The organism is Streptomyces sp. T028 (assembly GCF_048159505.1).
Taxonomy (GTDB): Bacteria; Actinomycetota; Actinomycetes; order Streptomycetales; family Streptomycetaceae; genus Streptomyces.
This window is the reverse complement of record NZ_JBLRVZ010000007.1, coordinates 1-56,557: the sequence shown is the minus strand read 5'-3', so window position 1 is coordinate 56,557 and position 56,557 is coordinate 1. Positions and strand designations below refer to the sequence as shown.

Sequence of the window (56,557 nt, the reverse complement as noted above, 5' to 3'; positions counted from 1 at the left end):
GGCGAGGGCCCTGCCGCGCTGCTGGCAGGCCGTCACCTCCGTGCGCCACTGCGACACCCAGCCGCCGAAGCGGGCCAGCGCCGCGGGTACGTCCTCGCGCCGCCGGTCGTCCTCGCGCGGGGCGTCGTACTCCGTCACGATCCGCTCGGACTCCTCGTGCACGCGGCCGACGACCGCCGCGCGTTCCTTCAGGAACCGGGCCATCAGGTCGTCCAGCGCCATCCGTGCCCCGCGTTCCAGCTGCCGGGCGTAGTGCTCGGTGCCTATGCCGGCCCTGCCGTCCCGCCACCCCCGGCGGGTGGCCCGCCAGCGGGTGCGTGCGGTGAGGCGGGCGCGGCCGTAGTCCGCCGGGACGGACTTCACCTCGCTCATTCCATCCCCCTCTTCGGATTCCCCGGACCACCCACGGGGATTCGCGCGCAGCCTAGGGGATAAACCAAGGCGAGCGGGAGAGATTTACGACACCGGATATACGGCATCCGGAAATCAGCCGGAGATCGACCGGCGAACGACCGGGGCACCGGCTTTGTTACCGGAGGGTTGCTGGAAAACTTCCGAAAACCGGGGCCGTTCCGGTACGACTCGGAATAGGCTCCGTTCCGCTCGGGCGGGAGTGTGTCCGGAGACGGGGAAAAGATCTTCGAATGCGGGCACGGAGTGGGCGGGAAGTGGGCGCGGAGTTTTTGGCATAAGGCTGTAGGCATATGCCGAAGCGGGGATGAGGCGGGGGACTCATATGGCTGAGGAGATCGCGGTGCGCGTCGCCGACGGGTACTTCCCGGTGGAGACGCTCGGCCCTGGCCGACGGCTGGCGCTGTGGTTCCAGGGCTGCGCGCTGGCCTGCCCGGGATGCATGTCCCGGCACACCTGGGATCCGGCGGGCGGCCGGGCAGCCACCGTCGGTGAGCTGCTGGAACTGTGGGAGGCGGCCCTGGAGCGGGGGGCCGAGGGGCTGACCGTGAGCGGCGGCGAGCCGCTCGCCCAGCCCGCCGCGCTGGCCGCGCTGCTGCGGGGCGCCGGCCGACTGCGCGAGCACGCGGGCGGCACCGCCGACCTGCTCGTCTACACAGGTCACGAGCCCGGTGAGGCGCCGGGGGAGGTGTGGGAGGCGCTGGCGGGCGCGGACGCGGTCGTGACGGGCCGGTTCCGGGTCGCCGAGCCGACCGACCTGGTCTGGCGCGGCTCCGCCAACCAGCGGCTCGTCCCGCGCACCCCCCTCGGCATCCGCCGCTACGGCCCCCATCTGGCCCGCGGCTATCCGCCGGGGCCACGGGTCAGCCTGCGGGCGGACGGCGCCGGGACCGGCACGCGCGTGTACGGCGTCCCGGCGCGCGGCGAGCTGCGCCGGCTGGAGCGGGGCCTGGCCGCGAGCGGGCTGCGGCTGACCGACCCGAGCTGGCGGCCATGAGCGCGCGCCTCGCGGGGACACCTGCGCCGTCGTGCGCCTCGCGCGCCCTCTTGAATGCCTCGCGCACCGCTCTGTGCGTCGCATGCGCCCCCGTCAGCGCCCCCCGAACCGGGGCGTCCACCCTCTTATGGCTTCGCTCAGGTTTCCGTTTCCGTTTTCTCCGCCGAATCCGCCGACTCCGCCGACTCCGCCGACTCCGCCACTTCTGCCGGCCCTGCCGTCTCCGCCGCCTTCACCCCGAACAGCCGGGCCACGTCCGGGTAGCGCGTCACGATGTGCACGGACCAGTCGGGGTCGGCGGTGAGGGCGTCCTCGATGGCCCAGCGCAGCCATTCCGCGCTGATCCTCCGCTCCAGACCGCCCCGGCCGGCGCCCAGCAGCGGGAAGCAGATCGAGCGCAGCGCGGGCCCGCCGTCCGCCCGTTCGCCGTCCGCCCGCTCCTGACGTGCGCGGGCGAAGCAGGCGGCGACGGCGGTGGCGATGTGCTGAGGGTCGACGCGGTAGGCGAGCCCGTCCGGCACGGCCACGGCCGCGTGGTAGACGCGCCGCACCCCGCGCTCGGCGAGGGCGCCCGCACCGGTCGGCACCACCGTGCCCGGCCGCAGCGGCAGCACCCCGGGCCGGGCCCGCACCCAGGCGGCGAGTTCGTCCGCGAGGACGTCGGCGACCGGCCCGTCCGCCGCGCAGCCCACGGCGGCCGAGCGGCGCAGCGCCCCGGAGACGGTGGGCCGGAACGACTTCGACATCTCCAGGTGGACGTTCTCGGAGGACACCAGGATGTCGATGTCCCGCAGCAGTTCGATGGGCGAGAGATGCACGGTGACCGGTCTGCTCCCGGCCCGTCCGGGCAGCCCGGTGCGCGGTACGACGACGGGACGGGAGACGGCAGGGGCGGTCCCGGCACCCGGCGGGGCCGCCCGCGGCGGGCGCCCGGCGGGCTCACGGGCCTCGGCGAGCACGGCTCCGGCGAGCTGCTCGACGACCTGTCTCTCCTGGCTGTGCCGGAACCGCTCGCTGGTCACCCCGTAGACGAGGGCCGCCGCCCGGCGCCGGTCCGCGGCCGGGTCGCCGCGGCGGCCGGGCAGCAGACCGAAGGTGCACTGGGCGGCGCGGCCTATCAGGTCGTCGGTGCCGAGCCGCTCGGCCGCCGCGCGCAGAAGACGCTCCGCGCCGTCGGCCAGGTCCTCCTCGCCCCGGGCGTACCCGGCGTGCAGGGTGGCCGCGCGCAGTGCCTCGGGCACCAGCGCCTGGAGCGCGGGCAGTCCCCCGCGGCGCAGTTGCCGCAGCTCCCGCACCAGGTCGGCACGGTCGGGCAGACCATCAGGGTTCATGGCGGTCAACATATCCGCGCCGCCACCGCGACCGCCCCGCCTTCCGGTACTCCGTTCCGGATCGGTGCACCCGCCCGGTACCGTCGATGGATTTCCCCGTTTCCAGGTGCTCGGCACCAAGATCCCGCTACTCTTCCGGCCCTGGTGTCTTCCTGTGGCGGCGCGCCGGTCCCCGCTTCCCGGCGGAGGTCCCGTAATTCGGTGCGCGGCGCGGCGGAGCCGTATCTCGTGTCCATCCGGATTCCTTTTCCGGCACACCATTCCGTACAAGCTTCCGCACACGTTTCCGCACACGGTTCCACAGAACTTTCCGCACTCCTTCACACACCCTTCCGTACGCCGCCTCCGGCCGCCGCCGGGTCCTTTCCGCGCGCAGGTGAATTCCATGACGTTTCCTGTCGGTGACGACGACCTGGTCCCGCCCACGCTCCACGAGTCCCCGGACGGCGGCGGCATACCCGCGCCCGACCCCCGGGGCGACCCGATCGAGCTGCCGCCCTGCCTGACGGGCCGGTTCCAGCCCCGGGAGCGACTGCCGCGGCGCGGGGAGCGGACCGTGCACCGGGCCGCCGAGGAGGGGCGCTCGGCGGAGCTGCGGGCGGCCGTGTTCCGGGTGCGCCGCCAGGACGGCGGCGGCGACACGGGCGGCGGCGAACGGATCGTCAAGTGGTACCACCCGGACGCCGCGCCCGACGCCGAGGTGACCGCGCGGCTGTCTCGGGGGCCGCTGCACGAGGGGCTGTCGTACGTCCTGGAGGCGGGCGCCGACCAGGGGGCGCCGTTCCATGTCCTGCCCTCGCACGGCAACACCGATCTCGCCACCCATCTGCGCGACCACCCCGGCCCGCTGCCCGCGGCCGACATCGAGCGGATCGTGGCGCGGCTGCACGGGGCGCTGACCGCCCTGCACACGGCGGGCGTGGTGCACCGGGACGTCAAGCCGTCCAACCTGGTCGTCGGCGACTGGGACGACCCGGCCGGCAGCCTGGTCCTGATCGACTACGGCATCTCTACCGCCGGGCCCTTCCCGCGCGAGGTGCGCCGCGGCTGGGCCGGCACCCCCGGCTACGCGTCGCCGCAGGCGCAGCTCATGGCGGCGATCGTGCGGCCGGCCGACGACTGGTGGTCCCTCGGGATCGTCGTCGCCGAGGCCGCGCTCGGCCGGCATCCCATCCCGCACCATGAGACGGCCTCGGTCATGGACGCCGTCCACCGCGGTGACATCGACCTCGGCGACATCCGTGACAAGCGGGTCCAGCTGCTCTGCGAGGGGCTGTTGACCTGGGACAACGACCAGCGCTGGGGTACGGACCAGGTCGGGCGGTGGCTGCGCCACGAGTCCCCGAAGGTGGTCCGCGAGGGGCCCAGGCCCCGGCCGGGTGGCCGGCCGGCCGCCGACCCCGAGACGCCCCGCTTCGAGCACGCGGGCCGGTCGTTCGGCACGACGGCCGAGCTGGGCGAGGTGTTCGACGCGGACTGGCCCGCCATGAACCGCCGGCTGTCCCGGGGCAAGGGGCGGGAGCAACTGGCCGACTGGCTCGCCCACTTCCGCCCGAGCGAGGACACCGGCCGGGCCGAGAGTCTCGACACACTGCTGGACCGGCTCCGAGGGGCGCGGCGCGGGCCGGACGCGGCGACCCTGATCGACCTGATCGGCTGGATGGCGCCCCATCAGGAGCCCGCCTACCGCGGCATCCCCCTCGGCATGGGCGACCTCCCGGCCTTCGCCCGGCGCGCCGCCGAGGGCGACCGGAGTTGCGTGGCCGTCATGACCGAGCTGTACACACGGGACCAGTACCTGCTGAGACGGCTGGCCCTGCGCCGCGGCGGCGAGGAGCTGAGGCATGTCGCCCGGCGCTGGCAGGCCCATCACCGCCAGTGGACGCAGGCCACCGCCCGGCTGTCGGAGATACCCGAACTGCGCGACCAGCGGGACGATCTGCGCGCCGCGACCGCCACCGGCCCGGTCCTCACCGCCGAGTTGCTGCAGCTGGCCGCCGACCCCGCCCCCGTGACCCGACGGCTCCGCGCCGAGCTGCGGGAGGCACTGCGCGCCCTGCCCTCGCGGGTGTCCTGGTTCACCCGGCTGGCCGAGGAGGCCGACGAACCCGTACCCCTGCTGCTGGCCCTGCGGCTGCGGCCACTGGCCGAGGCGCAGGCCCGTCAGGCCCGGCGGGCCGCGGAGGAGCGCCGGCAGCTGGTGGCCATCGGGCGGCGCGCGGAGCAGACCCGGCTTGTGCGGCGGCGGCTGGAGCTGCCGGTGGTGCTGGGCCGGGCCGCGGGCGGGGCGCTGCTGCTGTTCTTCCCGCACGCCTTCCTGGTGGGCCTGGCCGACGTCTACGGCTGGGCACCGCAGTCCACCGTGCTGATCGCCTGGCTGCTGAGCGTGCCCTCGCTGGCGGCGCTGCTCGTCATCGAGTGCTGGACCGCCTGGTACGTCGGCCCCTGGTACCACCCCCGGTTCTCGGTGATGGGCCTGATGACCCGCCGGGCGCTGCCGCTGACCAGCCGGATCGGACGACGGGGCTGGAAGCGGTACCTGTGGGCGGGCGTGGGCGCGGCCGCTCTGCTGGGCACGGTCGCGGGGACGTTCCTCCTCGCGGTGTGGATCTGGCCGGCCGGAACCGTGCTGGCGCTGCTGGTCTCGGCGGTCCTGCGGGCCCGGGCCTGGCACCGCTACCAGGCGGACGCCCGCGCCGACAGCCCCCTCACGCCGACGGCCGATCCGCGCGCCGGAGTGCCGGGAGCACGCAGGCCCGCCGAACCGACCTCCCCCTCCCTGTCCCCGTCGCCTGGTTCCCGTACTGGAGGAATGGCGTGAGCAGTGCGTTCGCCGGTACCGATCTGTTCACCGTCGTGCCGGACGTCTCGGCGTCCGGTGTCGACCCCATGGCGGCCCAGCCCGACCTCGGCCTGCAGATGCCGGACACGGGCAGCGTCCCCGACCTCAACCTGCACATGCCGGACACGGGCGTCGGCGACCTCACCCGGGCCGCGACCGACCACGTCAACGCCGTCGACCATGCCGTCGACCATGCCTTCGACCACGCGGTCGACGAGGCCGCCCAGCAGCTGCACGACATGATCGTGCCCGCGCTGATCGGCCTCGCCGACCTCAGCGGGGCGCTGATCGTCACCCGCCTGGCGCTGCGCGGCACGATGGCGCTGGCCGCGTTCAACAACAAGGTCGCCGTGGAGCAGGAGGCGATGGCGAGGCGGCAGATGTCGCTGGAGGACGGCAGCGAGTGCTGGCGGCGTGCGGCGGAGGCGGCGGCCGGGATCAACGCCCGGATCACCGTGCTGGGCCTGGACCCCGCCGGACCGGGCGACCCGCCGCTGCCCGCGCCCGTGCAGCCCGTCGGCGTCCCGCTCGACGAGCTGTGGAGACGGCTGGCCGAGACCGAGCGGGCGCTGCGCCGGGTGGAGGCCCAGCGCGCGGCCCGCGCCACCGCCCGGCTGCCCTTCCAGCATCGCGAGGACCCGGAACGCGCCGACTGGTACGACCGGCTGCGCGCACAGCGCCGCCGCGCCCTCAAGGCGTACGCGGAGGGCGGCGAACTCCCGGCGCGGACGGCGCCCGAACCCCGTACGGGCGAGACAGCGGCCAAGGCCCGTACGGACGAGAGCTTGACCAAGGCCCGTACGGACGGGACAGCGGCGGAGCCCCGTACGAACGAACCGGCGGCCGAGCCCCGTTCCGGCACGGTCCCCGCGCTCACCGCGGAGGACGTCCTGCGCGAGGGCGCCGAGCTGCTCGCCCGGCTGCCGCTGGCGTTCACCTCCGAGAGCCGGGAGCTGATCGACGACTGCCTGCTGGAGGCCCTCCGGGCGATCGGCCGACGCCCCACCGCCGTACGCCGCTATCTCGACGAGGCCGGGCTCATCGCCCGCAAGGAGTCCGAGCGGGCCGAGCGCGCCGAGACCGCCCGCCGCGACGCCGCGCTGCGGCTGCAGGTGCTGCGGGCCCCCGCGCCCGAGGGCGTCGACCCGCTGCCGGATGCGCCCGCCGCGATCGACGTCCTGGAACGGGTGCTGCGCGGCGGCGTCCCGGCGTCGAAGGAGGACGAGCGGACCGTCCAGCAGGCCCTCGCGGCCCGCTCCGCCGCCCTGCACCGGGCGTACCTGGTGGCGGCGCTGCGCCGGGCGAGCGAGCAGTGGGGGGACGGTACGGTGCACGCCCGCGCCGACGCCGAGCACTGGGACTTCGCACCGGCGGCCTGGGGCGGCCACTACTGGCTGCGGGTCCGCCTCACCGCCACCGGCCACGCCCGCGTCCTCACCATGCGCAGACCGCTCACCGCCCGCGAGGCCGCCGACCCCCACACCGTCACACGATGGCAGGCCCTGGACGCCGAACGCTGCGCCGAGAGCGCCGCCTACGTCGACGAGCTCGGCCTGCTCAGCGAACAGGAGGGCGTCCGGGCGGAGTTCACCTGGACCGAGAGCCAGGTCCTCACCGGCGAACCGGCGCCGGGCCTCACGGACGCGTTCCGGGACGGTGCCGCCGTCCGGCCCAGGACCGTCCGCCGCCCCACGCGGCAGCAGCCCCGGCAGCGCCGCCGCGACGACCACCGCTGACCCCGCCCTTCCCGCACCTGTGGAGGCCCCTTGACCAGCACCACCGGCACGACCGGCGCCACCGGCACCACCCCCCTGGAGTCGTCGCGCGTGACCCGGACGGTCCATCCGCCGTTCGCCGCCGAACTCGTCCACACGCTCAGCGTCCACTCCCAGTACGTCCTGCACGGCAACATCCGAGACGACTACGTGGTCGCCGACGACCTCACCGACGGCCGGCGCGTCTACCGGGCGATGTCCCTGGAGGACATGCTGTGGGAGCCGCTGCAGCGGGCGGGCTACAAGAGCCTGCTGCGCTACGACCCGGTGGCGGGCTTCCGGATCGTGCACAGCACGGCGGAGACGGAGACGGCCACGCTGCTGGAGCGCAACACCCGCCGCTTCCCGGGCCGTCCGGACGACTCCGGCACCGACGACGTGGCGCGGGTCCTGGAGTCCTTCGCGCGCGGCTGGGTCGGCGAGCGCCCCGGCCCGCCGCAGAAGGACCCCCGCTACGAGGACTACCAGCAGCCGCTGCACGCCGCCCTGATCGTCGACTACGCCTCTCGGATCCCCACCCAGGTCAACCAGCTCAGCGACGAGGAGCGCACGTTCTTCCTGCGCTGTCTGAAGATCGCCGAGGAGGCGCGGCCCTTCGTCCGCGCGAAGTCGGGCCGTGCCCTGTTCAACCCGGTCATCTGGCTGGCGGACGGCGAACGGGACCTCCCGGCCTGGCTGGTGACCAGTGGCGTACGGGTGCGCAGCATCGGTGTGCCGACGCCCGACCTCGGCCAGCGCCGCCGTATGGCCGCCCTGCTCGCCCAGCAGGCCGGCGTCCCCGGCACCGCCACCAAGCTGGACGTGGGCCCGCTCGTGGACCGGGACACCCGCGAGGAGCCGACCGAGGAGGACGTCGACCGGTTCGCGCGGGCGGCCAGCGGGCTCTCCCTGCGCGCGATGCGGGAGAGCATGCGGCTGGCCCGCGCCTCGAAGATCGGCTTCGGCCGGATGGAACAGGCCGTACGGATCTACGAGCTGGGCGTCAGCCGCAACCCGTGGACCGGCGGCGCGGTCGCCGACAGCATCCGGGACGGCGAGGCGTACATCGGCGGCCGGGTGCAGGGCCAGGAGAAGGCGGTGACGCAGACCCTGGACGTGCTGAAGCGCGCCGCGCTCGGCCTGTCCGGCGCCCAGGCGTCCTCACCGGCCGTGCACCGGCCCCGGGGTGTGCTGTTCTTCGCCGGACCGACCGGCACCGGCAAGACGGAGCTGGCGAAGGCGGTCGCCACCACCCTGTTCGGCTCGGAGGACGCCTGTCTGCGCTTCGACATGAGCGAGTTCTCCGCCCCCCACTCGGCGGACCGCCTGGTGGGCGCCCCGCCCGGGTACGTCGGCTACGAGGCGGGCGGCGAGCTGACCCGCGCGGTGCGCGAGGACCCGTTCCGCGTCGTCCTCTTCGACGAGATCGACAAGGCCGACAAGGGCGTCCTCGACAAGTTCCTCCAGGTGCTGGAGGACGGCCGGCTGACGGACGGCCAGGGCGTGACGACGTACTTCAGCGAATGCGTCCTGATCTTCACGTCCAACCTGGGCGTGCACGGCCCCTCGGGCGAGGACGGCCGCCCGCTCGTCTCCTCCTCCGGCCAGGAGCGCATCCCGGAGACCCCGGAGGAACGCGCGGAGTTCGAGCAGCGGATCCTCGGCAACGTACGCCACCACTTCGAGCACACCCTGAAGCGGCCGGAGCTGCTGAACCGGCTCGGCGGCAACATCGTCGTCTTCCAGTACATCGAGGCGGCCGTCGCGCGGCGCATCTTCACCGGACAGCTGCGCAACATCGCCGACCACATGGAACGCCAGAGCGGTCTGCGGTTGCGGATCCTGCCGGAGGCCGAGGAGGAACTGGCGGACCTGTGCACCGAGGACCTGTACAACGGCGGCCGGGGCATCGGCATGAAGCTGGAGACCCATCTCATCAACCCGCTCGCCCGCGAGGTGTTCGACCTCGGCACCCTGGAGCCCGGCTCGGTGGTCACCGTCTCGCGGGTCGTACGCCGTCCGGACGGCGGGGTCGACCTGACGGTGGAGGCGTCGGCCGACGAGCACGTCTCCCTGCGGAAGGCGGCGGTCTGGTGACGGAGGGGCCGCGCCGCCATGTGGACAAGAGCCTGGCGCAGGACGACGACTGCCTGCCGGACTTCGACGAGGGGGATGGGGAGGAAGACCCGCGGGAACCGCCCCCTTGGCAGGACCCGTCACACCTGCCCCATTCATCCCACCCGCCCCATCCGTCCCACCAGTCCCACCAGTCCCACCCGTCCCAGGATCCGGAACCGCCCCGCTCCCACCCCTGCTGGTCCTGCGCCGCTGCCGTGCCGGCCGGCTCCCCCTCCTGCCCGGAGTGCCAGGAGTCGACCCGGCATCTACGGCTGATCGGCCCCGGTTCGTCGATCGACCTACGGCACGGAGAGGGCCCCCCGCTACGGCTCGGCCGGCATCCCGTGTGGGCGACCGCCGTCGCGGTGGCCCTCTCCGGCGACAAGGGGAAGGGCGTCTCGCGCCGCCACGCGGAGCTCCAGCTGATGCCCGACGGCACGATGTGGCTGACGGAGTGCGCCCACGGCACGACGAACGGCACGTACGTCGACGACGAGCGGATCGCCCCGGGCGCCCGCGTCCCCGTGACCGACGGGAACGTCATCGGGCTCGGCCGCAACTGCGCCTTCACGGTGCTGCTGGTCGAGCCCGACGCGTGACCGCCGCTCAGCGGGTCGGCCACTCGGCCGCTCAGCCGCTCAGCCACTCGGCCGGTGAGCCGGTCAGCCGGTCGGCGGCACGATCGCGGCGCGGAGCGGAGCGAGCAGGTGGTTCGCCGCGGCGGCCCCGTCGAAGGTGCCCAGGTCATGGCTGACCAATGGCTCGGGCGCGAGCGGGCCGACCCCGCAGCGGTCCCCGAACAGCACCAGCGCCTCCCGCGGCCGGTGCCGCCGGGACTGCCACACCAGCCCCTGCGCCTTCTCCGCCTGCCGCCGCAGCTCCTGCGCCCAGTAGCGGGTGCGCGGGTAGTCGTCCGGCTCCGAGTCCAGCAGCCAGCTGTCCTGGCAGACGGCCGCCAGATCCTCCTCCACCCGCAGCGATACGAGGGTCAGCTCGACGGTGGTGACGACCTCGGCCAGCGTGTAGCGGGCGGCCTGCGCCCACGGCACCAGCCTGGCGCCGAGGACCGGGTCGAAGTCCATGGACCGCAGCAGCACCTCGGCCAGCGCGGTGGCCGGCTCCCGGGTGGCGTAGAGATACGGGTACTCGTCCTCGGCGGTGCTGTCGAAGCGGCTGCCGCCGAACAGGGTGTGCGCCGCGGCCTCCTTGAAGCCGGTCGCCGGGTAGTCGCTGCGATGGCAGCGCCACAGCCGGGTGCCGGCCGGGAGCACGGTGGTCCGGGGTGTCATCGTGACCGAGGGAGGGATCTGCCGGGTCATCGGCCGCCCTCCTCGACGAGGGCCAGCGCGGCGTCGGCCAGCCGGTCGTCCGGTACCCGCCCGAGCAGCGCGGCGGGCGCGCCGCCCAGCCAGGAGTTGCCGCCCAGCCACCAGTCGGCGGCCCCCCAGGGGTCGCGGTCGGCGAGCAGGATGCGGTTGATCCGTACGACGATCTCCCGTGGCCGCCCGGTGTCCGGATCGAACTGGAACTCGGGACTGCGCCGCCCCGCGTCCGGATCGGCGAGCACGATGACGTCGGCGGGCGGGGCGCCCGCCGGGGCGGCTTCCCGCGAGGGCGCCGCGAGCAGCCTGCGCCGGGCGGCGGCGATGACGTCGGCGACGGACGGAACCTCAGGTTCCGGAGGGGGCGGGGGTGTCGGGGGTTCCGCAGGCGGTGCCGCGTACAGCGCCTCCAGCGCCGCGAGGAGTGTGTCCTCCTCCGGCACGGTGACGGTCCCGGCGGCGCTGCGGCCGTAGACGTGCAGGAGCCGGGCGAGTTCACCGGCGTCGTCGGGGACGGGCCACAGCGAGCGGATGATCCCCATCACGGCCATGGCGGCGCGCTCGGCGTCCGCGCCTGCCTCGCGGAGCCGTTCCAGCATGGCCAGGAAGTGCTGGTACTGCTCGTCGTCCAGCCACTGTCCGAGCTCCTCGCGATGGCGCACGAGCAGGGCCAGCAGCTCATTGGTGTCCAACGTGTTCCCTCCGGGTCGGGCCGTGGTGACCGGTGCGGGATTGCCTTGGTGGATGAACGGGGCCCAGGCGGCCACGGGCAACGCCGCCCGGCCCCTGATCCGGGCGGCCAGTGGCCCGGGAAGTCCCGGAACCGGTGCACGGGCGGGATCGAGCGCCCACTGCTGGGTGAGCCGCAGCGCCAGCGCCGGGTCCCGTCCCTGGGCGAGGTGGTGATGGACGACGTACATCAGGACGGCCGAACTCGCGTCGTCCAGGCCCCACTTGGAGCCGATCACATCGGCGGCGCCCCGGGCGGTGAACGCGGTGGTGAGGGTGAGTGCCTCGTCGTGGTCGCGGGAACTGAGGTCGGTCTCGCAGGCGCTGAGCACCACCAGCGGCCCGGCCCCGGCCCGCCCGTCCGCCGAGGGCGCCCCGAGCAGCTGCCGTACGGTGAGCGCCCCCGGATCGTCCCCGTCGCCCGCGCTGGGCCGGGACGGGTGCAGCAGCAGCCGTGACACGGTGGGCCGGTCCCCGACCCGGCCGTGCACACTGAGCTCCACCAGCGTGGCGGGCCGCTCGGCCGTCCCGCCCGGCAGCAGCGGCAGCAACTCCTCGGGGGTGCCGTCGCGGTCCCACCCGTTGCGCACGAAGTAGCCGTAGCAGCGGGCGTGCGGATAGAAGGACTCGCGCAGGGCGTCGACCTCGTGCTCGGCGTACGGCAGTGAGGCGCGCGGATCCGCCACCAGCACGGGCGCGTCACCCACGGGCAGCCGGGCCCGCCCGACGGACCGCAGGAACTCGGCGCCGGACGCGGCATGACTGATGACGGCGAGATCGAGCGCGTACACCGCCCGTGCCCTTGCCCCGTCCGCGTCCCCGGCGCCGATCCGGGGCGCGTGCTCCGGCCGCTCCCCGTCCCCGGGGCCGCCCGGCGCCGCGTACACCGCCCGCTCCCCGTCCTCGGCGCCGCCCGGGACCGCGTGCTCCGGCCGCTCCCCCTCCTCGGCGCCGCCCGGGACCGCGTACACCGCCCGCTCCCCCTCCTCGGCGCCGCCCGGGACCGCGTACACCGCCCGCTCCCCCTCCCGCACGGTGATCCGGGGGGCGTGCTCCACCAACTCCCCCGGCCCCACGGCAATCCCGGGCGCGTGCTCCGCCAACTCCCCCACCCCCACGGCAATCCCGGGCGCGTGCTCCGCCAACTCCCCCACCCCCACGGCGATCCCGGGCGCGTGCTCCGCCACCTCCCCCACCCCGGCGGTGATCCGGGCCGCGTGCCAGGGCACGGAGCCGAGGTTTCCGGCAGGTAGCAGCACCAGCCTCACGGGGTCCTCCGGCCGAGCGGGCCGTCCGGGACGTACGACGTCCAGGACCGGCCCCATCACGGCGGGTCCCGCCCAGTCGCACAGCCCCTCCAGCGCCGCCTCCCACTCCGCGAGGGCCTCAGCCCGCCCGGGCTCGTCGTACGGCACCCCGGGCGCGGTGAAGACCGACCGGTCGCGGGCGGCGTCGAGATACCGCTCCAACGGCCGCCGCCCCGCCCGCCCCAGCCCGCCGAGCCTCAACGACAGCGGCGCCGCCCCGGGCCGTACGACCAGCGCCCACCCCGCCCCGTCCCCCTGCCCCACCAACAGATGCACGACGGCGTCCACTCCGGCGCGCTGAGCGGCATCGGCCACGTCCTGCCAGCCGGGGCCGGAGTGCGCCTCCCCGTCGGACCCGCCGGACCCGCCGGTCCCTGCGGTGTGGGCCCGCAGGGCGGCGAGCGCGCGGCGGCGCAGGGTGCTGGGGATGAGGGTCTCGGGCGTGTCGGGGGTGTCGGCAGGCCTACGAGGGCTGTCGGTGCCGTCGCCCGCGCGAGCCGCCTCCCGCCACTGGGCGGCCAGGACGTGCTCGCCGTGGGAATCCAGCTGTTCCGGCACGCTCGTGGAGGCCGCGACCGCCCTCAGGACGAGGGCGCGGCCCGCCTCCAGGACGCGCAGCGCGGTGACCGCGTCACCCGCCTCCGCCGCCCAGCCGGCCGCCGTGACCCCACGGTCGGCGGCCGCGCGGGCGGCGGCGAGCCCGTGCTCGGCGCCGATCTGCAGCAGCACGTCCTCGGCGACCTTCTCCAGCTGCCGTTCCGTCGCCTCCAGCGCCCGCGCGGTGTCCCCGGGGTCGCCGCGCCGCCGGTACAGCCCGGCCAGCTCCTTGTACACCTCCTGCGCGGTCCCGCACCCGGTGTTCTCGTTGATCTCGCCGCGCGCGGCCTCCAGTTCGCCCAGCGCGGTGTCGAGGACGACCGGATCACCGTGGCGCTCGTGCTGGACGTTGAGGGCGAGGGCGATCCCGAGCCGGGCCCGGATGTCCTGGTCGGCGAGGACCAGGGTGCCGCCGAGCGCGGCGCGGGCCCGTTCGACCTCCTCCAGGACACTGTGGGAAGACGGGTCGACGTACTGCTCCAGCGCGCTGGTGACCGCCCCCATCGAGGTCATCACCCCGCGCAACGCCACCGGAACGGCAGGGTGCTCCTGGGCCTCGCGCAGATACATCAGCGCCCGTCGCAGCGGCGGGCCCACGGTGCCGCCCGCGTTGCCGATGGCCATGGCCCGGCGCAGCTGCAGCAAGCCGAGGTTGAACACGACGAGGGAGGCTGCGCTGTCGTCGTCGGCGAGGTCCTGCCGCATGTCCAGCAGGACCTCGGCGATGTCGTCCAGCTCGTCGAGGTCGTCGTCGGCCGCGGCGCTGATGCGCTGGTGCAGCAGCAGGGCGCGGGCGGTGGTCGAGAGTTCCTTGCCGGCGGCTCCCGGCAGTGCGTCCCCTTCGGCGCCCGTGCTGCCGTACGCCTCGGTGAGCATCCGGTGCGCGGTCGCCGCGTCGAGGAGGTTGCCGCCCTGCAGGGAGGCGCTCGACAGCAGGCCGGCCAGCAGGACGGGCGCCAGCCCGGCGGGCGCGTCCTGGCTGCGGGAGGCCTCCAGGAGCGGCTCGCCCGCCTCGACCAGCCGCTCCGCCCTGCCCTCGCGCAGCGCCTGCGCCATCCGGACCAGACCGGCGGTCATCTGATCCTGCCAGGTGGCCAGCGGCAACGCCTCGGCCGCCCGCTCGAACTCCTCCGGCTTCAGCAGCCCGGGGGACATCAGTTCCATCGCGGGCAGCCACTCCTGCATGAGACGGGCGAGATCCTCGGGCGAGGGAGGGAAGGAAGCAGCCGGCCCCTGCCCGGTCTCCGGGGTGTCGGGCATCGACCTGAGCAGTTCCGCGACCGCGTTCATGGCCAGTTCGAGGTGGGGCGGCATGGTACCCAGCGCGTTGGTCCGGGCGACCATGTCGAGGAGGGAGGCCCGGTCGTTCGTCATGCCGGAGAGCAGCCGCATGGAGGCGATCCAGCGCTCCAGTTCCGGGCGGTCGCCCGGGGCGGCCGTCTCGGCCAGTTCCTCCAGCAGGGCGGCCACCTCGGCGAAGTCCTGCAAGGACCCCGGTCCGCCGGGCGCCAGATAGGCGGTGCCGACCTTCATCATCTCGGCGAAGTCCTGCTGCCCCTGCCCCTCCAGCTCCGGAAGCCTCGGCATCACCAGTCGGATCAGCAACCGGAGCACGGCCTCCCGGGACCGCACCTCCCGCTCGGTCACGGGCACCGCCGCCCGCGCCTCCCTCAGCAGCAGGATCGCCTCAGCCCGCTCCCCGTCGGGATCCGCCCCGCCCCCCGCCAGACACCGCACCCCCAGCAACGTCCCCCGCGCCATCCGCAGCGCCCGCCGCTCCTCCTCCCCCGCGCCCCGCTGCTCGGCCTCGGCGAGCTCACGCAGCATGCGGTCGGTGACGGCGGGGTCGGGTAAGACGGCGAAGGTCTCTTCTGCTGCCCCCGACTCGCCGTCCGGCTGTCCCCCGCCGGCCCGCTGTCCCCCGCCGCGCCGCTCCCTGGCGCGCTGCTCCCTCGCGGCCTGCTCCGCGGCGGCCCACTCCCGACTGAGCGCCGCCGCCCGATCGAACAACTCCCGCCCACCAGCGGCAGACCCCGCAGCAGACCCCGCAGCAGACCCCTCGGCAGATCCCGCGGCAGACCCCGCGGGTGGACCCTCTCCCGCTCCTCCCGCTCCTCCGGCACTTCCCTGCGTCCCGCTGACCGCCACGCGCGCCTCCCCGAATGCCCTTCGCCCCACATACTGGCGGCGTCGGTGCGCCCGCGAGGCGCCTTCGGCCGTATTTCAGCCGAACCGACCGGGAAACAACCGCACTTGGGACCCCTGGGCGGTACGGGAAGCGGTCACCCTTGAGGAGGGGGCGCCGCGGTGGCCCGGGCTACGGATCGGGGGAGGCCCGAGGCCCGCGGCGGCCCCCACTCCTCGTCCACGGCCCCCTCGACCACAGCCCCTCGCCGCTTGCGGCTACAGCTCTACGCCGACCATCACGGGTTCGTTGACGAGGGTGATCCCGAACGCCTCCCGCACCCCGGCCACGACCTCACGGGCCAGCGCCAGCAGATCCTCCGTGGTGGCGGCGCCGCGGTTGGTGAGGGCGAGGGTGTGCTTGGTGGAGATACGGGCGGGCCCGCTGCCGTAGCCCTTGGTGAAGCCGGCCTTGTCGATCAGCCAGGCGGCGGAGGTCTTGGTGTGCCCGGGGCCCGCGGGGTAGGCGGGCGGCTCCGCGTCCTCGCCCAGCCGCTCCTTCACGCGCGCGTGGAAGACGGCGAAGTCGGCGTCGGTGAGGATCGGGTTGGTGAAGAAGGACCCGGCCGACCAGGTGTCGTGGTCCTCGGGGTCGAGCACCATGCCCTTCCCGGCCCGCAGCTTCAGCACGGTCTCCCGGGCCGCGCCGAGCGGCACCCGGTCCCCGGGCCCGACACCGAGCGCCCGCGCGGTCTCGGCGTACTTGACCGGCGCCGACAGCCCGCCCCCGTCCTCCAGGACGAAGCGGACCCGCAGGACGACATACCGCTCGGGGTCGGCCTTGAAGCGGCTGTGCCGGTAGGCGAAGGCGCACTCCTCGTTGGTGAGGGTGACCGTCTCGCCGGCGCGGCGGTCGTAGGCGACGACCTCGGTGATGACCGAGGAGACCTCCTGGCCGTACGCGCCCACGTTCTGGATCGGGGTGGCACCGGCGGAGCCGGGGATTCCGGCGAGGCACTCGATCCCGGCCAGCCCGGCCTCGACGGTACGGGCGACGGCGTCGGTCCACACCTCACCCGCGGCCAGCTCCAGCGTCGTACCGACGAGCTCGAACCCGCGCGTGGCGACACGCAGGGCGGTGCCCTCGAAGCCCTTGTCCCCGATGACGAGGTTCGACCCGCCCCCGACCACCAGCAACGGCGTCCCCGCGGCATCGGCGGCCCGCACGACGTCGATCACCTCGGCATCACTGGCCGCGGTCACCAGCCGAACAGCGGGCCCCCCAAGCCGAAAGGTGGTCAACGGAGCAAGCGGAGCATCGAAAGTCTCAAGCACGCGCCCAAGCCTACGAGACCCCACTGACACTCCAGGCCGCCGCAGCTACAGGCAGCCGTACCGCCGTCCCGCCGTAGCTGCGGGCAGCCGTCCCGCCGTAGCTGCGGGCAGTCGTGCCGCTGGGGCGGCACGGGTGGGCGCAGCGGCACCCCGCAAACGCGAGCAAGCAACACCCACCCCCGCCCAGCCCCAGCAAACGGCGGTCAGCCCAACCGCACGACCACCCGAGACATCCCCAACACCTTCAGCCCCCCACTCATCACCGTCAGATCCACCCGCACGGTGTTGTCCTCCATCTTGGCCGCCACCTTCCCGGCAACCTCGATCACCGCCCCGACCTCGTCGTTCGGCACGACAACAGGCTTGGTGAACCGCACCCCGTAGTCCACGACCGCCCCCGGATCCCCCACCCAGTCCGTCACGACCCGAATCGCCTCGGCCATGGTGAACATCCCGTGCGCGATGACGTCCGGCAGCCCCACCTCCTTGGCGAACTTCTCGTTCCAGTGGATGGGATTGAAGTCCCCGGAGGCCCCCGCGTACTGCACGAGCGTGGCCCGGCTCACGGAGAAGGACTGCGCCGGCAGCTCGGTCCCGACCTCGACGTCCGCGTAAGCGATCTTCGCCGTCATCACCCTCACGCCTCCTCGGCCCCACGGGCCACCAGCTTGGTCCAGGCGGTCACGACATGCTCGCCGGCCTCGTCGTGCACCTCACCCCGGATGTCCAGGATCTCGTTGCCCGCCATGGACTTGATCGTCTCGATGGTGGACGTGACCGTGAGCCGGTCACCGGCCCGCACCGGCCGCTTGTACGCGAACTTCTGGTCGCCGTGCACCACACGGCTGTAGTCGAGGCCCAGCTGAGGGTCCTGGACGACCTCTCCGGCCGCCTTGAAGGTGATGGAGAACACGAACGTCGGCGGGGCGATCACATCGGCGTACCCGAGGGCCTTGGCGGCCTCCGGGTCGGTGTAGACGGGGTTGGTGTCCCCCACGGCCTCGGCGAACTCGCGGATCTTCTCGCGGCCGACCTCATAGGGATCGGTGGCCGGATAGGTCCGCCCGACGAAGGACTGATCGAGCGCCATGAGCTCGGCACCTCCTGCTTGCTGTGCTGCTGATACTGACCGGTACTGGTCACTCAACGACGCGAGGCCGCCCCCGATCACTCGGGGACGGCCTCGCATACGAGCCTGAATTTATCGCGTCTCGCGGTGCGCGGTGTGCGCGTTGCAACGCGGGCAGTGCTTCTTCATCTCAAGACGGTCCGGGTTGTTACGCCGGTTCTTCTTGGTGATGTAGTTCCGCTCCTTGCACTCCACGCAGGCCAGCGTGATCTTCGGGCGGACGTCGGTGGCAGCCACGTGAGTGCTCCTTGACGAACGGATGGGATTGATTTAACGCAAGAAAGAGTAGCCGATCGAAGGACCGACCCCGCAATCGGCTACTGTCAGTAGCGGTGACCGGACTTGAACCGGTGACACAGCGATTATGAGCCGCTTGCTCTACCGACTGAGCTACACCGCTTTGATGCGATCCGTTCCCGCCTCGCGACGGGAACCTCTCACACCAGAGCCCCAATACGGAATCGAACCGTAGACCTTCTCCTTACCATGGAGACGCTCTGCCGACTGAGCTATTGGGGCGAGCGATGAAGACATTACACGGTCCGCAGCCGTTCACCCAAATCCGTTTCGCGGCCCTCCACGACGCCCCGGCGACACGCCCGCCGGGGCGGCCCCACCGCCGGTCCCACCGCCGGTCCCTGCAACCCCGCGCGCCTCCCCCGACCCGCCGGTACGACTATTGCGCTCCTCCCCGCCCGCACCAGAGCGCCGCCCTAGGCTCGACTCACTCTGCGTGACCTTGCGTCCCCGCGCGGTCCGGGTCTTTGCCACGCAGCCCCGAACCCTCTGGAGCGCGATGCCCGACAGCCGGCCCGAGCCACCCCCACCGTCCGGTACGCCGGACCCGGCCGCGCTGCTGCTGTGCGGGGCGCGTCTGACGGACGGCCGGACCGTGGACGTACGGCTGGTCCGCGGGCGGATCGAGGCGGTCGGTACGGCCGGCAGCCTGGCCCCCGGCCCGGCCCGCACCGGTGCCGGTGCCGGTGTCGCACGGGTCGACCTCTCCGGCCACGTCCTCCTCCCGGCCCCCGCCGAGCCCCACGCCCACGTCGACACGGCCCTGACGGCCGACCTCGACGGCCCCGTCCCGTACGGCCCCCAGGACGTCCAGCGCCGCGCCGTCGAGGCCACCCTGCTCCAGCTCGGACACGGGGCGACCGCGCTGCGCGCCCATGTGCGCGTCGGCGACGTCCAGGGCCTCGGCGCGCTGACCGCCGTACTGCGGGCCGGACGTTCGCTGCGCGGGCTCGCCGAGCTGACGACGGTGGCGATGCCCCGGCTGCTGACCGGCGTGGCCGGGGCGGACGGCCTCGCGATACTGCGGGACGCGCTGAAGATGGGCGCCTCGGTGGTCGGCGGCTGTCCCGACCTCGACCCCGACCCGACGGGCTACGTGGAGGCCGTCCTGGAGGTCGCCTCCGAGTACGGCTGCCCGGTCGATCTGCACACCGACGCCTGCGACCCGGCCCGCCTCGCCCGCCTCGCGGCGATGGCCGGAGGGCTGCGCTCCGGGGTGACCCTCGGCCCCTGCGGCGGCCTCGGCCGGCTCTCCGCCACCGCAGCCGGCCGCACCGCCGACCGACTCGCCGCCGCCGGGGTGACGGTGGTGTGCCTGCCGCAGGGCGGCTGCGGCGCCTCGGAACACCACGCCACGGCGCCCGTACGGCTGTTGCGCGCGGCCGGGGTGCGGGTGGCGGCCGGCAGCGGGGCCCTGCGCGACCTGTCCAACCCGGTCGGCCGCGGCGACCCCCTGGAGGCGGCCTACCTCCTGGTCTCCCGCCACGGCCTGCGCCCCGAGGAGGCCTACGACGCCGTGAGCACCTGCGCGCGGGCGGCCCTGGGCCTGCCGGAGGTCCGCGTCGAGGCCGGTTTCCCGGCCGACCTGCTGGCCGTCCGAGGCGACCGTCTGGCGGCCGCGCTCTCCCTCGGCTACAGCCGCGTCGCGATCCACCGCGGCCGGGTGGTGGCCCGCACGAGCGCGGTCCGGGAGTACCGCGGCTCGGCGGCGGCCTCGACGGAACCGGGTCTGCCGAGGCAGGGCCGGGGCGAGCTGTCGTAGGCCGTCCCGGTTCCGGCCCCCGGCCCCCCAGGCCCCCGGTCCCCCAGGCCCGGTCTCCTGGACGCGCCCGCTGCCGTACAACGCGGCAGTCGCGTACGCCCGGGCGTACGGTCGGAAGCATGCGCATTGTCATCGCTGGTGGTCATGGTCGGATCGCGCTGCGGCTGGAGCGGTTGCTCGCGGCACGCGGGGACGAGGTCGCGGGAATCATCCGCAAGGCGGAACAGGCGGACGACCTGCGGGCTGCGGGCGCCGAACCCGTCGTACTGGACCTGGAGTCGGCGTCGGTCGAGGAGGTCGCCGAGCGGCTGCGGGGCGCGGACGCGGCGGTGTTCGCGGCGGGCGCCGGCCCGGGCAGCGGCGTGGCCCGCAAGGACACGGTGGACAAGGGCGCGGCGGTGCTGTTCGCGGACGCGGCGGTCCGGGCGGGCGTACGGCGTTTCGTGATCGTGTCGTCGATGGGCGCGGACCCGGAGCACCGGGGCCAGGAGGTCTTCGACGTCTATCAGCGCGCCAAGGGCGAGGCCGACGCGTACGTACGGGGTCTGGACTCCCTCGACTGGACCATCCTGCGGCCCGGACTGCTCACGGACGATCCCGGCACCGGCCTGGTCCGTCTGGAGGCCCGCACGGGCCGCGGCCCGATCCCCCGCGACGACGTGGCTGCCGCCCTGGCGGAACTCCTGGACACCCCGGCGACTTCCGGCCTCACCCTGGAGCTGATCAGCGGCTCGGCACCGGTGTCGGTGGCGGTGAAGTCGGTGGCGGGGAACTGAGGAAGGCTCAACTGGGCGTGCGGGTCGGCGGGGTTCAGAACAGCGGCAGCTGCCCCGGGAAGTCGGGAAGGACATAACCGTCCAACGACGGCTGTACGGCCCCCAGCTGCGCCCTCCTGCGCGACCCGGGGCAGGAGACGAGCTCCCCGGCCTCCCGCGCGCCCGGCGGGTCGTGCCGGGCGAACCGTCCGGCGACGACGGCGATCTCGCGACGGCACTCGGGACAGACTCTGCGACGGCTGGATCCGCTGGACATGGGGCCAGTGTGCCGCAGTGGGCCACGCGGGTAGCGGGCCGCGGCACACGCCCCACTCGCCGCGCGGATCCGCCGACACCTCCCTAGCATCCGGACATATGGCACATACCTTCGAGGAACTCGTGGCGATGCAGCGTCTGGCCGACGAGACCCACACAAAGGTCGAGGAGCTACGGGACGCCTACGGCCCTCCGACGGCCACGCCCTGGTCGGAGACCCAGACCGAGACGTACGAGACCGCCTGGAGGGCCTGGCGCGACCTCGCCCGCGACGTCCAGGCTGCGGTGACGGAGTACGCCAAGGACGAGGAGAGACCGCGCAGCGACGTGGAGGCGGAGGTGAAACAGGCGGCGAAGTCACCCACCACCTGACCCCCGACACCTGACCCCGACACCTGACCCCGGCACCTGATCCCCGGCACCTGCCCCCCGGTCAGCAGACGAAGGCCGTCGAGTTGCCCCAGAAGACGAGGAACGACCAGGTCTGCGCCGCGACGACGCCGTCCACGTCGATGCCGGCGCACCGCTGGAAGCGCAGCGTCGCCTGTTGGGTGACGGGCCCGAACTGCCCGTCCACGGCGAGGTCGGGGCCGGTGAGGGAGTGGTTCAGATAGCACTGGGCCTGGCGGACGGCGTTGCCCGCGGAACCGAGCTTCAGCGTCGGTCTGCTCTTGGTGAAGTCGCAGACGTCCACGGACCCATGAGTCACGGCCCGCACGGGCTGCACCGCACCCTGCTGCGACACGGCGAGAGCCGGGGCTCCCGCCAGCACGAGCGCGGCGACCAGGGTCCCACTGGTGAGCATGCGTCGCATGTCCATCACCTCCACATGAGACATCCCCCGTACCACCGTGCACTCCTGCCCCACACCCCGCATCTCCACCACCCCACCCACCCACGACAAAGGGCCCGTGACCTGCTGCGATAGCAGGTCACGGGCCCTTTGTTTCCCGTGTGGCGGCGCCAGGATTCGAACCTGGGAAGGCTGAGCCGGCAGATTTACAGTCTGCTCCCTTTGGCCGCTCGGGCACACCGCCGGGGTTGCTGCCGTTCGAACCGCTTTTCGGCGGTGCTCCCTGGCAACGACGTAAACAATACCCGATGCACAGGGGTGCTTCGCCACCCGATTGATCTCCACCCCGAGGACCGCGGGTGGCTAGGCTTGTCCGGATGCGGCCCGGGATCACACCGGGCTCGGCGGCCGCCCCCACGTACGCCGATACGCACGTCACACGCACCCCGATACAAGGAGCCACAGGACATGGCCGACTCCAGTTTCGACATCGTCTCGAAGGTCGAGCGGCAGGAGGTCGACAACGCCCTCAACCAGGCCGCCAAGGAGATCTCTCAGCGCTACGACTTCAAGGGCGTGGGCGCCTCGATCTCGTGGTCCGGTGAAAAGATCCTGATGGAAGCGAACTCCGAGGACCGGGTGAAGGCTGTCCTCGACGTCTTCCAGTCGAAGCTGATCAAGCGAGGGATCTCGCTGAAGGCGCTGGACGCGGGCGAGCCCCAGCTCTCCGGCAAGGAGTACAAGCTCTTCGCGGAGATCAAGGAGGGCATCTCCCAGGAGAACGCGAAGAAGGTCGCGAAGCTCATCCGCGACGAGGGCCCCAAGGGCGTGAAGGCCCAGGTGCAGGGCGACGAACTGCGCGTCAGCTCCAAGAGCCGTGACGACCTGCAGGCCGTCATCGCCCTGCTGAAGGGGCAGGACTTCGACTTCGCACTGCAGTTCGTGAACTACCGGTAGTCGCCGCCGTCCGGCCGCTCCCGGTGACGACGAAGGGCGGGCACCCCGCAGTGCCCGCCCTTCTCGTACGCCGGACCCCTCGTAAGCCGGCCCCCTCGTACTCAGTCGCGGGAGTTGCCGAACAGCAGCCGGTAGACGATCAGCAGCACGAGCGATCCGCCGATCGCCGCCACCCAGGTGGCACCGTCGTAGAAGTCCTTGGCGATGGGGTGGTCCAGCCAGCGGGCGGATATCCAGCCCCCGATGAAGGCGCCCGCGATGCCGATGAAGGTCGTTCCGATGAACCCGCCCGGGTCACGCCCCGGCAGCAGGACCTTGGCGATGACTCCTGCCAACAGTCCCAGGATGATCCAGCTGATGATGCCCATGTCCTGAACCTGCCCCTCCGTGCTGTGCCCGTGCTGTCCGGGCACTGTGATCTCGCTCGCTCCGGACGGGTCGTGCTCGTCGTGACACGTCCCGCCCCGACGCCCTCCGTCACGCGCGGGTTCGCGTCGCGTTCACTCGGGTTCGTGTCGTGTTGTCGGGGAGGACGTCACCCCGGCATCCCGTGGTTCCGCTGATCAGTAGGGTGCGACCCATGACACAGCCGGGTGCTCCCTCCGAACTGCGGCGAACCCTCGGCGTCGGCGACGCCGTGGTCATCGGGCTCGGCTCGATGATCGGCGCCGGCGTCTTCGCCGCCCTCGCCCCCGCCGCGCACGCCGCGGGCTCCGGGCTGTTGCTCGGGCTCGCCGTCGCCGCACTGGTCGCCTACTGCAACGCCATGTCGTCGGCCCGCCTCGCCGCCCTGCACCCGGCCTCGGGCGGCACCTACGTCTACGGGCGCGAACGTCTCGGGGAGTTCTGGGGATACCTGGCCGGCTGGTCGTTCGTGGTCGGGAAGACGGCCTCCTGTGCGGCGATGGCGCTGACGGTCGGGGCGTACGTCTGGCCGGGGCAGGCGCACGCCGTGGCGGTCGCGGCCGTGGTGGCGCTGACCGCGGTGAACTACGGCGGCGTCCAGAAGTCGGCCTGGCTGACGCGGGCGATCGTGACGGTGGTCCTGGCTGTCCTCGCTTCCGTGGTCGTGGTGTGTCTGGGCTCCGGGGCGTCCGACGCCGGGCGGCTGGACATCGGGGCCTCGGGAGGCCTGGGCGGTGTGCTGCAGGCCGCCGGTCTGCTGTTCTTCGCGTTCGCCGGGTACGCGCGCATCGCGACCCTCGGCGAAGAGGTACGCGACCCGGCGCGCACCATCCCCCGCGCGATCCCGCTCGCGCTGGGCATCACCCTGGCGGTCTACGCGTGCGTGGCGGTCGCCGCCCTCTCCGTGCTCGGCGCCGGGGAGCTCGGGCGGGCGGAGGCACCCCTGGCCGACGCGGTGCGGGCGGCCGGCGCGCCGGGGATGGTGCCGGTGGTCCGGGTCGGAGCGGCCGTGGCCGCGCTGGGCTCCCTGCTCGCGCTCATCCTGGGTGTCTCACGCACCACCCTGGCGATGGCCCGCGACCACCATCTGCCCGGTGCTCTGGCTGCCGTGCACCCGCGTTTCAAGGTGCCTCACCGGGCCGAACTGGCCGTCGGCGCGGTGGTGGCGGTCCTCGCCGCCACGGTGGACGTACGGGGCGCGATCGGTTTCTCCTCCTTCGGTGTGCTCGCCTACTACGCGGTGGCCAACGCCTCGGCCTGGACCCTGGACGGCTCCCCGACGGTGAGGGCGCTTCCCGCTCTGGGCCTCCTGGGCTGCGTGACGCTGGCGTTCGCCCTGCCGGTGACGTCCGTGGTGACGGGGGCGGCCGTTCTTGCGGTGGGCGTGGTCGCGTACGGGGTGCGGAGGCGGCTGGGCGGGCGGTGACAGGCCTACGGCGTCCGCGGTATCTGCTCCTGCTCGGTCATGCGTTCATGGTGCCGGACGCCACTGACAATCGCCCCGACCTGTGGACAACCAGCGGCTTGTGGAGAACCGGCTCACCCTCGGCTCCCCGCGCAAGCCGGCTCACCCGCGTCAGCCGCCCCGCCCACGTCAGCGCCCGGCGAACGGTTGGTCCGTGGGCACGATCTCGCGCCCCAGGGGGAACAGCGAGACCGGGATCAGCTTGAAGTTCGCGATGCCGAACGGGATCGCTTCCCGACACTCACAAGGATCCCACGCGTTCTCTCCGCTTTCGGCTCCATACTTGAGCGCCGGATACTGGCTGGTGAGACCGGGTACGGGCGTCATACTCGAAGGGCAGGGATCATGAAACTGATCAACCTCATCCTCAATCTCCTGTGGTTGATCTTCTGCGGGATCTGGATGGCGCTCGCCTACGTGGTGGCGGCGCTGATCTGCTTCATCCTCATCGTGACGATCCCGTTCGGCGTGGCCTCACTGCGGATCGCTGGCTTCGTGCTCTGGCCCTTCGGCCGCACGACCGTACCGAAGCGGGACGCCGGAGCGGGATCTCTGATCGGCAACGTCATCTGGATCATCTTTGCTGGCTGGTGGCTGGCCCTTGGCCACCTCGTCACGAGCATCCCGCTCTTTCTGTCGATCATCGGGATTCCCTTCGGCTGGGCGAATCTGAAGCTGATTCCGATCTCCCTTGCGCCCTTGGGGCATGAGGTTGTGTCGACCGACGAGGGGTGGGGCGGGCGCTGAGCCTCCGATAGGGCGAAAGATCAGCATTCCGCGCTATGAACACTCAGTGCAGAAGGGGGTTCTCTGTTCCGAGAACCCCCTTCTGCACGCAGCTGATCAGAACGGCAATTCAGGCCTGGCCGCCCCTCGCTTGATGGTCATGACCCGCTCGTGGAAGTCACGCGTGGATGCCTCTCGCGCGTACCGGGAGCGGAGTTCCTTGTCCAGCTCGTCAGCGACTAAAAGCAGGGACGGGAGCGATTTACGGTCGGCTTCGAGTGCTGTGGTGCCCATGCCGATGGCTTCTTCGATGTCGCCGGTGCGGGCGGCAGCGACCCCGAGGGTGAGGCGGGCCTCTGCTGCGCGCATGGGGGAAACCTCGGTGCCGTCGGGGCCGGTGCTGATGCGGATTACTGAGCGGGCGTGGGCGGCGGCGCGTTCGTCGTCTCCGAGGAGGCGATAGGCGTCCATCTCGTAGAAGTCCCACTTGTCGGGGTCGATGATGAAGTGGTGTTCCGGGTGGTCCGGGCGGGGTAGGCGGTCCAATCGGGCGCGGCCGGCGTCGAGGGAGTCTCGGACCAAGCGGCTGTCTCCCATGCGGGCGGCGGCTCGTGCCTTGTGGGCGTAGAGCTGTACGCCGACGGAATGCGTCTGGTCAGCGATGTGGCCGGCCTCGACCGCTTCGAGCATGTCTTGCCAACGGCTCTGAGTGAGCGCGAACCACGCCTCGACCTCCCACGCCCACGCCATGATCTCGCCGTGGCCTGCCTCCTGACCGATGCGGAGTGCGGCGGCCTTGCTGAGGTTGGCGGCCTCGCGCTGGCCTCGGTCGTACTGGACGCACGCGTTCAGCAGGAAGAGCCATCCGGTGTCGACTAGTAGTTCCCGGTGCTGGCGGAGGGTCATCCGGCCTTCGAGTTGCTTGGTGACGTACTGGAGGCCGTTGCGGGTGCGGTCGTGAAGGTAGTCGGCGTCGGCGTACGGGTACGCGCGGGCGAGTTGGTCAATGCCCTGTTCGATCGACTCCAGGGCGGCGCTGTTGATGCTGGACATCTCCGTGCGCCGGAGCATCTCGGCAATGTCCCACAGACCGGCTCCACCCTGGGCGATCAGGGTGCTGGGGTCGTCGGTCGGGGACGTGGTAGCCGGTCGTTCCAACTCCCATGGCCGGGGCGCGAGTCCTGCAAGGTGGCCGGGGATGCGCAGTCCGTCAACGACTTCGAGGATCTTGAAGTACTGCGTGATCCGTGGGCGGACGCCCTTGCCGTCTGTCTCGGGGCGGGCCATCTTGCCGATGTGCTCGCGCTTGTAGCCGACGGCTTCGGAGATCTTGGCGTAGCTGATGTGGCCGTGGATCTTGGCGAGTCTGAAGACTTCGCCGAAGTCGTGGTTGGCGATTGCTGACCGCACGTCCGCGCGTTCGAGCACATGCGGCGGCAGAGCTGCCGGTGTGGGTGCTGCCTCGGCCATCTCACTTCCCCATCGTGATTGACCTGACGCTCTTCGTCAGATCGGCTCTCTCGATCTGCACTCACGTCCTAACTCCGAGTGTACCGGTGAGGGGGGTCCCCAAGAGGGGGGAGCGGCACGTGGGTTGAAGGGTGCACTCTCGTCACCCTGCCGGGAGGTCCTCGGTAGGCGTGACCTGAGACGGGGCCCGTTCATGGACGCCAGAAGAGCGCGGTCACATGCGCACTTAGCGAATGAACTGGATGCGCATGCCCACTGGTTCACCGCGCCGGATCCGTCCACCGGTGGGCACTACCTGACGCTGACTCTCTTCGCCGACTGCGGCAACGCGGCTCGCGTTGCGCGTGACCAGACGGCCGAGTTCCTCAGGGGCGTAGGCGCCGGCGCGGCGGTGGACGACGCTCGGCTGATCGTTTCGGAGCTGGTTGGGAACGTGGTGAACCACGTGGTGCCGGAACGCTCCCTGACTCGCCCCGGTGGCTCCCGTCGTGTCGATGTGCACTTCAAGGTGTGGCCGAAGTGGCTGTTCATCGGGGTCGCGGATGAGGACTCGTCACCGCCGCTGCTGCCTCTGGGTGACACGTTCTGGCCCGGCCTGATGGAAGAGCTGTCGGAAGCGGTCTTGCCAGACAACGGCCGTGGGCTGCTCATCGTGCAGCGCTTGGCGGCGGCGGTGTGGTGGACGCCGGAAGACCGGGGCGGCAAGACCGTGTGGTGCCGCCTCGATCTCGGCTCCGGGACTCGGGGGATGCCGTCTTGATGATCTCCGGCTGTCGTTGCGCGTCTCGCTCTCTCACGAGTGCGCGGCAGTCGGGTGCCGGACGGTAACCCGTCCGGCGAACGGGGCGTGGCTCCTGGGACGGTTCGCTGAGTTCCCCACTCAGTGCCCAGGGGCCACGCTTCACAACCTAAGACCGAGACCGGGCCACCCCATCAGCCCTGGAAAGCGAAGGGTGGCCCGGTTGGGGAACGCGAAGATCCCCGGTGCCTGATGGTACCGGGGTCTTCGTGCTGCGTATCTGCCCTGGGCCAAAGAGAGTTGACGATCCGTTACCTAGATCAGGGCAGGGGTGGAACAGTGAACGGCTCCGGTGAGGGCTGGCTGGGCGACACGTCGGGCGCGGAGTCCGGTCTGTGGGTGCGCGGTGTCGACTACATGGCGGGCTGGCGTGTGGCGCGTGAGGCGGCCGATCAACTGAACTTCGCACTGCTCTTGGCGGAGTTCGAGCCGTCCGAGTTACGGGCCGTCGCTGCGACGAACGACGACGGGCGCGGGGTAGTGCGCCTTGTGGGGCTGCCTGGTGCGGCCGTCCGGCTCGCGGGGCTCCTGGAGCGGCTCGCCGATGGTGACGGCGACGCTCGGTGAGAGGTGTTTTCGCTGGTGGGCGGTGCACATGGGCACGTCGCCGGCCGGAGAGACTTTGGGCGGGAGCTGCCATGGGGCGAGTGAACAGGGGGCCTTACGCTCGCCCGGCGGATCGGGCAGGTGGTGCACCTGCCCGCGGTTGTGCCCGATTGGCCCCCTGTTCTTCGAGGCTCGCCCCATGGTGGCTGCCTAAAGTCTCTCCGGCCGGCGACCCCCGGCCCCGTGGGCTCCGGCCCTCGACGGCCGGTCCTCGCCTCGACTCCTCGGGCGTGCTGTCGTGTGGGGCGTCCGGCGCACGGCCGGGACCGGCGGTCACGCCGCACGCCCGGCCGGGGCGGCCGGTCGACCCGGCGCGCCGAAGGCGCGCCCTTGAGGAAGTGAAGGCTGTTTCGACCGATGCGGCTCTCCGCTCAGGCTCGCGTGCGTCGCGCGGGCTCTTTGTCGGCGGTGATCCGGTAGGTGAGTTCGGTGCGGTCGGCTCCGATGCGGAGTTCTTCGAGGATCAGTGGGTCGTCGGTGCCGCAGGTGACGCGGGAGACGTGCAGGACCGGGGTCGCGTCGGGCAGGCGCAGAGCGGTGCGCTCGTCGGGCAGCGGCATGCGGGCCCGTACCGTCTCGGACCACCACAGCTTGTGCCCGGCCTTCGTCAGCATCTCGTAGAGCGTCGCGGGTTCGGCGTCCGGGGCATCGGCCAGAGCGGGTACGGCTTCGGCCGTGGCGAAGGGGATCAGCGTGCGGTGCATCGCGCGCGCTCCGGTGGCCGGGTCGACGAGCAGCCGGTCACAGCCGAACAGCGCGTCTTCCACCTTCAGTTCCAGCTCGTGGGCTGTGGCTTCGGTGGCGTGAGTGCGGTAGGTGCTCGGCTCCTCGGTCTGCTGCCATGCGGCTACGCCGTACAGCGTGAAGTGCCCGGCCGGCGTCTTGCCCACGTAGCGGGAGATACCGGCGACGGGGCCACTGTCGGAACGTACGAAGCTGCCCTTTCCATGGCGGACGTCGATGAGGCCTTCGGCGCGCAGGGCGGCGACGGCGTTGCGGACGGTCGGGCGCGAGACCTGGTAGCGGGCCATGAGCTGTGCTTCCGAGGGGAGCGGGGCGCCGGGTTCGTACTCGCCCTTGAGGATCGCTTCGCGGATGGCGGCGGCCACCTGCTGATAGAGGGCTCCGGGGCGCTGGATCTCCGACATCTGGGCATCTCCGACGGGTCGGGGTCATAGGCACGTCGCACGCGCGGCGTCACTCGTCAGAATAAGTACTTGCATCCTCGCCGTACAGCACTCCACACTCATCACTCGTAAGGACAAGTGACGTCAGAAGAAGTCTGGCGTCGTGACTGGCTATGGAGGCCAACGAAATGCAGTCCATTCCCGTGGACACGGCGCGGCTGGGCGTACTGCGGTGCGCCATCGCTCCGGAAGTGAAGATCAGCAACTCCGAGACACAGGAGGTGAAGAAGGACCGGGACGGCAACCCCGTCTACACCGTGGCCGTGACCGTGCGGCAGGACCGGCGGCGGATCTCCGTCATCGAGATCGCCGTCAGCGGTGAGCCGACCGGCATCGAGGAAGGACAGATCGTGAAGGTCACCGGGCTGGTGGCGTTCATGTGGTCGATGGGCGACCGGCACGGCGTCAGCTTCCGCGCCGACGCCATCACCCCCGTTCCCGGCACCCCGGCTGTGCAGCGCAAGGGCGGTGAGGCGTGATGGAGCCCTACGTCATCGCCCTCGCCCTGGCCGTGCTGGCCTGGATGCTCGTCGTCGGTGACCTGGTACGCCGGCATCGTCCGGTGTGGCACTGGTACCTCGTCGGCTACCCGGTCACCGCCTGGCGGGTGGTGTCCACCTGGCGGCGCGTCGCCGTGCTCAACGACCTCGCCGTGTCCCGACTCCCGGCACGCACGCTCGTCGGTCACCTGCTGGTGAAAGGTGACCCGGTGCGGCCGGTGGCTCCGCGCTGCTCCTTCCCGCACGTCACCCCGATGGGGTTGTCCGTGCTGGTGCGGCTGCACGCGGGCCAGACACCGGCAACCTATCTGAAGGCGGCGGACGCGTTCGTGCACGCGTGGAAGGTCCACGCGGTGCGGGTCACCTCGCCGGAACGCGGCCTCGTGCTGCTGACCGCCATGGCACGTGATCCGCTGGAGCGGCCCGGCTTAGCCACGGCTCCGGCTGAACTCCTCTCCGCGCTGATCGGTGCGCTGGAGACGGGCGGGGCGTGGGTGATGAACCTGCGCCTGGTCCCGCACTGGCTCATCACTGGGGCCACCCGTTCGGGCAAGTCGACCCTGTTGGCCCGGCTCATCACGCAACTCGCCACGCAGCGCGTTGCCCTGGTGGGCATCGACTGCAAGGGCGGCATGGAACTCGGCCTGTTCACCGCACGCCTGACCGCGCTGGCCACGTGTCGGCGTGAGGCGGTGGCCGTGCTGTCCGCCCTGGTGGTCGACATGCAGGAGCGGATGAGCGCGTGCCGGTCGGCCGGGGTCCGCTCCATCTGGGAACTCCCGGACAAGCTCCGCCCCGTGCCGGTCGTGGTCCTGGTCGACGAGATCGCAGAGCTGTACCTGTCCGACGGCACCCGCGAGAGCAAGGCGGAAGCCGAACAGTGCTCCACGCTCCTGCTGCGGCTGGCCCAGCTCGGAGCCGCCCTCGGCATCCACCTGGTCGTGGCCGGCCAACGCGTCGGATCCGACCTCGGCCCCGGCGTCACCGCCCTGCGCGCCCAACTCGGCGGCCGGATCTGCCACCGGGTCAACGACCCCGGCACGGCAGAAATGACCCTCGGCGACCTCAACAAGGACGCCGTGGCCGTCGCCCAAGCCATCACCCCGGAAGAACGCGGCGTGGCCGTCTGCACCGGCCCGGACGGCGGATGGAGCCGGGCCCGCTCCCACCTGACTCCCACCGATGAGGCCGTGGCCACGGCCCGCAAGTACGGCGCGATGACCCCGGAACTGCCCCTCGTCACCCGCGCACTCGTTGCGCTGGAAGGAGAGTCGAAGTGATCAGCGAAGGCACGGCATTCACGTTCGCGGTGATCTTCGGGATCATCACCGTCCTCCTCGTCCGCTCCCGCGACGTCCGCGCCTGGGAAGCGGTCTGCGTCGGCCTCTTCGGCGTCTACCTCGGCCAGACCCCCGTGATCTTCACCATCCACGGCCTCGTGACCTGGTTCATCAGCGGCTTCTCCCACACCTGAGCAGAGAGGACACCCGACCATGCCCATGCCTCGCGTGAGGTGCCCCCACTGCAAGGGCGACGGCGCCCGTAGGACCTGGACCGGGCGCATCCGGCGCTGCCGCATCTGCCGGGGCACCGGCACCATCCGCTGAACCCCGCACTCACCCACGACCCGCCCAAGGGAGTGATCCCCATGCCCCACGGCGCACCACCCACTACCGTCCCGGCCGCTTCGGCGGCCCACCCTGGAAGGTCACCACCATCACCCCGGAGTACACCCCGGCTGACCGGCGCGCCGCCCTCGACCGCGCGGCGCGCCTGCGTCAGCTCCCCGAAACCGACCGCGACGCAATCCGCCTCGCCCAAGACCCCAAGTTCCCCCGCTGGCTGGAACAGATCACCGCAACCGGCGGCTGCTCCCATCCCGTCCACCTCTCCGGCTCCACCACCACCCTGGACGCCACGACGGGCGAGATCCTCCGCCACTACGACACCCGCAACGAACCCGGCGAACGCCTCCTCGTCCGCTGCCGCAACCGCCGCGCCACCATCTGCCCGGCCTGCTCCCGCCTCCACGCCGGAGACACCTACCACCTGGTGCGCGCCGGCCTCCTCGGAGGCAAGAACGTTCCCCCGGTCGTCCGCTACCGGCCTCGACTGTTCGTCACGCTCACTGCCCCCTCTTTCGGCCCGGTCCACCGTGCCGGGGAACAGTGCCGACCACGCAGAGATCGCCGCACCTGCGAGCATGGGTGCCCCCTCGGCTGCGGCACCGTCCACGCCCCGGATGCCCCGGCCGTCGGCCAACCGCTCTGCCCCGACTGCTACGACTACACAGCGCACGTCCTGTGGCACGCGCACGCCTCCAAGCTGTGGGACCGCTTCGTGATCGACGTAAGGCGGCGCCTGGCCTCCTCCGTCGGCCTCGTACAGTCCCGCTTCGCCGAACACGCCCGGCTGTCCTTCGCCCGCGTCGCCGAGTACCAGAAGCGGGCGGCCGTCCACGTCCATGCCGTCGTCCGCCTCGACGGCCCGAACGGATCCGACGACGAACCCCCGGCCTGGGGCACAGCAGAACTCCTCATCGATGCCGTACGCAAGTCGGCCCGGCGCGTCCTGGTCCACTCGCCCTACAGCCCGGCCGTGGGTGTGCGCGTCTTGCGCTGGGGTGGGCAGATCGACGCTCGGCCACTGCGCACCGACGGTGAAGGCCCCGATGACGACGCCGTAGCCGCGTACGTCGCCAAGTACGTGACCAAGGGAGCGAGTGAAACTGGCGCCGGTCTCGACCATTCCCTGACCACCTGGGCTGACATCGAGTCGGCGCCCGTCAGCACACACGTCCGCACCCTCATGCGCGCATGCTGGCGCCTCGGCGGCCTCCCCGAGTACGAATCCCTCCGCCTCCGCCCTTGGACCCACACCCTCGGCTACAGGGGCCACATCCTCACCAAATCCCGCGCCTACTCCACCACCTACGCAGCACTGCGCGCCGAACGCGCCCACCACATGGGCCACACCGACACCCCCGACGCGATCACCGAACACAGCTGGCGCTACATCGGATCCGGCCACACCCCCGGCGCAGCCCTCATCGCGGCCGGGATCGCCGAAGACCTCGCCACCGCACGCGAGTTCGGACGGGACGCAACGGCTGATCGCCTTCGTGGGGTGTGTACATAGTGTCCGAGACCCAAGTCATTTGGAATCCGGACAAGACGCTGTCTCCGGCGGAACGGGCTCGCCTTCTGCGGATTCTGTTTGGTCCACAACCGAACCGCACAAATGACAGAAGAGCCGACGCAGCCTCACATCTCGAAGCTAGAATGGGAGTTGACAAAGACGCCCCGGCAGCGGCTGGCACCGCCCCGGGGCTGGCCGACTGACTAGGAGTCGACATGTCCAATGTAAGCACACCTCTGCCTTCAGCGATCGAGGCAGTCAAGAACGCCGTCGGCAAACGGCTGCTTCGAGCGGTGGCCTACCTGCGCGTTTCAACCGAAGAGCAGACGAAGGGCTACGGCGTAGCGAGGCAGAACACCAAAACCACTCGCCACATTGCCAGCAAGGGTTGGGAGCACGTCGACACCTACGTCGACGAAGGCGTGTCGGGCTCCTTGGAAGCGTCGGAGCGCGGTGATCTCAAGCGGCTCATGACTGATGCCCAGAAGCAACCCCGCCCGTTCGACATCGTCGTCGTCCCTGACGGCCGCGCGATCGGACGCAAAGGGCGGGCATTCTGGCGCTGGGTCTGGGCACTGGAAGACATCGGGGTCTACGTCGCCGTCGTCGCCGACGACTACGACAACACCACTGCCGAGGGGCGCAAGAAAATGCGCCGCGATGCCGACTATGCAGAGACCGAGTGGGAAACCATCCGGGATCGCACTCAGGGCGGCTTGCAGGAGAAAGCTGAACTGATCGAGGCTGCCCACATGGGCGGGCGTCCCCCGTTCGGGTACCGGGTCGAAGGAAAGGGAACGACTGGCTCTTACCTGGTAATCAACGAACAAGAAGCCTCGTTGATCCGATACGTGCATGATCTCGTCGTGGGCGAAGGGCTGAACATCCTCCAGGCAGCAATCCGACTGAACTCGGAACGAAAATTTAATCGATCCGGCAACCCCTGGACGTATGTAAACCTCCGCGACCGAATCCTCTCCTCTGCGATTCTGGAAGGGCAAGTTCCCTTTCGCGGAAAGCACGCCAAGACCGACGACAGCGGAAATCCACTGTGGGGGGAATCCGTCACGATCAAGGTTCCGCGCATCCTGAGTGAAGAGGAGGCTGTGAACCTGAAGCGCAAGTCGGTGGTTAGGGTCATGTCGAGCCGCCGCGACTGCGCAACCTATCCACTTTCGGGGAGGGTGGTCAGCCTTTGCGGGAAGTCTTATACCGGAATCAGTCGGGCATCGACGAACTCCGGGACTCGCGAATACCGTTGCAGCGGAGGGACCAGTAGCCGGGCCGCTGGGACCAAATCGTGCGGGTGTTCCTACGTGAACGCTCAAGCTCTTGAGGATCACGTCTGGCAGGAAGTAATCAAAGTCATCGGGGACGGCCGAAAGCTGGAGGAACTGGCAGCAGAGTGGATCGGCCTTTCCGAGGGCGACAAGGCCGCGAATGTCGAGCGCATCGCGGAGCTTGACCAACAGATCGAAGATCTCGGCCAAGCCATCACCGCCGTAACCGTGGCCACAGCGAAGAAGACGCGCTCTGCTGATGCCGTCGCCGCTGCCACGGCCCTTCTCGAAGAAGAGCTTCAGCAGCTCCAGGGCCTTCGCGATGAAGCTGCCCAATGGCTTGCCGAGATGGAAGACGCGGAGCGACGGAACCGCGAACTACGAGAGCTTGCCCAGATGGCCCGGCACTCCTTCCTCAACATGGAACCGGACCAACAAGCCGACATCCTCGACCTGTTGGAAGTGAAGGTGACGTTCACCGGCCCCGTACCACATGAGTTGAAGTCCGGTACGCCTTGCCCGGTGCGCGCTTGGTACGAGTCGAGGGGGCTGGAAGTACCCGCCTCTGACCTCTCCGACGACGAGTGGGCAGCGATTGTCCCGCTGCTCCACAACCGTCCCGGCGACGCTATCAGGCGCTCGGTGAACGGCATCTTTCACAAGGCGCGTACGGGGATGTCCTGGTCGGAAGTCATCGCTGAGTTCGGCGTCACAAAGACGACGGCGGATCACTTCCGTAGGTGGTCCAAGACCGGCACCTGGAAGTTGGTCAACGACGTACTCACGCACACAGAGCGAGTGCCGGTTTGGTCCCCTGAGCTGCTGCCACCGATGACCATCGAAGGTCGCGTCGATCCCCGGATGATGCTGAGCGCCACTGAGCCATCCCGAACGGAATCCCGATGATGGTCACGCACAGGGCGATCCCGGTGACGATGTGCCCGAGGGCCAGCCACCAGCCGGCGAGGACCAGCCAGAGCACGTTGCCGACGCAGGAGGGCGCGCCCGCGTCCCGCCGTTCGACCGTGGTGTAGCCGAAGGGCCAGAGGGCGTAGACGCCGATACGGAAAGCGGCAATGCCAAACGGAATGCCGATGATCGTGACGCAGAGCAGCAGGCCCGCGAGGAGGTAGGCGAGGAACAGCCAGAAACCGCTCAGGACGAGCCAGATGACGTTCAGAATGGTCTTCACTGGTGGCGACCTGCCATTTTCTCGAGCCGGGCGATGCGCTCCGCCATCGGCGGATGCGTGGAGAACATCTTGGTGAGTCCCTGACCCGGGCGGAAGGGATTCGCGATCATCATGTGGCTCGCGGTCTCGATCCGGGGCTCGGGGGGCAGTGGGAGCTGTTTGGTACCCATCTCCAGTTTGCGCAGGGCACTGGCGAGGGCAAGCGGGTCGCCGGTGAGCTGGGCTCCGGAGGCGTCCGCCTCGTACTCCCGGGAGCGGCTGATGGCGAGTTGGATGAGGCTGGCGGCGAGCGGGCCGAGGATCATGATCAGGAGCATGCCCAGGAGACCGGGACCGTCATCGTCGTCGGAGCGGCCGATCGGGATCAGCCAGGCGAAGTTGACCAGGAACATGATCACGGAGGCGAGGGCGCCGGCCACCGAGGAGATGAGGATGTCGCGGTTGTAGACGTGGCTGAGTTCATGGCCGATGACTCCGCGCAGCTCCCGCTCGTCGAGGATGCGCAGGATGCCCTCGGTGCAGCACACGGCGGCGTTGCGCGGGTTGCGGCCGGTGGCGAAGGCGTTGGGTGCCTCGGTCGGGGAGATGTACAGCCGGGGCATGGGCTGGCGGGCCTGGGTGGAGAGGTCCCGGACCATCCGGTACAGGGCGGGTGCCTCGAACTCGCTGACCGGACGGGCGCGCATCGCGCGTAGCGCCAGTTTGTCGCTGTTCCAGTACGCGTACGCGTTCGTCCCGAGGGCGATCACGACCGCGACGACGAGCCCCGTGCGGCCGAAGAAGCTGCCGATGACGATGATGAGCGCGGACAGTCCCCCGAGGAGTACTGCCGTCCTGAGCCCGTTGTGCCGGCGGTGCACGGTACGCCCTCCAAATCGTGCAGCAGGGGAACCCTTTGCTTGCGGATGTTCCGTCTCCGATGCCCACTGGAGCCGTGGTGTCACGTCCAGTGGACCCTCCCGTACTGGTCAACGCCAGGTGGGGGTCACTAGTTCCCTTGTGCGTACGGGCACAGGTGTGGGCCGTCGGGGTGACGGCGGGGTGCAGGGCGTGTCGGTGGGCGCGTACGCGCGCGTGGGGCGCTCAGAAGAGGGCGGTGTCGGTGAAGCGCAGGATCAGCTGGGGTGCTCCGGACAGGACGATGGCGAGGGCGGCGGTGAGGGTGATCGCGGCGGTGAGGGGGGCGGGGACCCGGTGCTTGACGGGTGCGCCCTCGGTTTCGCCTTCGGGGGCGCGGAACAGCAGCGCCGTCCACTGGAGGTAGTAGTACAGGGCGATCACGACGTTGACGGCCATGACGACCGCGAGCCAGCCCAGGCCCGCGTCGACGGCCGCGGAGAAGACGGTGACCTTCGCGAAGAGGCCGATGACACCCGGAGGCAGTCCGGCGAGGCACAGCAGGAAGAAGGCCAGGAGGAGCGCGGAGAGCGGGTTGCGGGCGTAGAGGCCCCGGTAGTCCGTGAGTCGGTTCTGCGGGCTCGTACGGCCCACCAGGGCGGCCACCGCGAACGCGCCGAGGTTCACGGCCGCGTACATGAGGGCGTACGCGACGGTGGAGCCGATGGCGTGCTCGGCGTCGTCGGTGTACGCGGCGGCGGCGATCGGTACGAGGAGATAGCCGGCCTGGCCGACGGAGGACCAGGCGAGCAGGCGTACGGCGCTGTACGCGCGCGTGGCCTGCTGGCGGAGGGCGCCGACGTTGCCGACGGTCATGGTGAGGGCGGCCAGCGCGGCCAGGGCGGGGCCCCAGACGTCGGCGTAGGAGGGCAGGCCGACGACCGTGACGAGGATGAGGCCGGAGAAGCCGACCGCCTTGCCGACGACGGACAGATAGGCGGCGATCGGCAGGGGGGCGCCGATGTAGGTGTCGGGCACCCAGAAGTGGAAGGGGACGGCGGCCGTCTTGAAGGCGAAGCCGACCAGGGTGAGGACGACGCCGGTCTGGGCGAGGTTGTGCAGTTGGCCGTCCACGTGCTGGATGCGGTCGGCGACCTGGGTGAGGTACAGGGTGCCGGTCGTGGCGTAGACGAAGCTGATGCCCATCAGACTGACGGCGGTCGCGGTGACGGACGACAGGAAGAACTTCAGGGCCGCCTCCGCGGACCTGCGGTCGCCGTGCCGGATGCCGACGAGGGCGAACGCGGGCAGGGAGGCGACCTCCAGGGCGACGACGAGCGTGGCGAGGTCGCGGGAGGCGGGCAGCAGGGCGGCGCCGGCGGCGGAGGACAGCAGCAGGAACCAGAACTCCCCTTCGGGGAGTCTGCCGCGTGCGTCCTTCAGGACGGTTACGGACAGGAGGGCGGCCAGCAGGGCTCCGCCGAGGACCAGGAACTGGATGACGAGGGTGAAGCGGTCGGCCGTGTAGCTGCACGCGCTGGGGTCGTCGGTCAGGCAGAACGTGGAGCGGTCGCCGTCCAGGAGAGGCAGCAGGAGGGCCGTGGAGGCGGCGAGTCCGGCGACGGAGAGCCAGCCGAGGAGCGGCTTGCGGGCGTCGGCCACGAACAGGTCGGCGACCAGGACGACGAGGGCGACGACCGCCGCGAGCGTGGGCGGGGCGATCGCGAGCCAGTCGACGGACTGGACCAGCGACTCGGCCAGGGGCTGGGCCGGGGAGCTCATCGGTTGCCTCCTGCGAGGAGCTGCTGCACGGCCGGGTCGGTCAGGCCGAGGAGGGCCTTCGGCCACAGGCCGGCTACGACGGTGAGGGCGACGAGCGGGGTCCAGGCCGCGAACTCGTACGACTGGACGTCGGCGAGCTTCGGGGCGTCCTGCGGCAGGGCGCCCATGCAGACCCGGCGGACCACGACGAGGAGGTACGCGGCCGTCAGCAGGGTGCCGAACACGGCGATCGCCGTGAAGGTGAGGAAGGCGGGACGGCTGAGGTCGGCCGCCGGGTCGAACGCGCCGAACATGGCCAGCATCTCGCCCCAGAATCCGGCGAGGCCGGGCAGCCCGAGCGAGGCCACCGCGGCGAAGGCGAGCAGCCCGCCGAGGCGGGGTGCCTTGCCGTAGAGCGCGGCGCCGGTCTGTTCGGCGAGGGCGTCCAGGTCGGTGGTGCCGGTGCGGTCCTTCAGGGCGCCGACCAGGAAGAAGAGCAGGCCGGTGATGAGTCCGTGGGCGATGTTGGCGAACAGGGCGCCGTTCACTCCGGTCGGGGTCGTCGAGGCGATGCCGAGCAGGACGAAGCCCATGTGGCCGACGGAGGAGTAGGCGATCAGGCGCTTGAGGTCGCCCTTCGCGCCCTGCTTGGCGAGGGCCAGGCAGGCCAGGGATCCGTAGATGATCCCGACGACGGCGAAGGCGGCGAGGTAGGGCGCGAAGGTGTGGAAGCCGTCGGGCGCGATCGGAAGGAGGATCCGGACGAACCCGTACGTGCCCATCTTCAGCAGGACACCGGCCAGCAGGACTGAGCCGACGGTCGGGGCGGCGGTGTGGGCGTCGGGCAACCAGCTGTGCAGGGGCCACATCGGGGTCTTGACCGCGAGCCCGATCCCGATCGTCAGAACAGCGATGACCTGCACGGACGTACTCAGCGACCGGCCGTTGTCAGTGGCGAGTGCCACCATGTCGAAGGTGCCCGCCTTGATTCCGATCAGGAGCAGGCCGAGCAGCATGACCACGGATCCGAGCAGCGTGAAAAGGATGAACTTCCAGGCCGCCCGGGTCCGGCCCTCGCCGCCCCAGCGGGCGATGAGGAAGTACATCGGGATGAGGACCATCTCGAAGGCGAGGAAGAACAGCAGCAGGTCGAGGACGGCGAATGTGGCGAGGGTGCCGGACTCGAGGACGAGCAGCAGCGCGACGAAGGCCTTCGGGGTCGGCCCCGCGGGCATCTTGAAGTACGAGTAGAGCGCGCAGAGGAAGGTCAGCAGCGCGGTCAGGACCAGGAGGGGGAGGGAGATGCCGTCGATGCCGAGATGGATGCGTACGTCGAGTGCCGGGATCCAGCTGATGTCCGTGCGGGCCTGCATCTTCGACGGGTGGTCGTGGTCGAAGCCCAGTGCGAGGACGATCGCCGCGACGAGGATCACGCCGGTGACCGTGACACCGTGCCGGAGCACGGCCTGCTCGGGTGACTTCCCCTTCAGTCCGGGCGGGGCGGGCAGCAGAGCGGCGGCGGCGCCGAGAAGCGGTCCGACGACGACGAACGCCAGAAGGAACTGCATCACGGACTCGTTGATATCGATCACGCCTGCTCACGCTCCCGAGGCGACGAGGAGGACGGCGACCGCCAGGACGACGGTGCCGGCGAGCAGCGCGCTCACATAGGTCTGGACGTTGCCGGTCTGGGCGCGCCGTACGGCCGCGCCGAGCCAGCGGGGAAGTGCGCCCGCGCCGCGTACGTAGGTGTCGACGACCTCGCGGTCGAGGAACCGGACAAGGCTCGCGCCGCCCTGGACTGGGCGGACGAACAGCGCCGAGTACACGGCGTCGAGGTGGAAGCCGACGGCCGCGTGACGGTACAGCGGGCCGAGCAGGAGCCGTCCGGGGTCCGCCGGGTCGGGCGCCGAGGCCATGTCTCCGTAGGCGGGCGCGTGGGTCGCGATGGCCTCGGCCTCGACCTGGGCCGCGTCGCCCTCGGGGTGCGCGGCGACCGCGCCCAGGGGAGCGACGACGGTGAGGGGCCTGAGGTGGCGCCAGGCGGCGTACGCGATGAGCGCGCCGGCCAGGGCCACGCCCGTGCCGAGCACGGAGGTGGTGACGGTCGGGGCGAGGTCGTTGCCGTCGAACCAGCCGGGGAGCGTGCGGTAGGCGAGCGCGCCGAGGCCGAGGGACGGGACGGCGAGAACCCACAGCACGACGGTCATGGTCAGCGGCTGGCGGCCATGGTCGGGGGCCTCGACGCCCCGGCCGTGGAAGGCCAGCAGCCACAGACGGGTCGCGTAGGCGGCGGTGAGGAGGGCGGTGGCCAGTCCGGCGACGAGGACGAGCCAGCCGGCGGCGCCGGGGGCGTGCTCGGTGTGGCCGGTGGTGACGTGCTCGGCGGCACCGAGGACGGACTCCTTGGAGAAGAAGCCGCTGAACGGCGGGATCGCGGCGAGCGCGAGGAGCGCCACGGTCATCGTCCAGTAGGCGTCGGGGACGCGCTCACGCAGCCGGCTCATCCGGGACATGGCGGCGAGCGAGTTGGTGCCGGCGGCGTGGATGATCACGCCGGCGGCGAGGAACAGCAGGGCCTTGAAGGCGCCGTGCGAGAGGAGGTGGAAGACGGCGGCCGAGCGGTCGCCGACGGCGAGGGCACCGGTCATATAGCCGAGCTGGCCGATCGTCGAGTAGGCGAGGACGCGCTTGATGTCGTCCTGCGCGAGCGCCGCGAGGCCGGAGCCGACCATCGTGACGGCGGCCATCACGGCGAGGACGACCATGGCGGCCTGGGAGGCCTCGAAGACCGGGAGGAGCCGGGCGATGAAGTAGACACCGGCGGCGACCATCGTCGCGGCGTGGATCAGCGCGGAGACGGGGGTGGGGCCGGCCATCGCGTCGGGGAGCCAGGTGTGCAGCGGGAACTGCGCGGACTTGCCGGCCACGCCGGCGAGGAGCAGCAGGGCGACGACGGTCGGGTGGTCGAGGCCGCCGTGGGAGACGGCGCCGAGGACTTTCGTGATCTCGAAGGAGCCGGCGTCGGTGGCGAGGGCGAACAGGCCGATCAGGAAGGGGACGTCGCCGAGCTTGGTGACCAGGAAGGCCTTGAGGGAGGCGGCGCGGGCCTCCGGGGTCTCCCAGTAGTGGCCGACGAGGAAGTAGGAGCAGATGCCCATGACTTCCCAGCCGACCAGCAGCACGATCAGGTCGCCGGTGTAGACGACCAGGAACATCGCGGAGGTGAACAGGGAGACGAGCGCGGCGTACGAGGGGTAGCGCGGGTCCTCGCGAAGGTAGCCGGTCGAGTAGATCTGCACACAGGTGGCGACGGTGCCGACCAGGACGGCGACCAGGGCGGCGAAGCCGTCGATGTACAGGGAGAGCTCGATCGGGATCGAGCCGGTGGGGGTGAGTTCGGTGGCCGCGGTGATGGCGGCGTCGCCGCCCTGGCGTACGGCGACCACGGCGGCCAGGGCCAGGGAGGTGAGGGTCGGCAGGACCGCGAGGGGGCGGACGAATCCGGGGGCGTTGCGCCCGAGGAGCAGTCCGGCCACCGCGCCCAGGAACGGAAGGAGAGGGACGAGTACGGCGAGGGTGGTCGTGGTCACGCGGTGGCCTCAGCCTTCTCGGTGCCCGGCCCGGTCTCTGCGGTGTCGGTCTCGGGGATGTCGCTCTCGTGGCCCTCGGCGGTGTCGCGGAGCCGGTCGATGTCCGAGGTGCCGCGGGCCCGGTACACGGCGAGGACGATGGCCAGGCCGATGCCGATCTCGGCGGCGGCGATGGCGATGGTGAACAGGGTCAGGGCCTGCCCGGAGTGCAGGGTCTCCTCGGCGGCCCGGCTGAGCCAGACGTCGAAGGCGACAAGGTTGAGGTTGACGGCGTTGAGCATCAGCTCGACCGACATCAGGACCAGGATCGCGTTGCGACGGGCGAGGACGCCGTAGAGACCGGTGCAGAAGAGGAGGGCGGCGAGAACGGCGGGATAGGCGAGGTGCATCAGCGGGCGCCTTCCTGCTCGGCCGGGGAACCTGAAATTTCTTCGCCACTTTCTGTGACGGTCCGGGAACTCCTGGTGACACCCCGGGCGTTCACGGGGGGAGAGCTCGCATCCGACTCCGCCCTCGCCTTGCGGGACAGGACGATCGCGCCGACCAGGGCCGCGAGGAGGAGGACGGAGAGGGCCTCGAAGGGAAGGACCCAGTTCTGGAAGAGGCTCGCTCCGGTGACCTCGGTGGAGCCGGCGGCGGGGCCGTCCAGGTCGATCCAGGTGGTGCGGAAGGCATCGACGACCACCCAGACGAGCGCGGCAGCCGCGGCGACGGCGACCGTCAGGGCGGCCCAGCGGTTGCCGGAGTCGGCGTCCGGGGAGCGGCCGATGGGCGCCTTGGTGAGCATCAGACCGAAGAGAAGGAGGACGACGACGGAACCGACGTAGATGAGGACCTGCACCCAGGCGATGAACTCGGCGGTGAGCAGGAGGTACTCGACGGCGAGGCCGCCGAGGGCGACCACCAGCCACAGGGCGGCGTGGACCAGCTGTCGGCTGGTGACGGTGACGAGGGCGGCGCCCAGGGTGGCCAGGCCGACGAGGACGAACGCGATCTCGACCCCGGTCGGGGAGAGGAAGCCGTGCGGCGCGGCGGCCAGGGCCGCTGCAGCGGAGGAGGAGGCGGGGGTCACGACTCTCCTCCCTGGGGCTCGGAGGGCTCGCCGGGCGCGGTGGCCTCGGTGGCCTCCGTGGGCTGGGCCTGGGCGGCGGCCAGTTTCTCCGCCGTCTTACGGGCGGCGGAGATCTCCTTCGGCTCCTCGGCGGCGGGGTCGAGGGCGGGCGGCGCCGGGACCGTCCACATCCACTCGCGGAGCTTGTCCCGCTCGTGGGTGAGCTCGCGGATGTCGGTCTCGGCGTACTCGAACTCCGGGGACCAGAACAGGGCGTCGAAAGGACACACCTCGATGCAGATACCGCAGTACATGCACAGGGAGAAGTCGATGGCGAAGCGGTCGAGGACGTTGCGGCTGCGCTCACGGCCGCCCGGGGCGGCGGGCGGGACCGTCTCCTTGTGGGAGTCGATGTAGATGCACCAGTCGGGGCACTCACGGGCACAGAGCATGCAGACCGTGCAGTTCTCCTCGAACAGGCCGATCACGCCCCGGGTGCGGGGCGGGAGCTCCGGCTGGGCGTCCGGGTACTGCTCGGTGACGGACTTCCTCGTCATCGTGCGGAGGGTGACGGCCAGGCCCTTGGCGAGGCCGGAGCCAGGAATGGGGGCCACTAGGAGATCACCACCTTGACGACGCCGGTGAGGGCGATCTGGGCGAGAGAAAGGGGGACGAGGAGGGTCCAGGAGAGCTTCTGGAGCTGGTCCTCGCGCAGCCGGGGATAGGTCACACGCAGCCAGATGACGACGAAGGCGAGGACGGCCGCCTTCAGCAGGGTCCACACCCAGCCGAGGCCGTCGGCGCCCCAGGGGCCGTGCCAGCCGCCCAGGAAGAGGACGGTGGTCAGACCGCACAGGACGACGATCCCGGCGTACTCGGCGAGGAGGAACAGGGCGAATCGCAGACCCGTGTACTCGGTGTACGCGCCGAAGATGATCTCGGAGTCGGCGACGGGCATGTCGAAGGGCGGACGCTGCAGTTCGGCGAGGCCGGCGACGAAGAAGACGATCGCGCCGACGATCTGCCAGGGCAGCCACCACCACTCGAAGGCGTCGACGATGCCGGGCAGGGAGACCGTGCCGGCCGCCATCGCCACCGAGGCGGCGGTGAGCAGCATCGGGAGTTCGTAGGCGAGGAGCTGGGCGGCGGTGCGCAGGCCGCCGAGGAGGGAGAACTTGTTGGCGCTGGCCCAGCCGGCCATGAGGGAGCCGAGCACGCCGACGCCCATCACGGCGAGGACGAAGAACACGCCCGCGTCCAGGACCTGGCCGACGGCGCCCTCGCCGGGGCCGATCGGGATGGCGAGCAGGACGAGGAGGTACGGCAGGAGGGCGACGGCGGGGGCGAGCTGGAAGATACGGCGGTCCGCGCCGGCGGGGACCACGTCCTCCTTCTGCGCGAACTTCACCCCGTCCGCGATGAGCTGGGCCCAGCCGTGGAAGCCGCCGGCGTACATCGGGCCGAGGCGGCCCTGCATATGGGCCATCACCTTGTGCTCGGTCTGCCCGACGATCAGGGGGAAGGTGAGGAAGACGGCGAAGACGAGCAGGAGTCGCAGGGTGACGTCGAGAGCGTCGTTCACTGCGGGCCTCCTGACGGGGGTTCGGGGTCGGCGTCCGGGTCGGGGCCGGGGCCGGACGGCTTGCGGGCCGGGGGCTGTTCGGGCTCCGGTCGCCGCTCCGGCTTTGGCTCCGGCTTCGAGGTGGACTCCTGGCGTGGTTGCGGTTGCACCGGCTTCTCCCCCGGGCCCGGCTGCCCGGTGGCTTGCTCCGGCTCCGGCTGCACGTGGGGCCGATCCGGTTGGTTCGGCGTGTGCTTCGGTGCCGGCTCGTCGAAGGCCGGGCGGGCGTGATGCCAGGGGGCGTCGGAGCTGCGGGAGGTCCGGGCAGGGCCGGTGGGGGTGTCCGGGGCTGCTGCTTCCCCGGCAGGCGTTGCGGGCTCGGCGGGCTTGGCGGGCTCGGCAGGTGTTGCGGGCTCGGCAGACCCGGTGGCCTCGGAGAGAGTTGCGTCCTCGGTGGGCTGGGTGCCCTCGGTGCGTTGGGACGAGGAGCCTCCGCTTGCGGTTCTCGTTCGGCGGGGGCCGGCAGGGGGCTGGGGGGCGACGGGGCCCGGGGGCGTGGCGGGGGCCGTCGGGGTCGTCTGGCTGGCGGAGCCCTCCGCTGCTGTGCGGGTGCGGCGGGCGGGGCGTTCGCCGGGTGCCGGGCGGGCCGGGCGGTCGCCGACGGCTCGGCCGGCTGCCCCTCCGCGGGCCGGGGCGGGTGGGAGCTGGCCCTTGAGGGGGCCCCACTCGTTCGGGTCGGGCACGCCGGGGGGCAGCGTCTGTCGGCGCTTGGGGCCGCCGTGCGCCGCACCCGCCGCGGGCTCCCCCGGTTCCTTGGCGCCGGGCCACGCCTTGGCGACCCGGGAGGCGAGGACGAAGTCCTTGCGGAGGGGGTGGCCTTCGAAAGTCTCAGGGAGGAGGAGGTGGTCCAGGGAGGGGTGGCCCTCGAAAGCGACGCCGAACATTTCGTGGGTCTCGCGTTCGTGCCAGGCTGCGCCCGCGTAGACGTCGACGGCGGAGGCGAGGGCCGGGGCCTCGTGCGGGACGGTCGTGCGCAGGAGAAGGCGGCGGACCGGGGCGAGCGCGACGACGTGGGCGGAGACGCGGAAGCCGGTGCCGGGTTCGTCGACGGCGCTCAGCCAGTCGAAGTAGGTGCAGGAGAGTTCGTCGCGGGCGGTGCGCAGGGCGGTGGTCCAGGCCGCGGGCGGGACGTCGACGGTCAGGACGTCGTAGGACTCCTCGGCCGTGGCGTCCGTACCGAAGAGGTCCTCGACGGGGGCGGGCAGCCAGCCGGTAGTGGTCATCGGACGGCCTCCGGGCCCGTGGACGGCTGGGCGGCCGGCGGCTTCACCAGGTCGCTCTGCAGGGCGGCGGCCGACGGGCGGTGGGTGCCGTAGCGCTCGTGCAGGGACTCCCGGGCGATCTTCTCCTGGAGCTTGAGGATGCCCTGGAGGAGGGCCTCGGGGCGGGGCGGGCAGCCGGGGACGTAGACGTCGACGGGGATGATCTGGTCGACGCCCTTCGTCACGGAGTACGAGTCCCAGTAGGGGCCGCCGCAGTTGCTGCAGGCGCCGAAGGAGATGACGTACTTCGGCTCGGGCATCTGCTCGTACAGGCGCTTCACGGCCGGGGCCATCTTGTCCGTGACCGTGCCGGAGACGACCATCAGGTCGGCCTGGCGGGGGCCCGGGGCGAAGGGGATGACGCCGAGGCGGATGAAGTCGTGGCGGGCCATCGACGCGGCGATGAACTCGATGGCGCAGCAGGCGAGGCCGAAGTTGAAGACCCAGAGCGAGTAGCGGCGGCCCCAGTTGAGGACGACCTTCATCGGCTCGGGGGCGAGGCGGGCGAGGGCGCCCAGGCGCTTGGGCTCCGGGAGGAGAACGGGTGCGGAGGCTGTCGCTTCGGCGGAAGCGGTCGCCTCTGGGGTCACGTCCATGTCAGGACGCCCTTCTTGTATGCGTACAGCAGGCCTACGGCGAGGAAGCCGAGGAAGATGAACATCTCCACGAGGGTCGTGGCGCCGTAGCCGGGGGCGGCGAAGACCGTCGCCCAGGGGAACAGGAAGATCGAGTCGACGGCGAAGATGACATAGAGGAAGGCGTAGACGTAGTAGCGGACCTGGGTGTGTGCCCAGCCCTCGCCGACGGGGTCGACGCCGCACTCGTACGTCAGGAGCTTCTCGGGGGTCGGCACCACGGGGCGCAGCAGGCGTCCGGCGCCGAAGGCGACGGCCACGAACAGCACGCCGACGACGGCGAGCAGTCCGACGACCGAATAGGACCGGAAGTAGTCCGCCGCGATCTCGACGGTCGGTTCCCGCACGTCCGTCCCCTCGCTCCCTGACCTCAGCCTCTTCGGCTTCTTCGGCCACTCGGGCCTCTTCGACGATCTGTACGCACGGAGTCTAGGCCCTGATAAAGGGGCGGTAAGCAGCCCGTCATGCCTTGGACCGGGAGACGGGGGTTTTCCCCAGGGGGCCTGGGCGGGGAACCTCATGGCGCGGGGGCCCGCGGCCCGGCAGGCTAGCCCATATGACCACTTCCCACCAGCCCGGCGACCGCCGCCCCCACGACCATCGCCCCCACGACCGTCGGCCCGACGGCCATCGGCCCGAGGGCGGTCGACTCGACGACGGGTTGCCGCCGGTGAAGCCTGCTCTCGATGTGCAGACGTGGAAGGAGATCGCGCATCTTCTGGCGAATCTTCCGATGTCGTTGTTCGGGTTCGTCTATGTCATGACGGTGTTGTTCACGGGCGCCTCGCTGACCATCACCGTGGTCGGGTTGCCGCTGCTCGCGCTGGGTCTGGCGGGTGCGCGGCTGGTGGGCCGGTTCGAGCGGGGGCGGGCGCGGCTGCTGCTCGGGGTACGGATCGACGAGCCGAGCCCGCTGCCGTTGCGCCGGGCGGGCGGGCCCGTCGCGCGGATGTGGCTGGCGTTGAAGGATCCGGTGGCCTGGCGCACGGTGCTCTACGACTTCATCCGGTTGCCGTGGGGGATCCTCACCTTCAGTGTCGTACTTCCCGCCCTGTTCGTGCTGTGGCCGGTCCTGCCATACCTCGCGCGGGGGCTGACCAATGCGGACCGGGCGATGGTGCGGGCGCTGCTGTCGCCGTCCGACGAGCTGGAGCGGCGGATCGCGGAGCTGGAGTCGGACCGGGGGGTCGTGGTGGACACGGCGGCGGCGGATCTGCGGCGCATCGAGCGGGATCTGCACGACGGGGCGCAGGCCCGGCTGGTCAATCTGGCGATGGGGCTGGGGCTGGCGAAGGAGAAGCTGCAGGAGGGGCAGGCCGACGACGCCGTGGCGGCCATGGTCGAGGAGGCGCACGGCGAGGTGAAGCTCGCGCTGCAGGAGCTGAGGGATCTGGCGCGGGGTATTCATCCGGCGGTGCTGACCGACCGGGGGCTGGACGCCGCGCTGTCGGCGGTGGCCTCGCGGTGCACGGTGCCGGTGAAGGTGACCGTCGATCTGGCGTCCAGGCCGGCGCAGGCCATCGAGGGGATCGCCTACTTCACCGTGTCGGAGCTGCTGCAGAACATCAGCAAGCACAGCGGGGCGCGGTCGGCCTCGGTGGATGTGTGGCGGACGGACGAGCGGCTGCTCATCCAGGTCGGGGACGACGGCCGGGGCGGGGCGCGGCTCGACGCGGGGACGGGGATGCGGGGGCTCGCGGACCGGCTGGACGCCGTCGACGGGGTGTTCGTGGTGGAGTCGCCGGTGGGGGGTCCCACGACGGTGACGGCAGAGCTGCCCTGGCGGGAGCGGGAACCGGAGCGGGGCGCTGCGGCCCGTAGGGGTGAGGGGTAGGGAAAACCCCCCTTCCGACAGACCGACGGACTGGATGGCCCCTGGGGGCGGTGCCGAGGAGGGTGGAGGTGGGTCACAGCAGCTGCGCGATGCGCGGGGCGAGTGGAGACGAGCAGAACGGACGGCGCCGATGGCCACGCAGTACGGGCAGTCTGGGCAGTACGGGCGTTACGACGGGGAGTACGAGGAGTACAGGGAGCACGGGGAATCGTACGGGGGCCATGGGATGCGGCGGCGTCGGCTGCCGGCCGCGTTGGTCGAGCCGGTCAGTGGGCGGCACTGGCGTGAGCTCGCCTATGTGCTGACCGGATTCCCGGTGAGCGTCGCGTTCTTCGTCTTCACCGTGACCATGCTGTCGGTCGGGGCGGGGCTGCTGGTGACGTTCCTCGGCATCCCGGTGCTGGCGGCGGGGCTGGCGGCCTGCCGGGGCTTCGGGGCGCTGGAGCGGGCGCGGGCGCGGGGGCTGCTGGGGCTTCAGGTGCGGGATCCGGAGCCGTTGCGGGTGCGCGGGCGGGACGGGCGTGCCGGGGTCATGGCGTGGATGGGGGCCGTTTTGAGGAGCGGGAGCTCGTGGCGGCATGTGCTGTTCGTGCTGGTGCAGTTTCCGTGGGCGGTGTTCTCGTTCTGCGTGACGGTCACCGTGTGGGCGTTCGGCTGGACGATGCTGACGTATCCGCTGTGGTGCTGGCTGTTCCCGATGTACGGCGGGCAGGACGGCCTTCAGCTGTACGGCGACGAGCACCACCAGGTGTATCTGGACAACCCCTTCGAGATCACCGTCACGGCGTCGGTGGGGCTGCTCGTGACGCTGGCGACGCCGTGGATCGTGCGGGCGCTGACGACGGTGGACCGGCTGCTGGTGCACGGGCTGCTCGGGCCGTCGCGGCTGGCGTCGCGGGTGGTGGAGCTGGAGTCGGACCGGGGGGTCGTGGTGGACACGGCGGCGGCGGATCTGCGGCGGATCGAGCGGGATCTGCACGACGGGGCGCAGGCGCGGCTGGTGGCGCTGGCGATGGATCTGGGGCTGGCGAAGGAGAAGTTGCGGGAGGATCCGCAGGCTGCGGCGCGGATGGTGGACGAGGCGCACGGTGAGGTGAAGACGGCGCTGCAGGAACTGCGGGATCTGGCGCGGGGCATTCATCCTGCGGTGCTGACCGACCGGGGGCTGGACGCCGCGCTGTCGGCGGTGGCCTCGCGGTGCGCGGTGCCGGTGCGGGTGGAGGTGGATCTGGGGTCGCGGCCGGTTGCGGCGATCGAGGGGATCGCTTATTTCACCGTGTCCGAGTTGCTGCAGAACGTGAGTAAGCACAGTGGGGCACGGGCGGCTTCGGTGGATGTGTGGCGGGTGGAGGATCGGTTGATGTTGCAGGTGGTGGATGACGGGGTGGGGGGTGCGGAGGTTTCTGGGGGGTCTGGGTTGGCGGGGTTGGCGGAGCGGTTGGATGCGGTGGACGGGGTTCTGGTGGTGGATTCGCCGGTCGGGGGGCCTACGCGGGTGACTGCGGAGCTGCCGTGGCGGGCGTGAGTTTCTCGCCCCCGCCGCCCTTACCCTTCCCATCCCCCAGGGGCTTCGCCCCTTCGACCCCGGCGGGGCTTCGCCCCTGCACCCCACTGGGGGCTGCACCCCACTGGGGGCTGCGCCCCCAGACCCCCCGTCGGCCCTGAACGGGCCTCGTCCTCAAACGCCGGACGGGCTGAATTGGGTGGGCCGTGCCCACAGCTGCCCGTCCTCTTCGCGCCGTCCTTTCCGCCATCGGTCCATTGACAGGTGCGGAAGTGCCCATTGCTGGAATGCTGGAGGTGTTCGACTGACGGGTGGACGGCTGGCTGGGGGGCCGGGAGCGTGGAGGACAGGGTGCGGGTGGTCATCGCCGAGGATTCGGTGCTGTTGCGGGAGGGGCTGACCCGGTTGCTGACCGACCGGGGGCACGAGGTCGTCGCGGGGGTCGGGGACGCCGAGGCGCTGCTCAAGACGGTCGCCGAGCTGCATGACGAGGGGGCGCCGCCGGACGTCGTCGTCGCCGATGTGCGGATGCCGCCCACGCACACCGACGAAGGGGTGCGGGCCGCCGTACAGCTGCGGAAGGAGCATCCGGGGCTCGGTGTGCTGGTGCTGTCACAGTATGTGGAGGAAAGGTACGCCACCGAACTGCTGGCCGGTTCGAGCCGTGGAGTGGGGTATCTGCTGAAGGACCGGGTCGCCGAGGTGCGGGAGTTCGTGGACGCGGTGGTGCGGGTGGCTTCCGGGGGGACCGCGCTCGATCCGGAGGTCGTGGCGCAGCTGCTGGGGCGCAGCCGTCAGCAGGACGTGCTCGCGGGTCTCACTCCGCGTGAGCGGGAGGTGCTGGGGCTGATGGCCGAGGGGCGGACCAACTCCGCGATCGCCCGGCAGCTGGTGGTCAGCGACGGGGCCGTCGAGAAGCACGTCAGCAACATCTTCCTGAAGCTCGGGCTCTCTCCGAGTGACGGGGATCACCGTCGGGTTCTTGCGGTGCTCACCTACCTCAATTCGTGACGGAGTGGCACTGTGGCTCGACGGTGACTCGACCGTGATCAGAGTCGCGTCGGGCATCGTTCCTCGCGTGAACCGGGGAACTCGGTCGGTGCGTCTACCAGGGGGACACCGGTGAGGCGGGAAATCATGACAAGTCGGGGTGCCGGGCCGTCTCAGAGCAGTGACCGTCATACGAACGGCCGAGGGAAGGCGACCCTCACAGACGTAGGGTTGATCCATGGAGGGCCTTCGCGAAGACCCCTCCGGGACAGCCACCTCGAGGGAGGTCCAGTTCAGTGACCAGTCGGGTCAGCAGCGCAACGGGACAGACCGGGCAGGCCGAGCAGGCCGACGGGACCGTCGTGGGAGAGCAGCGCAGACCGGACGCGACGGCGAAGGACGTACGCCGTCTCGACCGGGTGATCATCAGGTTCGCGGGTGACTCGGGTGACGGTATGCAGCTCACCGGTGACCGGTTCACCTCGGAGACGGCGTCGTTCGGCAACGATCTGTCCACCCTGCCGAACTTCCCCGCCGAGATCCGCGCGCCCGCCGGGACGCTCCCCGGTGTCTCCTCGTTCCAGTTGCACTTCGCCGACCACGACATCCTCACCCCGGGCGACGCGCCCAATGTGCTGGTCGCGATGAATCCGGCGGCCCTGAAGGCGAACATCGGGGATGTGCCGCGCGGGGCGGAGATCATCGTCAACACCGACGAGTTCACCAAGCGGGCGATGCAGAAGGTGGGGTACGCGGCCTCGCCGCTGGAGGACGGTTCCCTCGACGGTTACCAGCTCCACCCGGTCCCGCTGACCACCCTGACCGTCGAGGCTCTCAAGGAATTCGACCTCACCCGCAAGGAGGCCGAGCGCAGCAAGAACATGTTCGCGCTCGGCCTCCTTTCGTGGATGTACCACCGGCCCACCGAGGGCACGGAGAAGTTCCTGAGGTCGAAGTTCGCCAAGAAGCCCGACATCGCGGCCGCCAACATCGCCGCCTTCCGCGCCGGCTGGAACTTCGGGGAGACCACCGAGGACTTCGCCGTCAGCTACGAGGTCGCTCCGGCCGCCAAGGCGTTCCCCGTGGGGACCTACCGGAACATCTCCGGGAACCTGGCCCTCGCGTACGGGCTGGTCACCGCCTCGCGCCAGGCCGATCTGCCGCTGTTCCTGGGCTCGTACCCGATCACCCCGGCCTCGGACATCCTGCACGAGCTGAGCAAGCACAAGAACTTCGGTGTGCGCACCTTCCAGGCCGAGGACGAGATCGCCGGCATCGGGGCCGCGCTGGGGGCGGCCTTCGGCGGGTCCCTGGCCGTGACAACGACCTCCGGCCCCGGTGTGGCGCTGAAGTCCGAGACCATCGGGCTCGCGGTCTCGCTGGAGCTGCCGCTGCTGGTCGTCGACATCCAGCGGGGTGGCCCCTCCACCGGGCTGCCGACCAAGACCGAGCAGGCGGATCTGCTGCAGGCCATGTTCGGGCGCAACGGCGAGGCGCCGGTGCCGATCGTGGCGCCCCGCACCCCCGCCGACTGCTTCGACGCCGCCCTGGAGGCCGCGCGGATCGCCCTGACCTACCGCACCCCGGTCTTCCTCCTCTCCGACGGCTATCTGGCCAACGGCTCAGAGCCGTGGCGGATCCCCGAGCTGGACGAGCTGCCGGATCTGCGGGTGCAGTTCACGCAGGGCCCGAACCACACCCTGGAGGACGGCACCGAGGTCTTCTGGCCGTACAAGCGGGATCCGCAGACCCTGGCCCGGCCGTGGGCGATCCCGGGCACTCCGGGGCTCGAACACCGCATCGGCGGTATCGAGAAGGAGGACGGGACCGGGAACATCTCCTACTCCCCCGCCAACCACGACTTCATGGTCCGCGTCCGCCAGGCCAAGATCGACGGCATCGAGGTCCCGGACCTCCAGGTCGACGACCCCGACCGGGCCACCACGCTCGTCCTGGGCTGGGGCTCGACATACGGGCCGATCACCGCCGCCGTACGACGGCTGCGGGCGGCCGGGGAGGCGATCGCGCAGGCGCATCTGCGGCACCTGAACCCCTTCCCGCGCAACCTGGGCGAGGTGCTGAAGGCCTACGACAGGGTCGTCGTCCCGGAGATGAACCTCGGCCAGCTCGCCACCCTCATCCGGGCGAAGTACCTGGTCGACGCCCACTCGTACAACCAGGTGAACGGCATGCCGTTCAAGGCGGAGCAGCTCGCCGCGGCGCTCAAGGAGGCCATCCATGACCACTGAGTCACTCTCCCTCGTGCCCAAGGCCGAAGCCCGGCAGTCCATGAAGGACTTCAAGTCGGACCAGGAGGTGCGCTGGTGCCCGGGCTGCGGCGACTACGCGATCCTGGCGGCCGTCCAGGGCTTCATGCCGGAACTGGGGCTGGCCAGGGAGAACATCGTCTTCGTCTCGGGCATCGGCTGCTCCTCGCGCTTCCCGTACTACCTGAACACCTACGGGATGCATTCGATTCACGGGCGGGCGCCCGCGATCGCGACCGGGCTCGCCTCCAGCCGCCGCGACCTTTCCGTCTGGGTGGTGACCGGCGACGGTGACGCCCTCTCCATCGGCGGCAACCACCTCATCCACGCCCTGCGCCGCAACGTCAACCTCAAGATCCTGCTGTTCAACAACCGGATCTACGGGCTGACCAAGGGCCAGTACTCCCCCACCTCCGAGGTCGGCAAGATCACCAAGTCGACGCCGATGGGGTCGCTGGACGCGCCGTTCAACCCGGTGTCGCTGGCGATCGGCGCGGAGGCGTCCTTCGTCGCCCGCACCATCGACTCCGACCGCAAGCATCTGACGGAGGTGCTCCGGCAGGCCGCCGCCCACCCGGGCACGGCGCTGATCGAGATCTACCAGAACTGCAACATCTTCAACGACGGCGCCTTCGACGCGGTCAAGGACAAGCAGCAGGCCGAGGAGGCGGTGATCCGGCTGGAGCACGGGCAGCCGATCCGGTTCGGGGCCGAGCAGCACAAGGGGGTCGTACGGGATGCGGCGACCGGCGATCTGCGGGTGGTCGCGGTGACGCCGGAGAACGAGGGGGAGATCCTGGTCCACGACGCGCACTCCGCGTCCGCGACCACCGCCTTCGCGCTCTCCCGCCTCGCCGACCCGGACACCCTGCACAACACCCCGATCGGCGTGTTCCGCTCCGTCGAGCGGCCGGTCTACGACACCCAGATGGCCGACCAGCTCGACACGGCCGTCGAACAGCACGGCAAGGGCGATCTGGCCGCGCTGCTGGCGGGCGGGGACACCTGGACGGTCGTCGGCTGAGCGGCCGTCAAGGGCGAGCACCACAGAAAGCCGCAGAGCACCGCAGAGCACCGCAGGTCAGAGGCACTTACCTCAGCACCAGTACCTTACTTTGAAGTGGGTACTTTCGCTGAGTTAGCGCTCCTCCTAGGGTGGTGGCAGACCCGCTACCCCCTAGGAGTTCTGAGCCATGAGCATCGTCGTCACCGGAGCCACCGGAAAGCTCGGCCGCCACGTCGTCGAGCAGCTGCTGGAGAAGGTTCCGGCGGAGCAGATCACGGCCGTCGTGCGCGACGAGTCCAAGGCCGCGGACTTCGCCGACCGCGGCGTGAAGATCGCCGTCGCCGACTACAACACCCCCGAGACCTTCGACGGCCTGTTCGGGGCCGGCGACAAGGTGCTCCTGATCTCGGGCAACGAGTTCGACAAGGGCCGCCCCGCCCAGCACCAGGTCGTCATCGACCGGGCGAAGGACGCCGGGGTCGCGCTGCTGGCGTACACCAGCGCGCCGGGCACGCTGAGCGCCGCGCTGGCCGACGACCACCGTGCCACCGAGAAGGCGCTGACCTCCTCGGGTGTGCCGTACGTGCTGCTGCGCAACGGCTGGTACCACGAGAACTACACCGAGCAGCTCGCCCCGGTGCTGGAGCACAACGCCGTCGTCAGCGCCGCCGGTGAGGGCCGGGTGTCCTCCGCCTCCCGCGCGGACTACGCGGCCGCCGCCGTCGCCGTACTGACCGGTGAGGGCCACGAGAACAAGACGTACGAGCTGGGCGGCGACGAGGCGTGGGGCTTCGCCGAGTACGCGGCCGAGCTGAGCCGGCAGACCGGCAAGGAGATCGCCTACAACGCGGTGCCCGCCGAGGCGCTCGTCTCCATCCTGACCGGCGCGGGAATGCCCGAGCACTTCGCCACGATCCTGGTCGGCGTGGACGCGTCGATCGCGGAGGGCGAGCTGGTGGTCGACAGCGGCGACCTGTCGCGTCTGGCGGGCCGCCCGACCACCCCGCTCTCCGAGGCGATCACGGCGGCGCTCAAGGGCTGACCGGCCTCTCGGCGTCTCTGAGCCTTCTCACCCCCGCCTGTCATGACCGTATGGCGATACGGGCATGACGGACGGGGGTGTTCGGCGTTACCTTCGTGCACGCGTGCGTGAAGGCACGCGAGGACATGAGAAGCGCGAGGACATGAGAAGGAGGGGCGCCCGTGGCCGGGTCGTCGAGGGGTGAGGGCCGGATAGGCCTGCTGAACGGCTTCGCGGCGTACGGGATGTGGGGACTGGTCCCCCTGTTCTGGCCTCTGCTCAAGCCCGCCGGGGCGGTGGAGATCCTCGCCCACCGCATGGTGTGGTCCCTCGCCTTCGTCGCCGCGGCCCTGGCCGTCGTACGGCGCTGGGCGTGGGCCGGCGAGCTGCTGCGGCAGCCGCGCCGGCTCGGGCTGGTGGTGATCGCGGCGGCCGTCATCACCGTCAACTGGGGCGTCTACATCTGGGCCGTGAACTCCGGGCACGTGGTGGAGGCGTCCCTCGGGTACTTCATCAACCCGCTGGTCACCATCGCGATGGGCGTGCTGATCCTGAAGGAGCGGCTGCGGCCCGTGCAGTGGGCGGCGGTCGGCATCGGTCTGGCCGCGGTGCTCGTGCTGACCGTCGGCTACGGCCGTCCACCGTGGATCTCGCTCTGTCTCGCCTTCTCCTTCGCCACGTACGGCCTGGTGAAGAAGAAGGTCAACCTCGGCGGGGTGGAGTCGCTGGCCGCCGAGACCGCGATCCAGTTCCTGCCCGCGCTGGGCTATCTGCTGTGGCTGTCGGCGGACGGCGGCTCCACGTTCGCCTCCGAGGGCGCCGGTCACGCGGCTCTGCTCGCCTCGACCGGCATCGTCACCGCGCTGCCGCTGGTGTGCTTCGGGGCCGCCGCCATCCGGGTGCCGCTGTCCACGCTGGGCCTGCTGCAGTATCTGGCGCCGGTGTTCCAGTTCCTGCTCGGGGTCGTCTACTTCGGTGAGGAGATGCCGGCGGAGCGGTGGGCCGGGTTCGGGCTGGTGTGGCTGGCGCTGGTACTGCTGACCGCCGACGCGTGGCGCTCCGCGCGGCGGACGAAGGGGGCTGTCGAGGTGCCGCAGGTTTCCCAGGCGCCGTCTGCCGCAATGGACGTGTGACTCGGCCGACGGCCTGGTTGATTGACATCCTCTCCCTCTTTTAAAAGAGGGAGATTCCAACCCAGGCGGGTTGAGGTTCACGGGCGCTCGAACGGCTGGTGGCCGTTGTCACCCCTCCGGCACCGGCTGTTCGCCGGGGGCGGGGGATCCCGCCCTGTCCTGCCGCGACGTTGTGTGCTGCGTTCTCATCCGCGTTGCAGGTGAAGCCGCAGGCGGAGCAGCAGAACTCGGCTTGGTTCTTGCGCGAGTTCTTGTCGATCCATCCACAGGCACTGCACCGCAGAGATGTGTAGGGGGCGGGAACGTCCTCGACCCGGCCGGGGGCCTTGTGCTCGGTGCGCTGCCGCAGCAGTCCCCAGCCCTGGGCGAGGATCGACCGGTTCAGGCCGGACTTCTGCGCCACGTGTCTGCCGGGCTGCTCCACGGTTCCCTTCGCGG

51 protein-coding genes, 3 tRNA genes and 1 pseudogene (1 of these 55 cut by a window edge) are annotated in these 56,557 nt (G+C 71.2%); 25 read left to right on the top strand and 30 right to left on the bottom strand.

All coding sequences use genetic code 11. The annotated features are described in order from the left end of the window. Window positions 1-372, bottom strand: the 5' portion of a protein-coding gene (locus tag ACLZN2_RS07615) for a hypothetical protein (protein ID WP_416977616.1). 234 nt of this gene lie to the left of the window's left edge; 372 of the gene's 606 nt are visible here — the first part of the coding sequence; its start codon is at window positions 370-372; its stop codon lies off the left edge, out of view. 364 nt (window positions 373-736) lie between these two features. Between ACLZN2_RS07615 and ACLZN2_RS07610 the strand changes: the two genes are divergently transcribed. After that, complete coding sequence (locus tag ACLZN2_RS07610) at window positions 737-1,408, top strand: 4Fe-4S cluster-binding domain-containing protein (RefSeq protein ID WP_416977615.1); 672 nt, start codon at window positions 737-739, stop codon at window positions 1,406-1,408. 137 nt (window positions 1,409-1,545) lie between these two features. Here the strand turns inward: ACLZN2_RS07610 and ACLZN2_RS07605 are convergent, their stop codons facing one another. Next, the gene (locus tag ACLZN2_RS07605; protein ID WP_416977614.1) at window positions 1,546-2,739 is read right to left on the bottom strand and encodes an Appr-1-p processing protein; all 1,194 of its coding nucleotides are present in this window, start codon (window positions 2,737-2,739) and stop codon (window positions 1,546-1,548) included. Window positions 2,740-3,124: 385 nt separating this feature from the next. Here ACLZN2_RS07605 and ACLZN2_RS07600 point away from each other — a divergent pair, with 385 nt between their 5' ends. The 4 genes from ACLZN2_RS07600 to ACLZN2_RS07585 are packed head-to-tail and all read left to right on the top strand — an operon-like array spanning window position 3,125 to window position 10,052. Beyond that, entirely contained in the window at window positions 3,125-5,560 is a 2,436-nt protein-coding gene (locus ACLZN2_RS07600; protein ID WP_416977613.1) for a protein kinase domain-containing protein, read from the top strand. Continuing rightward, window positions 5,557-7,317: a hypothetical protein gene (locus tag ACLZN2_RS07595; protein ID WP_416977612.1), complete on the top strand. Its 1,761-nt coding sequence runs from the start codon at window positions 5,557-5,559 to the stop codon at window positions 7,315-7,317. The genes ACLZN2_RS07600 and ACLZN2_RS07595 overlap by 4 nt, the downstream gene beginning before the upstream one ends. Window positions 7,318-7,347: 30 nt before the next feature. Then, window positions 7,348-9,432, top strand: coding sequence for an AAA family ATPase (locus ACLZN2_RS07590; protein WP_416977611.1), 2,085 nt, complete (start codon window positions 7,348-7,350; stop codon window positions 9,430-9,432). Then, window positions 9,429-10,052, top strand: a complete 624-nt coding sequence (locus ACLZN2_RS07585; RefSeq protein WP_416977610.1) for an FHA domain-containing protein — start codon at window positions 9,429-9,431, stop codon at window positions 10,050-10,052. Before ACLZN2_RS07590 ends, ACLZN2_RS07585 begins: the two co-directional genes overlap by 4 nt. A 63-nt stretch (window positions 10,053-10,115) precedes the next feature. Here ACLZN2_RS07585 and ACLZN2_RS07580 read toward each other — a convergent pair whose 3' ends face one another. From ACLZN2_RS07580 to ACLZN2_RS07545, 8 genes are all read right to left on the bottom strand, one after another. Next, window positions 10,116-10,772, bottom strand: a complete 657-nt coding sequence (locus ACLZN2_RS07580; protein ID WP_416977609.1) for an RES family NAD+ phosphorylase — start codon at window positions 10,770-10,772, stop codon at window positions 10,116-10,118. Further along, window positions 10,769-15,418 (bottom strand): CHAT domain-containing protein, encoded by a 4,650-nt coding sequence (locus ACLZN2_RS07575; RefSeq protein ID WP_416977608.1) that lies wholly within the window; start codon window positions 15,416-15,418, stop codon window positions 10,769-10,771. Before ACLZN2_RS07575 ends, ACLZN2_RS07580 begins: the two co-directional genes overlap by 4 nt. 393 nt (window positions 15,419-15,811) lie before the next feature. Beyond that, the gene (locus tag ACLZN2_RS07570; protein WP_416977607.1) at window positions 15,812-16,867 is read right to left on the bottom strand and encodes a UDP-N-acetylmuramate dehydrogenase; all 1,056 of its coding nucleotides are present in this window, start codon (window positions 16,865-16,867) and stop codon (window positions 15,812-15,814) included. Window positions 16,868-17,070: 203 nt separating this feature from the next. Beyond that, entirely contained in the window at window positions 17,071-17,499 is a 429-nt protein-coding gene (locus tag ACLZN2_RS07565; RefSeq protein ID WP_416977606.1) for a MaoC family dehydratase, read from the bottom strand. Between the two features lie 5 nt (window positions 17,500-17,504). Further along, on the bottom strand, window positions 17,505-17,957 hold the full coding sequence (locus tag ACLZN2_RS07560) for an FAS1-like dehydratase domain-containing protein (protein ID WP_416977605.1): 453 nt from the start codon (window positions 17,955-17,957) through the stop codon (window positions 17,505-17,507). 111 nt (window positions 17,958-18,068) lie between these two features. Continuing rightward, on the bottom strand, window positions 18,069-18,233 hold the full coding sequence (gene rpmG, locus ACLZN2_RS07555; protein WP_003948671.1) for a 50S ribosomal protein L33: 165 nt from the start codon (window positions 18,231-18,233) through the stop codon (window positions 18,069-18,071). A 90-nt stretch (window positions 18,234-18,323) separates the two neighbouring features. Next, window positions 18,324-18,396 (bottom strand) — tRNA-Met (locus tag ACLZN2_RS07550). A 46-nt stretch (window positions 18,397-18,442) separates the two neighbouring features. Next, window positions 18,443-18,515, bottom strand: a tRNA-Thr gene (locus ACLZN2_RS07545). Window positions 18,516-18,792: 277 nt separating this feature from the next. Between ACLZN2_RS07545 and ACLZN2_RS07540 the strand changes: the two genes are divergently transcribed. Both ACLZN2_RS07540 and ACLZN2_RS07535 read left to right on the top strand, forming a co-directional pair. After that, window positions 18,793-20,055, top strand: coding sequence for an amidohydrolase family protein (locus ACLZN2_RS07540; protein WP_416977604.1), 1,263 nt, complete (start codon window positions 18,793-18,795; stop codon window positions 20,053-20,055). Between the two features lie 119 nt (window positions 20,056-20,174). Further along, window positions 20,175-20,831, top strand: coding sequence for an SDR family oxidoreductase (locus ACLZN2_RS07535; RefSeq protein WP_416977603.1), 657 nt, complete (start codon window positions 20,175-20,177; stop codon window positions 20,829-20,831). A gap of 34 nt (window positions 20,832-20,865) precedes the next feature. Here ACLZN2_RS07535 and ACLZN2_RS07530 read toward each other — a convergent pair whose 3' ends face one another. Continuing rightward, window positions 20,866-21,087, bottom strand: coding sequence for a hypothetical protein (locus ACLZN2_RS07530; protein ID WP_416977602.1), 222 nt, complete (start codon window positions 21,085-21,087; stop codon window positions 20,866-20,868). A 98-nt stretch (window positions 21,088-21,185) separates the two neighbouring features. Here ACLZN2_RS07530 and ACLZN2_RS07525 point away from each other — a divergent pair, with 98 nt between their 5' ends. After that, complete coding sequence (locus ACLZN2_RS07525; RefSeq protein ID WP_416977601.1) at window positions 21,186-21,458, top strand: hypothetical protein; 273 nt, start codon at window positions 21,186-21,188, stop codon at window positions 21,456-21,458. Window positions 21,459-21,519: 61 nt separating this feature from the next. On the opposite strand, the gene ACLZN2_RS07520 is transcribed toward ACLZN2_RS07525, so the two are convergent. Together ACLZN2_RS07520 and ACLZN2_RS07515 are read right to left on the bottom strand one after the other, a co-directional pair. Continuing rightward, window positions 21,520-21,900, bottom strand: coding sequence for a peptidoglycan-binding domain-containing protein (locus ACLZN2_RS07520; RefSeq protein WP_416977600.1), 381 nt, complete (start codon window positions 21,898-21,900; stop codon window positions 21,520-21,522). A 141-nt stretch (window positions 21,901-22,041) separates the two neighbouring features. Beyond that, a tRNA-Tyr gene (locus tag ACLZN2_RS07515) sits at window positions 22,042-22,123 on the bottom strand. Window positions 22,124-22,347: 224 nt separating this feature from the next. Between ACLZN2_RS07515 and ACLZN2_RS07510 the strand changes: the two genes are divergently transcribed. After that, window positions 22,348-22,836: a YajQ family cyclic di-GMP-binding protein gene (locus tag ACLZN2_RS07510; RefSeq protein ID WP_360332014.1), complete on the top strand. Its 489-nt coding sequence runs from the start codon at window positions 22,348-22,350 to the stop codon at window positions 22,834-22,836. 101 nt (window positions 22,837-22,937) lie between these two features. Here the strand turns inward: ACLZN2_RS07510 and ACLZN2_RS07505 are convergent, their stop codons facing one another. Continuing rightward, window positions 22,938-23,204, bottom strand: a complete 267-nt coding sequence (locus tag ACLZN2_RS07505; RefSeq protein ID WP_416977599.1) for a GlsB/YeaQ/YmgE family stress response membrane protein — start codon at window positions 23,202-23,204, stop codon at window positions 22,938-22,940. Between the two features lie 212 nt (window positions 23,205-23,416). Here ACLZN2_RS07505 and ACLZN2_RS07500 point away from each other — a divergent pair, with 212 nt between their 5' ends. Further along, window positions 23,417-24,667, top strand: a complete 1,251-nt coding sequence (locus ACLZN2_RS07500) for an APC family permease (protein ID WP_416977598.1) — start codon at window positions 23,417-23,419, stop codon at window positions 24,665-24,667. Window positions 24,668-24,835: 168 nt separating this feature from the next. Here ACLZN2_RS07500 and ACLZN2_RS07495 read toward each other — a convergent pair whose 3' ends face one another. Then, window positions 24,836-25,033 carry a hypothetical protein gene (locus ACLZN2_RS07495; protein WP_416977701.1) on the bottom strand — a complete coding sequence of 66 codons (198 nt, stop codon included), beginning with the start codon at window positions 25,031-25,033 and terminating at the stop codon, window positions 24,836-24,838. A gap of 18 nt (window positions 25,034-25,051) precedes the next feature. On the opposite strand from ACLZN2_RS07495, the gene ACLZN2_RS07490 reads away from it, so the two are divergent. Beyond that, window positions 25,052-25,453 (top strand): YccF domain-containing protein, encoded by a 402-nt coding sequence (locus ACLZN2_RS07490; RefSeq protein ID WP_416977597.1) that lies wholly within the window; start codon window positions 25,052-25,054, stop codon window positions 25,451-25,453. A gap of 96 nt (window positions 25,454-25,549) precedes the next feature. On the opposite strand, the gene ACLZN2_RS07485 is transcribed toward ACLZN2_RS07490, so the two are convergent. Further along, the gene (locus ACLZN2_RS07485; RefSeq protein ID WP_416977596.1) at window positions 25,550-26,902 is read right to left on the bottom strand and encodes a tetratricopeptide repeat protein; all 1,353 of its coding nucleotides are present in this window, start codon (window positions 26,900-26,902) and stop codon (window positions 25,550-25,552) included. A 193-nt stretch (window positions 26,903-27,095) separates the two neighbouring features. Here ACLZN2_RS07485 and ACLZN2_RS07480 point away from each other — a divergent pair, with 193 nt between their 5' ends. Both ACLZN2_RS07480 and ACLZN2_RS07475 read left to right on the top strand, forming a co-directional pair. Then, a complete protein-coding gene (locus ACLZN2_RS07480) occupies window positions 27,096-27,662 on the top strand; it encodes an ATP-binding protein (protein ID WP_416977595.1) in 567 nt (188 codons plus the stop codon). Window positions 27,663-27,980: 318 nt separating this feature from the next. Beyond that, entirely contained in the window at window positions 27,981-28,268 is a 288-nt protein-coding gene (locus ACLZN2_RS07475) for a hypothetical protein (RefSeq protein ID WP_416977594.1), read from the top strand. A gap of 410 nt (window positions 28,269-28,678) precedes the next feature. Here the strand turns inward: ACLZN2_RS07475 and ACLZN2_RS07470 are convergent, their stop codons facing one another. Continuing rightward, the gene (locus ACLZN2_RS07470; protein ID WP_416977593.1) at window positions 28,679-29,455 is read right to left on the bottom strand and encodes a GntR family transcriptional regulator; all 777 of its coding nucleotides are present in this window, start codon (window positions 29,453-29,455) and stop codon (window positions 28,679-28,681) included. A gap of 167 nt (window positions 29,456-29,622) precedes the next feature. Between ACLZN2_RS07470 and ACLZN2_RS07465 the strand changes: the two genes are divergently transcribed. The 5 genes and pseudogenes from ACLZN2_RS07465 to ACLZN2_RS07445 form a co-directional block, all read left to right on the top strand. Continuing rightward, a complete protein-coding gene (locus ACLZN2_RS07465) occupies window positions 29,623-29,973 on the top strand; it encodes a hypothetical protein (protein ID WP_397799489.1) in 351 nt (116 codons plus the stop codon). Next, entirely contained in the window at window positions 29,973-31,274 is a 1,302-nt protein-coding gene (locus ACLZN2_RS07460) for an FtsK/SpoIIIE domain-containing protein (RefSeq protein ID WP_416977592.1), read from the top strand. The genes ACLZN2_RS07465 and ACLZN2_RS07460 overlap by 1 nt, the downstream gene beginning before the upstream one ends. After that, entirely contained in the window at window positions 31,271-31,468 is a 198-nt protein-coding gene (locus tag ACLZN2_RS07455) for a hypothetical protein (protein WP_340377378.1), read from the top strand. Before ACLZN2_RS07460 ends, ACLZN2_RS07455 begins: the two co-directional genes overlap by 4 nt. Window positions 31,469-31,767: 299 nt before the next feature. Next, on the top strand, window positions 31,768-33,132 hold the full coding sequence (locus tag ACLZN2_RS07450; RefSeq protein WP_416977695.1) for a replication initiator: 1,365 nt from the start codon (window positions 31,768-31,770) through the stop codon (window positions 33,130-33,132). Between the two features lie 215 nt (window positions 33,133-33,347). Continuing rightward, window positions 33,348-35,168 (top strand): annotated as a pseudogene (locus tag ACLZN2_RS07445) (recombinase family protein); the annotation flags it as partial. Between the two features lie 25 nt (window positions 35,169-35,193). Here ACLZN2_RS07445 and ACLZN2_RS07440 read toward each other — a convergent pair. From ACLZN2_RS07440 to ACLZN2_RS07385, 12 genes are all read right to left on the bottom strand, one after another. Further along, the gene (locus ACLZN2_RS07440; RefSeq protein WP_416977591.1) at window positions 35,194-35,604 is read right to left on the bottom strand and encodes a YccF domain-containing protein; all 411 of its coding nucleotides are present in this window, start codon (window positions 35,602-35,604) and stop codon (window positions 35,194-35,196) included. Continuing rightward, window positions 35,601-36,464, bottom strand: a complete 864-nt coding sequence (gene htpX, locus ACLZN2_RS07435; protein ID WP_416977590.1) for a zinc metalloprotease HtpX — start codon at window positions 36,462-36,464, stop codon at window positions 35,601-35,603. The genes ACLZN2_RS07440 and htpX overlap by 4 nt, the downstream gene beginning before the upstream one ends. A 223-nt stretch (window positions 36,465-36,687) precedes the next feature. Continuing rightward, window positions 36,688-38,223 carry an NADH-quinone oxidoreductase subunit N gene (locus ACLZN2_RS07430; protein WP_416977589.1) on the bottom strand — a complete coding sequence of 512 codons (1,536 nt, stop codon included), beginning with the start codon at window positions 38,221-38,223 and terminating at the stop codon, window positions 36,688-36,690. Then, window positions 38,220-39,794: a complex I subunit 4 family protein gene (locus tag ACLZN2_RS07425; RefSeq protein ID WP_416977588.1), complete on the bottom strand. Its 1,575-nt coding sequence runs from the start codon at window positions 39,792-39,794 to the stop codon at window positions 38,220-38,222. Before ACLZN2_RS07425 ends, ACLZN2_RS07430 begins: the two co-directional genes overlap by 4 nt. A gap of 6 nt (window positions 39,795-39,800) precedes the next feature. After that, window positions 39,801-41,795, bottom strand: a complete 1,995-nt coding sequence (locus ACLZN2_RS07420; protein WP_416977587.1) for an NADH-quinone oxidoreductase subunit L — start codon at window positions 41,793-41,795, stop codon at window positions 39,801-39,803. Beyond that, window positions 41,792-42,184 (bottom strand): NADH-quinone oxidoreductase subunit NuoK, encoded by a 393-nt coding sequence (gene nuoK / locus ACLZN2_RS07415; protein WP_416977586.1) that lies wholly within the window; start codon window positions 42,182-42,184, stop codon window positions 41,792-41,794. Before nuoK ends, ACLZN2_RS07420 begins: the two co-directional genes overlap by 4 nt. Continuing rightward, window positions 42,184-42,867: an NADH-quinone oxidoreductase subunit J gene (locus ACLZN2_RS07410; RefSeq protein WP_416977585.1), complete on the bottom strand. Its 684-nt coding sequence runs from the start codon at window positions 42,865-42,867 to the stop codon at window positions 42,184-42,186. Before ACLZN2_RS07410 ends, nuoK begins: the two co-directional genes overlap by 1 nt. After that, complete coding sequence (locus ACLZN2_RS07405; RefSeq protein ID WP_416977584.1) at window positions 42,864-43,460, bottom strand: NuoI/complex I 23 kDa subunit family protein; 597 nt, start codon at window positions 43,458-43,460, stop codon at window positions 42,864-42,866. Before ACLZN2_RS07405 ends, ACLZN2_RS07410 begins: the two co-directional genes overlap by 4 nt. After that, complete coding sequence (locus ACLZN2_RS07400; RefSeq protein ID WP_416977583.1) at window positions 43,460-44,428, bottom strand: complex I subunit 1/NuoH family protein; 969 nt, start codon at window positions 44,426-44,428, stop codon at window positions 43,460-43,462. Before ACLZN2_RS07400 ends, ACLZN2_RS07405 begins: the two co-directional genes overlap by 1 nt. Further along, on the bottom strand, window positions 44,425-45,690 hold the full coding sequence (locus tag ACLZN2_RS07395; protein ID WP_416977582.1) for an NADH-quinone oxidoreductase subunit C: 1,266 nt from the start codon (window positions 45,688-45,690) through the stop codon (window positions 44,425-44,427). Before ACLZN2_RS07395 ends, ACLZN2_RS07400 begins: the two co-directional genes overlap by 4 nt. After that, complete coding sequence (locus tag ACLZN2_RS07390; RefSeq protein ID WP_416977581.1) at window positions 45,687-46,325, bottom strand: NADH-quinone oxidoreductase subunit B; 639 nt, start codon at window positions 46,323-46,325, stop codon at window positions 45,687-45,689. Before ACLZN2_RS07390 ends, ACLZN2_RS07395 begins: the two co-directional genes overlap by 4 nt. Beyond that, window positions 46,316-46,711, bottom strand: a complete 396-nt coding sequence (locus ACLZN2_RS07385; RefSeq protein WP_055637671.1) for an NADH-quinone oxidoreductase subunit A — start codon at window positions 46,709-46,711, stop codon at window positions 46,316-46,318. The genes ACLZN2_RS07390 and ACLZN2_RS07385 overlap by 10 nt, the downstream gene beginning before the upstream one ends. 209 nt (window positions 46,712-46,920) lie before the next feature. Between ACLZN2_RS07385 and ACLZN2_RS07380 the strand changes: the two genes are divergently transcribed. The 7 genes from ACLZN2_RS07380 to rarD all read left to right on the top strand — a co-directional run bounded on the left by ACLZN2_RS07380 (window position 46,921) and on the right by rarD (window position 56,119). Further along, window positions 46,921-48,198, top strand: a complete 1,278-nt coding sequence (locus ACLZN2_RS07380; RefSeq protein ID WP_416977580.1) for a sensor histidine kinase — start codon at window positions 46,921-46,923, stop codon at window positions 48,196-48,198. 130 nt (window positions 48,199-48,328) lie between these two features. After that, window positions 48,329-49,723, top strand: a complete 1,395-nt coding sequence (locus ACLZN2_RS07375) for a sensor histidine kinase (RefSeq protein WP_416977579.1) — start codon at window positions 48,329-48,331, stop codon at window positions 49,721-49,723. 318 nt (window positions 49,724-50,041) lie between these two features. Further along, a complete protein-coding gene (locus tag ACLZN2_RS07370; RefSeq protein WP_416977578.1) occupies window positions 50,042-50,713 on the top strand; it encodes a LuxR C-terminal-related transcriptional regulator in 672 nt (223 codons plus the stop codon). A 275-nt stretch (window positions 50,714-50,988) separates the two neighbouring features. Beyond that, complete coding sequence (locus tag ACLZN2_RS07365; protein ID WP_416977577.1) at window positions 50,989-52,941, top strand: 2-oxoacid:acceptor oxidoreductase subunit alpha; 1,953 nt, start codon at window positions 50,989-50,991, stop codon at window positions 52,939-52,941. Further along, complete coding sequence (locus ACLZN2_RS07360) at window positions 52,931-53,983, top strand: 2-oxoacid:ferredoxin oxidoreductase subunit beta (protein WP_416977576.1); 1,053 nt, start codon at window positions 52,931-52,933, stop codon at window positions 53,981-53,983. The genes ACLZN2_RS07365 and ACLZN2_RS07360 overlap by 11 nt, the downstream gene beginning before the upstream one ends. A gap of 169 nt (window positions 53,984-54,152) precedes the next feature. Continuing rightward, entirely contained in the window at window positions 54,153-55,007 is an 855-nt protein-coding gene (locus ACLZN2_RS07355) for an SDR family oxidoreductase (protein WP_416977575.1), read from the top strand. A 161-nt stretch (window positions 55,008-55,168) separates the two neighbouring features. After that, entirely contained in the window at window positions 55,169-56,119 is a 951-nt protein-coding gene (rarD, locus tag ACLZN2_RS07350) for an EamA family transporter RarD (RefSeq protein ID WP_416977574.1), read from the top strand. 40 nt (window positions 56,120-56,159) lie between these two features. Here the strand turns inward: rarD and ACLZN2_RS07345 are convergent. Continuing rightward, on the bottom strand, window positions 56,160-56,557 hold a 398-nt coding region (locus ACLZN2_RS07345; RefSeq protein ID WP_416977573.1), incomplete at its 5' end, for a zinc ribbon domain-containing protein.

Bases quoted from the DNA above. Each gene is read 5' to 3' on its own strand.
- ACLZN2_RS07610 (WP_416977615.1), top strand. From the start codon at position 737: ATGGCTGAGGAGATCGCGGTGCGCGTCGCCGACGGGTACTTCCCGGTG.
- ACLZN2_RS07605 (WP_416977614.1), bottom strand. From the start codon at position 2,739: ATGAACCCTGATGGTCTGCCCGACCGTGCCGACCTGGTGCGGGAGCTG.
- ACLZN2_RS07600 (WP_416977613.1), top strand. From the start codon at position 3,125: ATGACGTTTCCTGTCGGTGACGACGACCTGGTCCCGCCCACGCTCCAC.
- ACLZN2_RS07580 (WP_416977609.1), bottom strand. From the start codon at position 10,772: ATGACCCGGCAGATCCCTCCCTCGGTCACGATGACACCCCGGACCACC.
- ACLZN2_RS07565 (WP_416977606.1), bottom strand. From the start codon at position 17,499: ATGACGGCGAAGATCGCTTACGCGGACGTCGAGGTCGGGACCGAGCTG.
- ACLZN2_RS07560 (WP_416977605.1), bottom strand. From the start codon at position 17,957: ATGGCGCTCGATCAGTCCTTCGTCGGGCGGACCTATCCGGCCACCGAT.
- ACLZN2_RS07540 (WP_416977604.1), top strand. From the start codon at position 18,793: ATGCCCGACAGCCGGCCCGAGCCACCCCCACCGTCCGGTACGCCGGAC.
- ACLZN2_RS07535 (WP_416977603.1), top strand. From the start codon at position 20,175: ATGCGCATTGTCATCGCTGGTGGTCATGGTCGGATCGCGCTGCGGCTG.
- ACLZN2_RS07530 (WP_416977602.1), bottom strand. From the start codon at position 21,087: ATGTCCAGCGGATCCAGCCGTCGCAGAGTCTGTCCCGAGTGCCGTCGC.
- ACLZN2_RS07525 (WP_416977601.1), top strand. From the start codon at position 21,186: ATGGCACATACCTTCGAGGAACTCGTGGCGATGCAGCGTCTGGCCGAC.
- ACLZN2_RS07520 (WP_416977600.1), bottom strand. From the start codon at position 21,900: ATGCGACGCATGCTCACCAGTGGGACCCTGGTCGCCGCGCTCGTGCTG.
- ACLZN2_RS07510 (WP_360332014.1), top strand. From the start codon at position 22,348: ATGGCCGACTCCAGTTTCGACATCGTCTCGAAGGTCGAGCGGCAGGAG.
- ACLZN2_RS07505 (WP_416977599.1), bottom strand. From the start codon at position 23,204: ATGGGCATCATCAGCTGGATCATCCTGGGACTGTTGGCAGGAGTCATC.
- ACLZN2_RS07500 (WP_416977598.1), top strand. From the start codon at position 23,417: ATGACACAGCCGGGTGCTCCCTCCGAACTGCGGCGAACCCTCGGCGTC.
- ACLZN2_RS07495 (WP_416977701.1), bottom strand. From the start codon at position 25,033: ATGACGCCCGTACCCGGTCTCACCAGCCAGTATCCGGCGCTCAAGTAT.
- ACLZN2_RS07490 (WP_416977597.1), top strand. From the start codon at position 25,052: ATGAAACTGATCAACCTCATCCTCAATCTCCTGTGGTTGATCTTCTGC.
- ACLZN2_RS07485 (WP_416977596.1), bottom strand. From the start codon at position 26,902: ATGGCCGAGGCAGCACCCACACCGGCAGCTCTGCCGCCGCATGTGCTC.
- ACLZN2_RS07480 (WP_416977595.1), top strand. From the start codon at position 27,096: ATGGACGCCAGAAGAGCGCGGTCACATGCGCACTTAGCGAATGAACTG.
- ACLZN2_RS07470 (WP_416977593.1), bottom strand. From the start codon at position 29,455: ATGTCGGAGATCCAGCGCCCCGGAGCCCTCTATCAGCAGGTGGCCGCC.
- ACLZN2_RS07465 (WP_397799489.1), top strand. From the start codon at position 29,623: ATGCAGTCCATTCCCGTGGACACGGCGCGGCTGGGCGTACTGCGGTGC.
- ACLZN2_RS07460 (WP_416977592.1), top strand. From the start codon at position 29,973: ATGGAGCCCTACGTCATCGCCCTCGCCCTGGCCGTGCTGGCCTGGATG.
- ACLZN2_RS07430 (WP_416977589.1), bottom strand. From the start codon at position 38,223: ATGAGCTCCCCGGCCCAGCCCCTGGCCGAGTCGCTGGTCCAGTCCGTC.
- nuoK (WP_416977586.1), bottom strand. From the start codon at position 42,184: ATGCACCTCGCCTATCCCGCCGTTCTCGCCGCCCTCCTCTTCTGCACC.
- ACLZN2_RS07395 (WP_416977582.1), bottom strand. From the start codon at position 45,690: ATGACCACTACCGGCTGGCTGCCCGCCCCCGTCGAGGACCTCTTCGGT.
- ACLZN2_RS07390 (WP_416977581.1), bottom strand. From the start codon at position 46,325: ATGGACGTGACCCCAGAGGCGACCGCTTCCGCCGAAGCGACAGCCTCC.
- ACLZN2_RS07380 (WP_416977580.1), top strand. From the start codon at position 46,921: ATGACCACTTCCCACCAGCCCGGCGACCGCCGCCCCCACGACCATCGC.
- ACLZN2_RS07375 (WP_416977579.1), top strand. From the start codon at position 48,329: ATGGCCACGCAGTACGGGCAGTCTGGGCAGTACGGGCGTTACGACGGG.
- ACLZN2_RS07360 (WP_416977576.1), top strand. From the start codon at position 52,931: ATGACCACTGAGTCACTCTCCCTCGTGCCCAAGGCCGAAGCCCGGCAG.
- ACLZN2_RS07355 (WP_416977575.1), top strand. From the start codon at position 54,153: ATGAGCATCGTCGTCACCGGAGCCACCGGAAAGCTCGGCCGCCACGTC.